Annotated in this window: 49 protein-coding genes and 1 pseudogene (2 of these 50 running past the window's edge); 22 read left to right on the forward strand and 28 right to left on the reverse strand. The window is 72.8% G+C overall.

Going from position 1 to position 57671, the window contains the following annotated elements; all coding sequences use genetic code 11:
• On the reverse strand, positions 1-1747 hold the 5' portion of the coding sequence (locus ABTY59_RS15355) for a histidine kinase (protein ID WP_352019416.1). The gene continues 347 nt to the left of window position 1, outside the view; the window shows 1747 of its 2094 coding nt (coding positions 1-1747); the start codon lies at positions 1745-1747; its stop codon lies beyond the left edge, outside the window.
• 159 nt (positions 1748-1906) lie between these two features.
• Positions 1907-2584 carry a response regulator gene (locus tag ABTY59_RS15360; protein WP_352019417.1) on the reverse strand — a complete coding sequence of 226 codons (678 nt, stop codon included), beginning with the start codon at positions 2582-2584 and terminating at the stop codon, positions 1907-1909.
• Between the two features lie 156 nt (positions 2585-2740).
• On the opposite strand from ABTY59_RS15360, the gene ABTY59_RS15365 reads away from it, so the two are divergent.
• Genes ABTY59_RS15365 through ABTY59_RS15395 form a run of 7 tightly spaced genes read left to right on the forward strand, consistent with a single transcriptional unit; the run spans position 2741 to position 9999 of the window.
• Positions 2741-3928, forward strand: coding sequence for a 3-dehydroquinate synthase family protein (locus ABTY59_RS15365; RefSeq protein ID WP_352019418.1), 1188 nt, complete (start codon positions 2741-2743; stop codon positions 3926-3928).
• 57 nt (positions 3929-3985) lie between these two features.
• A complete protein-coding gene (locus ABTY59_RS15370; RefSeq protein WP_352019419.1) occupies positions 3986-4729 on the forward strand; it encodes a 2OG-Fe dioxygenase family protein in 744 nt (247 codons plus the stop codon).
• Between the two features lie 13 nt (positions 4730-4742).
• A complete protein-coding gene (yedA, locus tag ABTY59_RS15375; protein ID WP_352019420.1) occupies positions 4743-5672 on the forward strand; it encodes a drug/metabolite exporter YedA in 930 nt (309 codons plus the stop codon).
• A complete protein-coding gene (locus tag ABTY59_RS15380) occupies positions 5644-6225 on the forward strand; it encodes a formyltransferase family protein (RefSeq protein ID WP_352019421.1) in 582 nt (193 codons plus the stop codon). Before yedA ends, ABTY59_RS15380 begins: the two co-directional genes overlap by 29 nt.
• Positions 6222-7424 (forward strand): argininosuccinate synthase, encoded by a 1203-nt coding sequence (locus ABTY59_RS15385; protein WP_352019422.1) that lies wholly within the window; start codon positions 6222-6224, stop codon positions 7422-7424. Before ABTY59_RS15380 ends, ABTY59_RS15385 begins: the two co-directional genes overlap by 4 nt.
• Positions 7421-8320 carry a dimethylargininase gene (gene ddaH, locus ABTY59_RS15390; protein WP_403534961.1) on the forward strand — a complete coding sequence of 300 codons (900 nt, stop codon included), beginning with the start codon at positions 7421-7423 and terminating at the stop codon, positions 8318-8320. The genes ABTY59_RS15385 and ddaH overlap by 4 nt, the downstream gene beginning before the upstream one ends.
• Before the next feature lie 32 nt (positions 8321-8352).
• Positions 8353-9999: a flavin monoamine oxidase family protein gene (locus ABTY59_RS15395; protein ID WP_352019424.1), complete on the forward strand. Its 1647-nt coding sequence runs from the start codon at positions 8353-8355 to the stop codon at positions 9997-9999.
• Positions 10000-10093: 94 nt separating this feature from the next.
• Here the strand turns inward: ABTY59_RS15395 and ABTY59_RS15400 are convergent, their stop codons facing one another.
• From ABTY59_RS15400 to ABTY59_RS15415, 4 genes are all read right to left on the reverse strand, one after another.
• A complete protein-coding gene (locus ABTY59_RS15400) occupies positions 10094-11497 on the reverse strand; it encodes a sulfatase family protein (RefSeq protein WP_352019425.1) in 1404 nt (467 codons plus the stop codon).
• A 126-nt stretch (positions 11498-11623) separates the two neighbouring features.
• Complete coding sequence (locus ABTY59_RS15405; protein WP_352019426.1) at positions 11624-11716, reverse strand: putative leader peptide; 93 nt, start codon at positions 11714-11716, stop codon at positions 11624-11626.
• 138 nt (positions 11717-11854) lie between these two features.
• Positions 11855-12475, reverse strand: coding sequence for a phosphoribosylanthranilate isomerase (locus ABTY59_RS15410; protein WP_352019427.1), 621 nt, complete (start codon positions 12473-12475; stop codon positions 11855-11857).
• A gap of 40 nt (positions 12476-12515) precedes the next feature.
• Complete coding sequence (locus tag ABTY59_RS15415) at positions 12516-13379, reverse strand: helix-turn-helix transcriptional regulator (protein ID WP_352019428.1); 864 nt, start codon at positions 13377-13379, stop codon at positions 12516-12518.
• 138 nt (positions 13380-13517) lie between these two features.
• Here ABTY59_RS15415 and ABTY59_RS15420 point away from each other — a divergent pair, with 138 nt between their 5' ends.
• A complete protein-coding gene (locus ABTY59_RS15420) occupies positions 13518-14297 on the forward strand; it encodes an NAD(P)H-dependent oxidoreductase (protein ID WP_352019429.1) in 780 nt (259 codons plus the stop codon).
• A 141-nt stretch (positions 14298-14438) separates the two neighbouring features.
• A complete protein-coding gene (locus ABTY59_RS15425) occupies positions 14439-14936 on the forward strand; it encodes a carboxymuconolactone decarboxylase family protein (protein ID WP_352019430.1) in 498 nt (165 codons plus the stop codon).
• A 21-nt stretch (positions 14937-14957) separates the two neighbouring features.
• On the opposite strand, the gene ABTY59_RS15430 is transcribed toward ABTY59_RS15425, so the two are convergent.
• Complete coding sequence (locus tag ABTY59_RS15430; RefSeq protein ID WP_352019431.1) at positions 14958-16775, reverse strand: glycoside hydrolase family 15 protein; 1818 nt, start codon at positions 16773-16775, stop codon at positions 14958-14960.
• A 177-nt stretch (positions 16776-16952) separates the two neighbouring features.
• On the opposite strand from ABTY59_RS15430, the gene ABTY59_RS15435 reads away from it, so the two are divergent.
• Positions 16953-17387, forward strand: a complete 435-nt coding sequence (locus ABTY59_RS15435) for a protein-tyrosine phosphatase family protein (protein WP_352019432.1) — start codon at positions 16953-16955, stop codon at positions 17385-17387.
• A gap of 60 nt (positions 17388-17447) precedes the next feature.
• On the opposite strand, the gene ABTY59_RS15440 is transcribed toward ABTY59_RS15435, so the two are convergent.
• From ABTY59_RS15440 to ABTY59_RS15460, 5 genes are all read right to left on the reverse strand, one after another.
• The gene (locus ABTY59_RS15440) at positions 17448-18473 is read right to left on the reverse strand and encodes a TolB-like translocation protein (protein WP_352019600.1); all 1026 of its coding nucleotides are present in this window, start codon (positions 18471-18473) and stop codon (positions 17448-17450) included.
• A 5-nt stretch (positions 18474-18478) separates the two neighbouring features.
• Complete coding sequence (locus ABTY59_RS15445; protein ID WP_352019433.1) at positions 18479-19795, reverse strand: MFS transporter; 1317 nt, start codon at positions 19793-19795, stop codon at positions 18479-18481.
• A gap of 1 nt (position 19796) precedes the next feature.
• Positions 19797-20678: an alkaline phosphatase family protein gene (locus ABTY59_RS15450; RefSeq protein WP_352019434.1), complete on the reverse strand. Its 882-nt coding sequence runs from the start codon at positions 20676-20678 to the stop codon at positions 19797-19799.
• Between the two features lie 283 nt (positions 20679-20961).
• Entirely contained in the window at positions 20962-22239 is a 1278-nt protein-coding gene (locus ABTY59_RS15455; RefSeq protein WP_352019435.1) for an extracellular solute-binding protein, read from the reverse strand.
• A gap of 222 nt (positions 22240-22461) precedes the next feature.
• A complete protein-coding gene (locus ABTY59_RS15460; protein WP_352019436.1) occupies positions 22462-23034 on the reverse strand; it encodes a dihydrofolate reductase family protein in 573 nt (190 codons plus the stop codon).
• A gap of 290 nt (positions 23035-23324) precedes the next feature.
• Between ABTY59_RS15460 and ABTY59_RS15465 the strand changes: the two genes are divergently transcribed.
• On the forward strand, positions 23325-25103 hold the full coding sequence (locus tag ABTY59_RS15465; protein ID WP_352019437.1) for a lysyl oxidase family protein: 1779 nt from the start codon (positions 23325-23327) through the stop codon (positions 25101-25103).
• Positions 25104-25253: 150 nt separating this feature from the next.
• Here ABTY59_RS15465 and ABTY59_RS15470 read toward each other — a convergent pair whose 3' ends face one another.
• The 3 genes from ABTY59_RS15470 to ABTY59_RS15480 form a co-directional block, all read right to left on the reverse strand.
• On the reverse strand, positions 25254-26936 hold the full coding sequence (locus tag ABTY59_RS15470) for an FG-GAP-like repeat-containing protein (RefSeq protein WP_352019438.1): 1683 nt from the start codon (positions 26934-26936) through the stop codon (positions 25254-25256).
• A gap of 109 nt (positions 26937-27045) precedes the next feature.
• Positions 27046-27504 (reverse strand): group II truncated hemoglobin, encoded by a 459-nt coding sequence (locus tag ABTY59_RS15475; RefSeq protein ID WP_352019439.1) that lies wholly within the window; start codon positions 27502-27504, stop codon positions 27046-27048.
• A gap of 133 nt (positions 27505-27637) precedes the next feature.
• On the reverse strand, positions 27638-28048 hold the full coding sequence (locus tag ABTY59_RS15480) for an NUDIX domain-containing protein (protein ID WP_352019440.1): 411 nt from the start codon (positions 28046-28048) through the stop codon (positions 27638-27640).
• A gap of 149 nt (positions 28049-28197) precedes the next feature.
• Here ABTY59_RS15480 and ABTY59_RS15485 point away from each other — a divergent pair, with 149 nt between their 5' ends.
• A complete protein-coding gene (locus ABTY59_RS15485; protein ID WP_352019441.1) occupies positions 28198-29142 on the forward strand; it encodes a MerR family transcriptional regulator in 945 nt (314 codons plus the stop codon).
• Positions 29143-29342: 200 nt separating this feature from the next.
• Positions 29343-29576, forward strand: a complete 234-nt coding sequence (locus tag ABTY59_RS15490) for a hypothetical protein (protein ID WP_352019442.1) — start codon at positions 29343-29345, stop codon at positions 29574-29576.
• Between the two features lie 97 nt (positions 29577-29673).
• Here the strand turns inward: ABTY59_RS15490 and ABTY59_RS15495 are convergent.
• Positions 29674-29898: pseudogene (locus ABTY59_RS15495) on the reverse strand (HAD domain-containing protein); the annotation flags it as partial.
• A 62-nt stretch (positions 29899-29960) separates the two neighbouring features.
• On the opposite strand from ABTY59_RS15495, the gene ABTY59_RS15500 reads away from it, so the two are divergent.
• On the forward strand, positions 29961-30488 hold the full coding sequence (locus tag ABTY59_RS15500) for a DinB family protein (RefSeq protein ID WP_352019443.1): 528 nt from the start codon (positions 29961-29963) through the stop codon (positions 30486-30488).
• A gap of 11 nt (positions 30489-30499) precedes the next feature.
• Here ABTY59_RS15500 and ABTY59_RS15505 read toward each other — a convergent pair whose 3' ends face one another.
• From ABTY59_RS15505 to ABTY59_RS15515, 3 genes are all read right to left on the reverse strand, one after another.
• Complete coding sequence (locus ABTY59_RS15505) at positions 30500-31156, reverse strand: maleylpyruvate isomerase N-terminal domain-containing protein (RefSeq protein WP_352019444.1); 657 nt, start codon at positions 31154-31156, stop codon at positions 30500-30502.
• An 84-nt stretch (positions 31157-31240) separates the two neighbouring features.
• On the reverse strand, positions 31241-31879 hold the full coding sequence (locus tag ABTY59_RS15510) for a TetR/AcrR family transcriptional regulator (RefSeq protein WP_352019445.1): 639 nt from the start codon (positions 31877-31879) through the stop codon (positions 31241-31243).
• Complete coding sequence (locus ABTY59_RS15515; protein WP_352019446.1) at positions 31876-33378, reverse strand: MFS transporter; 1503 nt, start codon at positions 33376-33378, stop codon at positions 31876-31878. Before ABTY59_RS15515 ends, ABTY59_RS15510 begins: the two co-directional genes overlap by 4 nt.
• A gap of 240 nt (positions 33379-33618) precedes the next feature.
• On the opposite strand from ABTY59_RS15515, the gene ABTY59_RS15520 reads away from it, so the two are divergent.
• The 4 genes from ABTY59_RS15520 to ABTY59_RS15535 all read left to right on the forward strand — a co-directional run bounded on the left by ABTY59_RS15520 (position 33619) and on the right by ABTY59_RS15535 (position 42390).
• Positions 33619-35769 carry an FUSC family protein gene (locus ABTY59_RS15520; RefSeq protein ID WP_352019447.1) on the forward strand — a complete coding sequence of 717 codons (2151 nt, stop codon included), beginning with the start codon at positions 33619-33621 and terminating at the stop codon, positions 35767-35769.
• 130 nt (positions 35770-35899) lie between these two features.
• Complete coding sequence (locus ABTY59_RS15525) at positions 35900-37156, forward strand: PA0049 family protein (RefSeq protein WP_502995370.1); 1257 nt, start codon at positions 35900-35902, stop codon at positions 37154-37156.
• Between the two features lie 190 nt (positions 37157-37346).
• On the forward strand, positions 37347-39257 hold the full coding sequence (locus ABTY59_RS15530) for a ricin-type beta-trefoil lectin domain protein (RefSeq protein WP_352019448.1): 1911 nt from the start codon (positions 37347-37349) through the stop codon (positions 39255-39257).
• A gap of 40 nt (positions 39258-39297) precedes the next feature.
• On the forward strand, positions 39298-42390 hold the full coding sequence (locus ABTY59_RS15535; RefSeq protein WP_352019449.1) for a glycoside hydrolase family 3 protein: 3093 nt from the start codon (positions 39298-39300) through the stop codon (positions 42388-42390).
• 72 nt (positions 42391-42462) lie between these two features.
• Here the strand turns inward: ABTY59_RS15535 and ABTY59_RS15540 are convergent, their stop codons facing one another.
• Positions 42463-44094: an amidase family protein gene (locus tag ABTY59_RS15540; RefSeq protein ID WP_352019450.1), complete on the reverse strand. Its 1632-nt coding sequence runs from the start codon at positions 44092-44094 to the stop codon at positions 42463-42465.
• Positions 44095-44226: 132 nt separating this feature from the next.
• Here ABTY59_RS15540 and ABTY59_RS15545 point away from each other — a divergent pair, with 132 nt between their 5' ends.
• The gene (locus ABTY59_RS15545) at positions 44227-44988 is read left to right on the forward strand and encodes a class I SAM-dependent methyltransferase (RefSeq protein ID WP_352019602.1); all 762 of its coding nucleotides are present in this window, start codon (positions 44227-44229) and stop codon (positions 44986-44988) included.
• Between the two features lie 52 nt (positions 44989-45040).
• Here ABTY59_RS15545 and ABTY59_RS15550 read toward each other — a convergent pair whose 3' ends face one another.
• The 7 genes from ABTY59_RS15550 to ABTY59_RS15580 form a co-directional block, all read right to left on the reverse strand.
• A complete protein-coding gene (locus ABTY59_RS15550) occupies positions 45041-45397 on the reverse strand; it encodes a DUF805 domain-containing protein (RefSeq protein WP_352019451.1) in 357 nt (118 codons plus the stop codon).
• A 190-nt stretch (positions 45398-45587) separates the two neighbouring features.
• Complete coding sequence (locus ABTY59_RS15555) at positions 45588-47048, reverse strand: catalase (RefSeq protein WP_352019452.1); 1461 nt, start codon at positions 47046-47048, stop codon at positions 45588-45590.
• A gap of 95 nt (positions 47049-47143) precedes the next feature.
• Complete coding sequence (locus ABTY59_RS15560; RefSeq protein ID WP_352019453.1) at positions 47144-48154, reverse strand: aldo/keto reductase; 1011 nt, start codon at positions 48152-48154, stop codon at positions 47144-47146.
• Between the two features lie 78 nt (positions 48155-48232).
• The gene (locus ABTY59_RS15565) at positions 48233-49069 is read right to left on the reverse strand and encodes an aldo/keto reductase (RefSeq protein WP_352019454.1); all 837 of its coding nucleotides are present in this window, start codon (positions 49067-49069) and stop codon (positions 48233-48235) included.
• A 56-nt stretch (positions 49070-49125) separates the two neighbouring features.
• Positions 49126-50328: an MFS transporter gene (locus tag ABTY59_RS15570; protein WP_352019455.1), complete on the reverse strand. Its 1203-nt coding sequence runs from the start codon at positions 50326-50328 to the stop codon at positions 49126-49128.
• 271 nt (positions 50329-50599) lie between these two features.
• Positions 50600-51472 (reverse strand): class I SAM-dependent methyltransferase, encoded by an 873-nt coding sequence (locus tag ABTY59_RS15575; protein WP_352019456.1) that lies wholly within the window; start codon positions 51470-51472, stop codon positions 50600-50602.
• Between the two features lie 177 nt (positions 51473-51649).
• Positions 51650-52753, reverse strand: coding sequence for a glycoside hydrolase family 113 protein (locus tag ABTY59_RS15580; RefSeq protein ID WP_352019457.1), 1104 nt, complete (start codon positions 52751-52753; stop codon positions 51650-51652).
• A gap of 250 nt (positions 52754-53003) precedes the next feature.
• Here ABTY59_RS15580 and ABTY59_RS15585 point away from each other — a divergent pair, with 250 nt between their 5' ends.
• From ABTY59_RS15585 to ABTY59_RS15595, 3 genes are all read left to right on the forward strand, one after another.
• Positions 53004-53486 carry a DedA family protein gene (locus tag ABTY59_RS15585; RefSeq protein WP_352019458.1) on the forward strand — a complete coding sequence of 161 codons (483 nt, stop codon included), beginning with the start codon at positions 53004-53006 and terminating at the stop codon, positions 53484-53486.
• A gap of 190 nt (positions 53487-53676) precedes the next feature.
• Positions 53677-54903, forward strand: a complete 1227-nt coding sequence (locus ABTY59_RS15590; RefSeq protein ID WP_352019459.1) for an FUSC family protein — start codon at positions 53677-53679, stop codon at positions 54901-54903.
• Between the two features lie 44 nt (positions 54904-54947).
• Entirely contained in the window at positions 54948-56435 is a 1488-nt protein-coding gene (locus ABTY59_RS15595) for an MFS transporter (protein ID WP_352019460.1), read from the forward strand.
• Here the strand turns inward: ABTY59_RS15595 and ABTY59_RS15600 are convergent.
• Positions 56421-57671, reverse strand: partial view of a methyltransferase gene (locus ABTY59_RS15600; protein ID WP_352019603.1) — the 3' portion only. The gene runs 531 nt beyond the window's last position; 1251 of the gene's 1782 nt are visible here — the last part of the coding sequence; its start codon lies off the right edge, out of view; it ends in the stop codon at positions 56421-56423. The two genes, ABTY59_RS15595 and ABTY59_RS15600, sit on opposite strands and share 15 nt — an antisense overlap.

Here is a 57671-nt window from a genome sequence, read left to right on the forward strand (position 1 = left end):
CGGGGCACAGCCCCACCGTGATCCGCACCGTGCGCCCGAGCTGCTCGGCGAGCCGCTCGAGCGCGCGCGGCAGATCCGCGGTGTCGAGGGCGGCCGGGGCCAGGCCGACGGTGATCCTGCGGAGTTCGTCGATGGCCCGGCCGATGCCCTCGGACACGGCGGTCAGCGACCGCAGCGCCTTGGGCTCGGCCGGTATGGCCGACCTGACCGCGTCGACCTGGAGCCGCAGCCCCGAGAGCGCGGGACCGAGACCGTCGTGGAGGTCGTGCCGGAGGCGCCGCCGCTCCTCCTCCCGGGCCAGCACGATCTGCTCGCGGCTCGTCTGCAGCTCCTCGTAGAGCCGCAGCGAGGCGACGGCCGGGGCGCTGTGGTCGGCGAGCAGGCGGACGGCCTCCCGGTCCTGGTGGTCGAGGGCGAGTTCGCCGTGGCGCGGTGGGACCAGGAGGTGGCCGATGACGTCCCCCTGGTAGACGAGCGGGAACTCCTCCTGCCCGCTGCCGGGGTCGCCCTTGCGGGCCAGTTCGCGCGGCCCGTGCCGGGTGCTGATGACCAGGAGGGCCCCGGGGAGCCGGAGCGTGTGGACCACGGTGTCGCACAGCAGCCGCGGCATGTCGCCGGGGTCGAGGGCGTGCCCGAGCCGGTCGGCGAGCTGGCGCACCGCCTGGTAGGGCTGGGCCCGCTCACCGTAGTAGTAGCGGTCCACCAGCCGGGCGGCCCAGCGGGAGGTGGGGCGCAGCAGGACGCCCACGAGCAGGGCGGCGGAGGCGATCAGCGCGGACTTCGGGGTGGTGGTGCCGGGCGCGAAGTACGAGAGGACGAAGCCGCCGCCCACGTACGCCATGAACAGCACGAACGTGAGGACGAAGCTGGTCAGGATCCGCCGTCCCGCCCGGTCGAGGGCCCAGGTCCGCTCCCGCGCGTGGAGGTAGCCGAGCGTCGCGGGCCAGGCCGCCGCCGCGACGTAGAACGCGATGACGGTGAACCCCTCGGGGGCGTCCGCGAACCGCTGCACGTACAGCACGGTGATCCACAGCCCGTACGGGATCACGAGCACCGCGTACGTCCGCTCCCGCTTCGGCGTGCGGGGCCAACGCACGGCCATGATCAGCACGGACAGCGCGACGAGGGCCGGCGGCACCCACAGGGTGGCGGTGTCCATCCACGGGGTGAGCAGGTCCTCCGCCCAGGTCCGGACGCCGCTGGTGAGCGAGGTGGGCCGTCCGTAGAACACGAAGCCGGGGTGGGCGAAGGCGTGGAACTGCTGGAGGGCGCTCCACACCGCCACCGCCGCCACGTAGGCGCGGCCCCAGCGGGCCGGCAGCTGCCCGCCGGGCAGCCACAGGGGGAGCGGGAAGATGACGACGCCGAGGAGGGTGTACGCGAAGAGGGCGAAGAGCAGCACGGCCGTGAAGGCCCCGGGGCCGACCCCGGCGACCACCGCCACCAGGGAGAGCGTCTGGGCCAGGGTCAGGGCGCAGCCGGCCGCGAGGAGCAGCCGTCCGAGGGCCTGGGCGGAGCGCCGGGCCGCGAACACCATGCCGGTGAGGGCGAGCCCCAGGCCCAGCAGGACGTGGTCGGCGGACAGGTGGAGCCGTACGTGCTGGAGCGCGGGATCGTGCAGTCCGGTGAGGGTGACGCCGGCCCAGACGACGCCGGCGAGCATGGTGAGGACGCACACCGCGTAGGCGGGCACCAGCTCCGGCCTCAGCCGGGGGGCGTCCCGGGCCTCTCCACGGCCTGCGCGCATATCGGCCTCCTCACCGGCTCGGCGATGTTTCCCAGGGTGGTGCGCCCGCGGTCCCGGGCGCATGAGCCAGGTGTCCCGACCTGCCCCCATCCGGGGTGCGGCGCGGGTCCCGGCCGTCCGTCACCTCGGGAGCGCACCGGCCTTCCTCCCGGGTCCGGCTCAGGCCCCGGACGGGTCCTCGCCCAGGCCGGCGTCGCGGGCGCGGGCCACGGCCTCGGCGCGCGAGGTCACCTGGAGCTTCTCGAAGACGTGCGTGATGTGGTTGCGCACGGTCTTCTCGGACAGGACGAGTTCACGGGCGATGCGCCGGTTGTCGTGGCCCCGGGCGATCAGTTCGAGCACCTCGACCTCGCGGGAGGTCAGCGTCGGGAACAGCTGCTCGGCGTCCCGCTGCCGGCTGCCCGAGAGCAGCGGGGAGAGCCGGGCCGCGATCTCGGAGCCGATGACCGCGCCACCGGCGGCGACCGTGCGCAGCGCGTGCAGGACCTCGTCCGAGCCCGCGCCCTTGACGACGTAGCCGCGCGCGCCCGCCTGGAGCGCGGCGAGCAGGCTCGCGTCGTCGTCGGACATCGTGAGGATGAGCACCGGCAGCCCGGCATGGGCCTCGGCGAGCCGCCGGGTGGCCTCGATGCCCGAGATGTCGGGAAGGGAGAGATCCATGACGACCACGTCCGGCTGGTGCCGGTCGACGAACTCCGGTACCTCTCCGCCGGTCGTGGCCTCGGCGACGACGACGGCGCCGCCGCTGCTCTCCAGCGCGGCTTTCAGCCCTTCTCGGAAGAGCGGATGGTCATCGACGATCAGGACGCGGGGCACGGGCCGGTCTTCTTCGCGCACAACCCGACACTATCAGTAACAATCCGTTACGGATGGTAGTGATCGTGTCCTCCGGACGGGCGGGGCGTGAACAGGGCGACCGGCTCATGCCCTTGGGAGCGGGGCCCCCGGATCGTGGCGAGGGAGATCCCCCCGACCTACGGAGCCCGATCCGTCATGTGCCCCACGACACCGGCCCCCACCCACGAGCCGGCCCTCGACCGCTCCCTCCAGGCCGGGCCCGTGCACGTGCCCGTCCGGGTGCGCCACGGGGCCGGCGCGACGACCGAACTGACCGCCGCCGTACGGCGGACCGGCGCCGACCGGACCGTCGTCCTCACCGAACCCACACTGCCCGCCGCCCACCTCGACCGCGTGCTGCCCCCGCTGGAGGCCGTCGGGCCCGTCGAGGTGCGCCCGCTGCCCTCCCCACCCCGGGACACGGCCAGGGGCCCCGTCGTCCCGGACGGCGCGGCGGTCGTGGCCCTCGGCGGCACCCGGGTCGTCAGGGCCGCCGACCGGCTCGCCCGCGCCGACGGCACACGGCCCCCGCTGCTGCGCCTCCCGACCACCCTGCGGGCCATGTCCGACGCGGCGCTCTCCGTCGCCGGCCTCGCCCGGCCGGGCAGCGGACCGCACCCCGCTCCCGTCCTGGTCCTGGAGCGGCTCGACTTCCTGGACACCCTCGACCCCGGCGCCCTCCGCGCCGGGGTCTGCGCCGTCGTCCGAGACGTCCTCGCGGCCGTCCCCGGCTCGTACGACCAGGTGGCCGGACGCCTCCGGAGCGACGGGCGCTACGCACCCGGGACCCTCGCCGGCTTCCTCTCCCTGTGCGTCGAGGTCCGCGCCGCTCTGCTGGCCTACGACCCGCTGGAGACCGGCCCCGCGACGGTCCTCCACTACGGCCGCGCACTCGCCCGCGCCCTGCGCGCGACCGCCCGGCCCGGAACGCTGCCCCACGGCGCCGACGTGCTCCTCGGACTGCTCGTCGCCGCGCGCGCCGCCCGCCTCTCCGGGCTCCTGGACGCCTCCGGCGAACAGGCCCACACCGAACTGGTGGAACGGGCCGGCGGACCCCGCTCCCTGCCCGAGGGAACCACCGCCGACGACGTGCTCGCCGCCCTCGTGCGCGGCTCCTCCGGGCACCGCCCGCCGCGCCAGCGCACCGCCGGGACCGGCCCCGTACGCCTGGTCCTCCTCGACGGCCTGGGCGCACCGCACCGGGAGCGGGGCCGCGTGCTCACCCCCGTGGCGGCCGACATCCTGCGCGCCGCCCTCCAGGCCTTCACACCGGGACAGGGACCGGGACCGGGACAGGACCGAGCCCTCATGACCTTGGGGCGCCAGGCCCCCGAGAGTCGATGACAGAACACGCCCCCCGGTCGGATCCGGGGAGCCGAACCCGAGGACTGGAGAACCGACATGCCCAGGATCACCTGGTCGAACCCGACCACCGGAGGGCTCCGCCACCGGGGCTACGCCCTCGTCCGCGGCGCCGACCTCGCCGTCGACCCCGCCGCCCGAGCAGCCCGGCCCACCCTCGCCGACGAATGGAACCGTCTCGAACCCGACCGCTACCTCAAGGACGGAGCCGCGTTCCGGGAGCGCCGCTACGCCCGCTTCCGGTACCTGCCGCGCACCCGGGCCGTCCAACTCCTCGCCCACCAGCCGTACTTCCAGTCGACCGACGCCAACCGCTACGCGGGCGGCATCCACCGCGAGGTCGCCCCGATCACCCGGGCCTCCCTCGGCAACCTGCTCCTGGGCGAGCTCATCCGCTTCGACTTCTCCCAGTTCCCCGTCGACGAGGAGGCGCTCGACCACCCCTGGGAGGTCGCCTGCCACCAGTTCCGCACCCGCGCCACCGCGCGGGAGGCCGGCGAACCCACTCCGGAGGGCGTCCACCGGGACGAGATCGACTTCGGCGCCATCCACCTGATGGACCGCGCCAACACGCGCGGCGGCGACTCCCGCGTCCACAGCGAATCCGGAGACGTGATCGCCGAGTTCCGGCTCGAAGACCCCCTCGACACGATGTTCTGGTCCGACCGCGACGTGCTGCACTCCGTCTCGCCCACCGCCCCGGTGGACCCCCGCAGGCCCGCCACCCGGGACATCCTCATCCTCGGCTTCACCTGCTCGCCCGGACTCCGCGCGAGCGACTGAAAGGGACGCGGCCGTGACAACGCACACCCGGGAGACCCGGTCCACCCCGTCCACCCTCACCCCGACGGTGATCCTCTGCCTCGTCGCCGTCTACATCGTCTGGGGATCCACCTACCTCGCCATCGACTACACCCTGGACACCATGCCGCCGCTGCTCATGACCGGCACCCGCTTCCTCGCGGGCGGCATCGTCCTCGCGGTGTTCCTGCTGGCCCGGGCCCACCGGCTGCCGACCCGCCGGCAGTGGCTCAACTGCGCCCTCGTCGGCGGACTCATGCAGGGCGGCTGCGTCGGCGGCATCGCCATCGCCGAGCGGACCCTCTCCAGCGGCCTCGCCTCGGTCGGCATCGCCACCGTCCCCGTCTGGACCGTCCTGATGGCCGGCGTCGCCACCCGCCGCTGGCCCAACCGCCTGGAGGTGTACGGCATCTCGCTCGGCCTCGCCGGGGTCGTGCTGCTCGCGCTCGACGGAGGGCTCGGCGGCGGCGCCAAGGGCTCGGTCGTCATCGTCGCCGCCGCGATCAGCTGGTCCCTCGGCTCCGTCCTCAGCCAGCACCTCGACCTGCCGCGCGGACCGATGGCCTACGCCGGGGAGATGCTCGCCGGCGGCACGCTGGTCACCCTCGCCGGCCTCCTCGCCGGGGAGCGCGTCGAGCACGTGCCGGACACCGCCGCCCTGTGGGCCTGGGCCTACCTCGTCGTCTTCGGATCGCTGCTCGCCTACAGCGCGTACATGTACCTGCTGACCGCGGTCCGTACCTCCCTCGCCACCAGCTACACCCTGGTCACCCCCGCCGTGGCCGTGCTGCTCGGTGCCTGGATCCTCTCCGAGCGCGTCACCGTCCTGACCGTGCTCGCCGTGGCGGCCGTCCTCCTCGCCGTCCGGTTCATCTTCCAAGGAAGGAAGCTCCACGATGCCCACGACACCGGCGAACGCGCGTGAGGTCCTCTTCATCGGGGACACCTCCCACTGGAGCCGGCTCGCCGCCTCCCATCTGCGCGACGTCTTCGGCCACGTCTCCCTGGTCCTGTGGGACCACGGCGACCCCCCGCCCCGCCTCCACGAGACCTGGCACGGCGACCACATCTTCTGCTTCAAGGCCGACCTCCTCCTGAAGCCCGAGACCCTCGCCAGGGCCGCCGTGAGCGCCCTCAACTTCCACCCGGCCACACCCCGCTTCCGCGGCGTCGGAGGCTACGACTTCGTCCTCCTCGAAGGCGGAACGGAGTTCGGCGCCACCAGCCACCACATCGTGCCGCGCGTCGACGCCGGACCGATCGTCAAGGTCCACCGCTTCCCCATCGCCCCCGGCGAGACCGCGGCCTCGCTCAGCGCCCGCACCGCCGCCCACTGCCTGGTCCTCTTCTACGAGGTGATCGGAATGATCGCGCAAGGACGCGAACTCCCCGTATCCGACGAACAGTGGGGGGAACGGCTCTACACCCGCGCCATGCTCCGAAAGCTCCACGCGACGACCCCGAGGAGGCCGTCATGAAGATCGTCCTCGCCTATTCGGGCGGACTCGACACCTCCCTGGCGCTCGCCTGGCTCCAGCGGACCTACGACGCCGAGGTCATCGCCTTCTGCGCCGACCTCGGACAGAGCGAGGACCTCGCGGAGGTCCGCTCCCGCGCCGAACACAACGGCGCCGCCAAGGTGTACGTCGAGGACCTGCGGCACGAGTTCCTCACCCGCTACGCCTTCCGCGCCCTGCGCGCCGACGCCGTCTACGAGGGCAAGTACTTCATGGCCGCCTCGCTCAGCCGGCCCCTCATCGCCGAGCGCCTGGTGGAGATCGCCCGCGCGGAGGGAGCCCAGGCCGTCGCCCACGGCGCCACCGGCAAGGGCAACGACCAGGTCCGCTTCTACGCCGGCATCACCGCCCTCGACCCGGCGACGCGCATCATCTCGCCCGTCCTGGAATGGGACCTGACCACACGCTCCGCCCAGATGGCGTTCGCCCGCGAACACGGTGTCCGGACCCCCGCGTTCAAGACCAGCCCGTACAGCCGCGACACCAACCTGTGGGGCAGCAGCGTCGAATGCGGCCCCCTCGACGACATCAGCCTCGCCCCGCCCGAGGAGGTCTACACGGCGACCGTGCCGCCCGAGTCCGCCCCCGACCGGCCCGAACTCGTCCGCGTCACCTTCGAGAAGGGCATCCCCACCCACCTCGACGGCGAGGCACTGGGCCCGGTCCAGCTCGTCGAGCAGCTCGCCGTCCGCGCCGGACGGCACGGCGTCGGCCGCATCGACATCATGGAGAACCGCCTGGTCGGCCTCAAGGTCCGGGGCGTCTACGAGAGCCCCGCCGCCACGGTCCTCTACGAGGCGCACCGGGAACTGGAGAACCTGGTCCTCGAACGCGACCTGTTCCAGCACAAGGCCGACCTCGGCCGCCGCTACGCCCAGCTCGTGTACGACGCCAAGTGGTTCACCGGGCTGCGCACCTCACTCGACGCGTTCTTCGAGCACGTCCAGGAGCACGTCTCCGGCACGGTGACGGTGAAGCTCCACAAGGGCTCGGCCACCACGGTCAGCCGCTCCTCCCCGCACTCGCTGTACCACCCGGACTACGCCTCCTACGAGGCCGACAACGGCTACGACCAGCGGGCGGGCGAAGGATTCTCCTACGTCTGGTCGATGCCCGCCCGCGTGGCGGGCCTGCGCCGAGGAGGCGCGTCATGGACATGAACCCCACCCCGCTGAAGGCCCCCCGAACGGAGCGCCGCGCCCTGGCCGAGCGCGTGCCGGCGAGCCGCCGGGCACCGAGGACCGCCACCGCACGCCGGTTCCTGATGTGCCGGCCCACGCACTTCGACGTCACCTACGCCATCAACCCGTGGATGAGGCCGGAGCAGGGCGCCGACCCCGAACGCGCCCTGCGGCAGTGGACCGCGCTGCGCGACCTTTACCGCCGGCTCGGCCACACCGTCCAGGAGATCGACCCCGACCCGCGGCTGCCCGACATGGTCTTCGCGGCGAACGGCGCCACCGTCATCGACGGCCGTGTGCTGGGCGCCCGCTTCCGCCATCCGGAGCGGGCCGCGGAAGGACCGGCGTACCTCTCCTGGTTCGCCGAGCGGGCAGCCGAACACGGATACGGGGCCGTCCGCGCCGCGCGGTTCGTCAACGAGGGCGAGGGCGACTACCTGCTCGCGGGCCGCACGATCCTGGCCGGAAGCGGCTTCCGTACGGAACCCCGGGCACACGAGGAGGCCGAGGAGTTCTTCGGTCTCCCGGTCGTCACCCTCACCCTGGTGGACCCCGCCTACTACCACCTGGACACCGCCCTGAGCGTGCTCTCCGACACCGAGGTCATGTACTACCCGCCGGCGTTCTCGGAGGGGAGCCGCGCGCTCCTGGAGACCCTGTACCCCGACGCGGTCCTCGCCGGGCCCGAGGACGCGGCGGCCTTCGGGCTCAACGCGCTCTCGGACGGCCGGCACGTGCTGCTGCCCTCGGGCGCGACCCGGCTCGCCGGGCGGCTCGCGGCACGCGGCTTCGAGCCGATCGGGGTCGACCTGTCCGAGCTCCTCAAGGCCGGCGGCAGCGTCAAGTGCTGCACCTTGGAGCTGCGACCGGGGTGAGCACCCCCGAACACCGAGAGAAGAGGAACGACATGCCCACCGACAGCGACCACGGGCCCCTCCCCGAGGAACCCACCGCACGCGCGCTCCACGCCGCCATGACCGGGGCCGCCGGCCCCGGGGCCACCGGCTGGATCGGCCCGCCCCGGCTCCCCGAGCCCCTGCGGCCGGGCGAGAAGGTGCTGATCCTCGGCGCCGGAGTCGCCGGCCTGACGGCGGCGTACGAACTGGGCAGGCTCGGCTACGCCTGCACCGTCCTGGAGGCCACCGGGCGGATCGGCGGCCGCAGCCGCACGGTGCGCCGCGGGGACGAGCTGTACGAACTGGACGACCGGACCGGAGCCCCCGTCCGCACCCACACCTGCGCGTTCGACGAGGGCCTCTACCTCAACATCGGCCCGGGCCGCATCCCGTACCACCACCGCCGGGTGCTCTCGTACTGCCGGGACTTCCGGGTCGCACTGGAGCCGTACGTCATGGAGACCACGGCGAACCTGGTCCGTCCGCCGCACCGCGCCGAGGCCCTCCCGAACCGCCGGGTCGCGCACGACATCCGCGGCCACCTCGCGGCGCGGCTCGTGGAGACGCTGACCACGGACGACGCCTTCACCCGCGAACTGCGCGACCTGCTGCGGATCTTCGGAGCGCTCGACGAGGACGGCAAGTACTCCGTGGCCCAGCGCTCCGGCTACCGGCACGACCCGACGACGGGCGAACCCTTCCCGGTCCCGGCATCCCCGCTGACCTTCGAGGAGCTTGTCGCGTCCGGGTTCTGGAAGACCCGCTTCCACCAGCCGCTGGACCACCCGTGGCAGGCGACCATGTTCCAGCCCGTCGGCGGCATGGACCGGATCGTGGAGGCCCTCGCCCGGCAGGCCCGCCTCGCGGGCGCGGAGATCGTGCTCGGCGCCGAGGTGACCGACATCGCCCTCACGGCGGGCACCGACCCGCCCCGCGCCCGGATCACCTACCGCAAGGACGGGCGCGACCTCCGGGCCGAGGCGCGCCACTGCGTGAGCAGCATCCCCGTCCCGGTGCTGCGGGGCGTCGGCCGCAGCGGATTCTCGCCGGGCTTCGAATCCGCCCTCCGGGTGGTCGAGTTCGAGAAGACCTGCAAGGCGGGCTGGCAGGCCGAGCGGCGCTTCTGGGAGGACGACGGCGCATGCGTCTACGGAGGCATCAGCTGGACCTCCCACCCCATCACGCAGATCTGGTACCCGTCCACGGGCTACTTCTCCGCCAAGGGCACCCTCACCGGCGCCTACAACTTCGGCGCGGACGCCGCCCGCTTCGGCGACCTGCCCGCCGGCGAACGGCTCGACCTGGCCCGAGCCGGGGCCGCCGAACTCCACCCCGAGTTCGCCGACGACAGCGTCGTCCCCCAGGACAAGGGCATCACCATCGCCTGGCACAAGGTCCCCCACCAGCTCGGCGGCTGGCCCGAATGGGACCCCGGCCGGGAGGAGCACCACACGGCCTACCGGCAGCTGCTCCAGCCCGAGGGCGGTGACGTCTTCCACGTCGCCGGCGACCAGATCTCCCCGCTGCCGGGCTGGCAGGAGGGGGCCATGATGTCGGCCCAGTACGTCACCCAGCAGATCCTGGGCGTCATGCCCCGCACGGTGGCGGAGGTGGTCACGGTCCCGGACTCCGTCGCCCTCACCCAGGGACTCGTCTGACCACCCACCGGGGGGACCCGTGCGCCACGGGTCCCCCCGGTGGGTGGGTTCCGGGGGCCCGGCGCACGGGTCCCCGGGTCCCGGCGTACAAGGCTCAGTACCGCAGCAGCCCCGCGTCGATCCGCTCCCAGGCGGAGCGCAGTTCGGCCAGTCGGGCCTGCTCGAACGGGGCCCGGTCCGCCTGCTCGCGGGTGTCCTCCGACAGATGGAAGAGCTGGTCCCGGCCGGACTTGCCCCGGTAGTACTTCCAGTCGCCGCGCCGCAGGGCCCGCTCGCCGCGCACCCGCCAGAACAGGTCCCGCTCGGGCACCTCGGCGCCGCGCAGCAGGTGTCCGGCGATGCTGGTGCCGTCGAGGGGGTACGCCGGGTGGGGGCGGGCCCCGGCGAGTTCCAGCAGGGTCGCCGTCCAGTCGGGCGAGAACACGGGCAGGTCGCTGACCTGGCCGCCGTCGATCCGGGCGGGCCAGCGCAGGATCGAGGGGACGCGGATGCCGCCCTCCTGGAGGGAGCCCTTGTTGCCGGCGAGCGGCCAGTTGTAGGAGAAGCGCTCGCCGCCGTTGTCGCTGGCGAAGAAGACGAGGGTGTCCTGCTCCTGGCCGGAGCGCTTCAGCGCCTTGAGGACCTGCCCGATCGAGCGGTCGAGGTCCTCCACCATCTCCCGGTACTTCTCCACGGAACCGCCGTCCTGGTGCCAGAGGGCGGAGCGGTCACCGGCCTTGATGCGGCGTACGATCTCGTCGCTCGCCTCCTTGTCTCCGTCGGCGATCCAGGGCCAGTGCGGAGTGGTGAAGTTCAGGTTGAGCAGCCACGGCCCGTCGTGGCCGCGGGCGACGTAGTCGCTCGCCCGCTCGGTGAGGATCCGGGTGTAGTAGCGCAGGTCCCTGTACGTGGCGTCGCCCTCGTAGAGGTCGTACTCGCCGCCGAGGCCCAGCTTGGAGTAGTACTCCAGGGCTCCGCCGAAGTTCCCGAAGAACTCGTCCCAGCCGGACCTGGTGGGGGAGTAGTCGGGGAGGTAGCCGCAGTGCCACTTGCCGATGAGCGCGGTCGCGTAGCCGGAGTCCCGCAGCAGCGAGGCCAGCGTGGGATGGGTGGGGTCGAGACCGACGGACGTGTCGGCGATCGGCTCGGCGAGGCCGCCCTTCGTGCGGCCCGGGTAGCGGCCGGTGTAGAGGCTGAAACGGGTGGGGGAGCAGGTCGCGGAGCCCGAGTAGGCGTCCGTGAAGCGGACGCCCTCGCGGGCGAGCCGGTCCAGGTGCGGCGTGCGGATGTGCGGGGCGCCGTACGAGGAGAGGTCGGCCCAGCCGAGGTCGTCGCCGAGGATGAAGAGGATGTTGGGCCGTCGGGAGTGACGGCGGGGGTGCGCGGCGCGGAACGGACGCTCCTGCGCGTCGGTCGCGGGGGCCGCCTGCGCGGCGGGCGCGGCGGCGCCGAGGGCGGCCGCGGCGGCGGCACCGGCGGCGACCCCGCCGAGGGTGCGGCGGGACAGGGGCGTGGACATACGGGACTCCAGAAAGGGACGTGCGGACGTTCGGGCATGCCTCCGGGGTCCTGCGGGCGGGGGACGGCGCCGCGGGCGGGGCGGGCGGAGGAGCGCGGAGGAGCGGCGGGTGAGCGGGACCGGCCGTCAGGCGCAGCGACAGACCGCGCCGGCGACGCGGACGAGGTCCACGTGGCGGCGCCGGACGAGGGTGACCGAGCGGTCACGCGGTGGCTGCATGAGGCAGGAGTCTCGCCGGGGCGCGAGGGCGCGTCAACGGCGTACCCCCTGGTCGACGCGCGTAGTTCGCATGATCGACATGCCGGGGCAACGAAGGGCCCGCCCCTGGAAGCGGCCCGGTTCCTCGGGCTCCTGAGGTCAGACCCCGCGGGGGACGGCCCGCTGGGCGGCGGCGACGAAGGTACGGATCAGATCGTGGTCCTTGACGCCAGGCGCGGACTCGACACCGCTGGAGACGTCGACGCCCCACGGGCGGGCCTTCTCGATCGCCTCGGCCACGTTGTGCGGGGCGAGCCCGCCGGCGAGCAGCCACGCGCCCTCGGGGCGGGCCGCCTCCAGCAGCGACAGGTCCCACGTCTCGCCGGAACCCGCGCGCGGCGAGTCGAGGAGGAGCACCTCCTCGCCGTAGGCCCCCACACGCGTGTCGGGCCGGTCGCTCAGGGACGTGGCCCGCCACAGCCGGGGGAAGACCCCGGCCGCCGCCGCGAAATCCGCCTCGCCGTACGCGGTGCCGTGCAGTTGCAGCGCGCCGAAGCCGAGCTCACCGGCGATGCGCGCGGCCTCGGCGGCGGGGGTGTCGTTGACCACGAGGACGGACAGGACGCCCGACGGAACGTGCGCGGCGAGCCGCACCGCCCGGTCCCGGTCGAGCCCGCGCACACTGGTGCCGCTGATCACCAGCCCGACCGCGTCCGCACCGGCGGCGACCGCCACATCGATGTCGGCTTCCGTCCCGAGCCCGCACACCTTGACGAACACGTGTCTCTCCTCTGCTGACCCCTGACGCGGCAGGCCGAGCCTACCGACCCCCGCGGTCGCCGACGGCACCCGCGTCGGCCCGCGGGGCGGTCACCGTGTGCTCCGCGCCCAGCGCCGCGAGCAGCCGCAGGCCGTCCTCCGCGGGACTGCCCGGCGGAGCGGACAGCACCAGCAGTTCCAGGCCCGGATCGTCGGGCAGCGCGAAGTTCTCCTGGTGCAGTTCGAGGAGCCCCACCAGCGGATGCCGGTACGCCCTGCGGCCATGGGTACGGGCGCGGACGTCCGCGCGCGCCCACAGCCGGCGGAAGCGGTCGCTGCCCATCGACAGCTCCCCGATGAGCGAGGCCAGACGGGGGTCGTCGGGATACTTCCCGGCCGCCAGGCGCAGATGCCCCACGCCGTCGCGGGTGCACGACTCCCAGTCCGCGTACAGCCCGCGCTCGGCCTCCTCCAGGAAGATGTGCCGCGCCGTGTTCAGACCCGGGATCGGCCGCCCGTACAGGAGCCGGGCGAGACGGTTGCCCGCCAGGACGTCCATGCGGTGACTCATGATCAGCGCGGGTGCGTCCGTGACCAGGTCGAGCATCCGCAGCAGCTCCGGGCGGAGCCGCCCGCCCGCCGCCTTCGCGGCACGCCGGCGCTGCCGGGCGAGCCGGTACAGGTGCCCGCGTTCCGTCTCGTCGAGGCCGAGGACGCGGGCCAGCGCGTCGAGGACCTGCTCCGAGGGCTGCGTCGCCCGGCCCTGCTCCAGCCGCACGTAGTAGTCGACGCTCACGCCGGACAGGTGCGCGACCTCCTCACGACGCAGCCCCGCGACCCGGCGCCGGCTGTCCGTCGGGATGCCGACCGCCACCGGGTCCACCCGGGCGCGCCGGGTCCGCAGAAAGCCCGCAAGATCGTCCATCCCCCCAGTATCGCCGCCACGGCGCCCGCGAAGGTGGCCCTGCGAATACCAGGAAGCCCGGACCGACGGAAACGGCGCCCCTGAACAACCGCCGCGACGGCGCGCAGGATCGGGGGCATCCGATCCGAAGGAGTCCCCGTGAAGACGCTCATCGTCCACGCCCACCCCGAGCCGAAGTCGCTCAACAGCGCGCTCAAGGACCTCGCCGTGTCCACCCTCGAAACCGCCGGACACGAGGTGCGGGTCAGCGATCTGTACGCGATGGGGTGGAAGGCGGTCGTGGACGCCGAGGACTACGGCCCCGCCGCCTCCAGCCCCCTGAAGGTCGCCCGCGACTCGGGCCGCGCCTTCGAGACCGGAACGCTCACCCCGGACGTCCTGGCCGAGCAGGAGAAGCTGCTGTGGGCCGACACGGTCGTCTTCCAGTTCCCGCTGTGGTGGTACTCGATGCCCGCGATCCTCAAGGGCTGGGTGGACCGCGTCTTCACGTACCGCTTCGCCTACGGGGTCGGCGAGCACAGCGACACCCGGTACGGGGAGCGCTTCGGCGAGGGCACCCTCGCGGGCAGGCGGGCCCTGCTGTCCGTCACGGCCGGCGGCCCGGAGTCCCACTACGCCGCCCGCGGGATCAACGGCCCCATCGACGACCTGTTGTTCCCGATCCACCACGGCATCCTCTACTACCCCGGCCTGGACGTCCTGCCGCCGTTCGTCCTGTACGGCACCGACCGCATGACGGACGACGACTACGCGAACGTCGCCCGGGCATGGGAACAGCGCCTGCTCACCCTGGAGTCGACCGAACCGATCGCCTTCCGCCGGCAGAACTTCGGCGACTACGAGATCCCCTCCCTGCACCTGAGGAAGGGCCTGGAACCGACGGGCCGCACGGGCTTCGGCCTGCACGTCCGCGACTGACCCCTCCCGCACGCGCCCGGCGGTCCGGCGGAAGTCGTCCCTCGTTCCCCGTCACATTCCCTCCGGCCGCTCCGTCAGTGCTGTGAAGACGCCGGCGAGCGAGCCGGCGGCACCCGCCGACGGAAGACGAAGGATCCCGCCATGACGAACGACACCGCCGTATCGATCTCCCGCATGCCGAACCCGGGCGCGTACGTCCCCGAGCTGGCCGACGTCAGCGCCGCGCTGTTCCGGGCCACCGGAAACCGGTCCGTGCCCCGGACGACGATCAGCCTGGTGCACCTGCGGGCGGGCCAGATCGTCCACAACACCTACCTGACCGTCCTGAACACCGGTTTCCTCCGCAAGGCGGGGGAGACCGAGGAGCGGATCACCGCGGTCTCCTCCTGGCAGGACGCCCCCTATTTCACCCCCGCCGAGCGCGCGGCCCTCGCGCTCGTCGAGGCGACCCTCCAGCCCGCACCGCACGGCCGTGAGCGCGTCACCGACGCGGTGTACGCGGAGGCGGCACGGCACTACGACGAGAAGGCGCTCGCCACCCTGACGATCGCGATCGGCCAGATCAACTTCTTCATCGCCCTGGCCGTGATCGGCAAGCCCCAGCCCGTCGAGTCCCTCGCCGACCAGCAGTGGGACTGACCGTCACCGGCCGGCCCCGCGTCAGGCGTCGAGCGCCGCGTCCAGGGCCATCGCAGCCGTGATGAGCGCCAGGTGGGTGAAGGCCTGCGGGAAGTTGCCCAGTTGCTCACCGGTCGGACCGATCTCCTCGCCGAAGAGACCGACGTGGTTGGCGTAGGTGAGCATCTTGTCGAAGGCGTACCTGGCCTGGTCGACACGGCCGGCCCGGGCCAGGGCGTCCACGTACAGGAAACTGCACAGCGAGAACGTGCCCTCGGACCCCCGCAGACCGTCGGGGGAGGCGGCCGGGTCGTAGCGGTAGACCAGGCTGTCGGAGACGAGTTCGCTGTCCATCGCGTCCAGGGTGGACAGCCAGCGCGGGTCGCGGGGCGCGATGAAACCGGAGATCGGCATCAGCAGCAGCGAGGCGTCCAGCACCTCACTGCCGTAGTGCTGCACGAAGGCCTGCCGCTCGGCCGACCAGCCGCGTTCCATCACCTGGTGCAGCACCGCGTCCCGGGCGGCGATCCAGCGCGGCAGGTCGGCGGGGCGGCTGAGTTCCGTCGCCATCCGTACGGCACGGTCGAACGCGACCCAGCACATGACCCGGCTGTACGTGAAGTCCTCGCGCCCGCCACGGGTCTCCCAGATGCCCTCGTCCGGGCGGTCCCAGTGGTCGCACAACCAGTCCACGGTGGTGGCGAAGCGCAGCCAGCCGTCATAGCCGGCGAGCCGCGCGAGGTCCCGGGCATGACCGAAGGCGAAGACGGCCTCCCCGTAGATGTCGAGCTGGAGCTGGTCGGCGGCGCCGTTGCCGGCACGGACCGGGGCCGAACCGCGCCAGCCCTCCAGATGGTCCAGCACCTCCTCGTGCAGGTGCGGGTCGCCGTCCACCCGGTACATGATCTGCAACGGCTCGCCGCTGACCGTGCCACCGGCCCCGAGCCGGGCGCCCAGCCAGCGCCGGAAGGCGTCCGCCTCCTCGATGAAGCCCAGGTCGACCATGGCGCGCACGGACAGCGAGGCGTCCCGGACCCACGTGTAGCGGTAGTCCCAGTTGCGCTCCCCGCCGACCTGCTCGGGCAGACCCATGCTCGCGGCGGCCACCGGCGCTCCGGACGGGGCGTACGTGAGCAGCTTCAGGGTGATCGCCGATCGGTTGACCTGCTGCTGCCAGCGGCCGTGGTAACGGCAGCGGCTGATCCACTCGTGCCAGAAGGAGCGGACGGAGTCGAAGGCGTGCCGCAGGCTCGCCTCGTCCTCCGGCGCGGACGGCTCGGCGTCCGGAGCGTCCACGGTGAACACGGCGGCGGCACGCTGACCGGCGCTCAGCTCCACCTCGGCGCGCACGTCGTCACCGTCACGGCGCAGCTCGACGGCACCCAGCACCTGGAGGCGCGCGGCGGCCGTGGTGCCGGTGAAGCGCGCGGTGCCGCCGTCGAGGACCAGTTCGTGCGCCTCCCTGCCGTAGTCGAACCGCGGCCGGCACTCCAGCGCGAAGCGGACCGTGCCCCGCACGACCCGCAACACCCGGACCAGGGAATGCCGGTCGGTGACCACGGCCGGGTCGTCGGCGAGCGGCATGAAGTCGGCCACCTCGCCGACCCCGTCGGGGGTGAGGAAGCGGGTCAGCAGCACCGCGCTGTCGGCCAGGTACAGCTGACGGACCGTCGTACCCGGCGTGTTCACGGTGACCGAGAAGTGACCGCCGCGCTCGCTGTCGAGCAGCCGGCCGAAGACGCTGGGCGAGTCGAAGCGCGGCGAACAGAACCAGTCCACGACACCCTCGGCGGAGACCAGCGCGCACGTCTGCAGGTCTCCGATGAGACCGTGGTCGGCGATCGGCGGGTATCGATGCATCGGCGGCGTCCTCGGGGGCTCGGTCGACGACGGAGGGTCCTCACCCGCGACCCTCCGGCGCCCGGGCCCCGCGAGCCACCGGGATTGCGCCGAACGGGGGACCCGGGCGCCCTCCCCGTCCCGCACCGGCACCGCTGGAAACCGGACATCACCCGGATGCGTCGGTACGGTGGCACGATGACCGACCCCTGGCCCATGAACACCCCCGGCGTGCTGCGCCTGCCCTCAGGACGGCTGCTGCGAGGTCGGGGGCTGCGGCGGCCCCTGCCCGAGGGGCCCGCGCCCACCTTCGCCGTCCATCTCCTCGGCCGCCGGCCGGACCCGACCCCCTGGCCGTCGGTGTGGCTCCGGTGGCCCGACTTCCGGCTGCCGGCCGACCGCGCCGAGGCCCGGGCGGTGTTCACCGAAGCCTGGGGGAGGGCGGCCGGCGAGCGGGTCGAGTTCGCCTGTGGCGGCGGACGGGGCCGTACCGGCACCGCGCTCGCCTGCCTCGCCGTGCTCGACGGCGTGCCGCCCGCCGAGGCCGTGGCCTACGTCCGTCACCACTACGACCGCCACGCCGTCGAGACCCCCTGGCAACGCCGCTACGTCCGCGCCTTCGCCCCCGCCTGAGCGACGCGCGCGTCCACGCACGCATGGCTCAGGCTGCGGCGCGGGTGAGGCGTCCGGTCGTCACTCCAGGAACGCCGGCGCCAGGGCCGCCGTCATCAGGCGCTTCGGCGCTCCCGAGCCGTCCGCCGCGACGCTGTAGAGGTCGGCGCCGTAGTCGCCCGGCAGGGAGTACGAGACCGTGTGGTCGTCGAGCCAGACGGCCTGGTCGTCCACGCTGCGGGGCTCGGCCAGCGCGGTCTCCCGCAGGGTGGCCAGGTCCAGGGCGTACTCGTGCCACGGCGCGTCGGCCGGCGCGCCCGCGACGCGCTTCTTGTAGACGATCCTGGTCTCGTCGGGCGACAGCGAGGGGCACTCGACGTTCCGGTGGACGGCGGTGACGGTGCGGGCCTCCAGGTCGCCGCGCACCAGATACGTCTGGCCGCCGGTCGCCATGGTCGCGTAGAAGTGCCGGTCGTCCCGCGAGAACGTGACCCCCCAGAAGTTGGTGTCGGCGGCCCGGTGCTCCTTGCCGTCCTTCAGCACCCGGAACTCCTCCAGGGACGGGGTGAGACGGCCCGACGCGGTGTCCAGGACGGCGGTACGGGTGGAGAAGTCCGCGCCGGCGTACGAGTCGCCACCGACGAACACCGTCCACGCCACCAGCCGGCCGGACGGCGACACCCGGGCGCGCGTCGGGATGCCGGGAAGCGGGTAGTGGGCCCGCTCCTTGAGCGTCGCGTCGAGCACGACCGCGCGGTACGCGTCGTCCACCGTGCCGCGCACGGCCTGCAGGCAGACGCCGGTGCCGCCGGCGGCGTGGAAGCGCAGGCACTTCACCCCGGAGGCGGTCCGCGGCCCGGCGGGCGACCCGGCCGACACGGTGGCCAGCTCGTCGCGGTGCGGTCCCCAGGCCATGTTGCGGAAGACGATCCGGCGGTCCGCGCCGGCCGCGAGCGAGACCTGCCCGGACCCGATCGCGGGGCCACCGGCCTGCGGGCGGTCCTTCTCGGCGGCCCGGTCGGCGGCGTGCAGCAGGGACGCGGCGGCCACGACGCCGAGCACGGCGAGCGCCGCGAGCAGGACCAGCAGTCTGCCGCGCGGGGTCAGCGGGGTCATACGGGTGTTCCCTCCGGAACGGTGGCGGAGGGCGGGGGCGTCGCCCCGCCCGGGGTCGGGTCGTCGTGGTGCGCGGGACGCAGGGCGAAGGCCACCGCCGTGCACAGCGCGAGCAGGGCCGTCGCCGCGCCGATCGCCCAGCGATCGCCCCACGTGGTCCAGGCCGCGCCGAAGGCGATCGAGCAGCCGAAGCGGGCGAGCGCCTGGCCCGTCTGGATCAACGCGAGCCCGGACGAGCGGAGTTCGGACGGGATGCGGCCGGCCGCCGCGGCCATCAGGACGCCGTCGGTCGCCGCGTAGAAGCCGCCGTGCAGCGCGAGGACCAGGAAGGGGAGCGCCGGACTCCGCCAGCCACTGAGCAGCGCCCCGTACACCACCAGCAGGGCGATGTGGCCGCCCAGGAACACCCGGCCGCGGCCGACCCGGTCGGCGAGCCGCCCGAGCGGTACGGCGAGCAGCAGGAAGGCGGCCGCGGTGCCGATCGGCAGCAGTGCGAACCAGTGGTCGGTGACTCCGAGGCGGCGCTGCAGCAGCAGGTAGACGAAGGCGTCGCTGACCGTGGCGAGCCCCAGCAGCAGGGCGCACAGGGCGAGTCGGCGCACGCCGGGGACCCGGAGGAGGCCGACCGCGGCCCTGAGCGAGGCGCGCGGCGCGCCCGCCGCGGGGGCCGCCGCCTGCCGGGGGCGTGAAGGGACGAAGAGCAGCAGGACGAGCACGCCGGCCGCGGCCACGCAGAAGCTGACCGTGAACACGGCGTCGTAGCCGTCCGCCGCCTGGCGGAGGATCAGAAAGGCGACCAGGGGGCCGATGAGGGCGCCCGCGGTGTCCATCGCGCGGTGCACGCCGAAGGCCCGGCCGCGTGACTCCTCGGGTGACGCCAGGGAGATCAGCGCGTCGCGCGGCGCGGTCCGCAGGCCCTTGCCCGTACGGTCCGCGGCCAGCACCGCGCCGATCAGCGGCAGCGAACCGGCCACCAGGAGCAGGGGCTTGCAGAGGGCGGAGAGCCCGTAGCCGAGGCCCGCCACCGTCTTGTGCCGCCCGCCCCGGTCGGCGAGGTGGCCGCCGACGAGCCGGACCAGCGCGCTGAAACCGTTGTAGACGCCGTCGAGGAGGCCGAAACCCAGCGGTGAGAGGCCGAGCCCGGCGACGAGGTACAGCGGCAGGACGGCCGTGACCATCTCGGAGGACACGTCCGTGACGAGGCTGACCGTGCCCAGCGCGAGCACGGTCGGGGCGACGGCGGCACGCCGCCCGGGACCGAGGTCCCGGGCGGCGGCCGTCGCGGGAGCGCTGCGACTGTCCGCTACGTACACGTCAGGGCGTCCAGATGCCGGTGATCGGGGCGGCGTTGGCGGCCTGGCCGGCGTGCGTGGTGCCGTGCATGTCCTCGATGGTGCGCAGCAGGTTGTAGTGGTTGTACGTGGTCGCGGACGTCGAGCCCGGGACCACCCGCTGGCCGTAGAGGACGGTCGCGATCTTGTTGCCGGCGAGCCGGTTGTCCTCGTCGAAGGTCACGACGAGCAGGCTGTTGTGGGTCTTGGCCCAGGTCGCGTACGCACCCAGGTTGTTCTTGAGCCAGGTGTCACCGGTGCCGACGGAGCAGTCGTGCATGTCGTTGCACAGGTTCGGGACCACGAAGGACACCTGCGGCAGCGTGGTGTAGTCGGTCGGGAACTGCGCGAAGGTGTACGCGGAGGAGGTGGGGACGTTCGAGAAGCCGAACCACGGGTTGTGCTTGCGCGCGTACTTGCCACTGCTGCACGTGGTCGAACCCTGGCTGGGCAGCGTCTCGTTGTAGCTCTTCCAGGTCTTGCCGGCCGCGATCAGCTCGGACGCCAGGTTCGGCGCCGAGGAGAAGCCGGGCGTGTAGCAGCTGTCGTCCGTGATGCCCTGGGTGGACCCCGAGAACATCGCGAAGTAGTTGGGCTGGCTGGGGTGGGTCTCGGCGTACGACTGCGTGAGGTTCGCGCCGCCGGCCTTCAGCGAGTTGATGTACGGGGCGCTGGAGCTGCCGATGACCTGGCTGTACGCGTGGTTCTCGAAGACGACGACGACCACGTGGTCGGGGGTGGGGACGGTCGCCGCGGCCTGGGCCTGTGACGTGCTGCCGACACCGGCCCACAGGCCGATGGACGCGGCCGCGAGGCCGAGGGTGGACAGAAGGGCGGTGCGGCGTTTTCTGGGCGCGCCGGACACGGCTACCTCCGGTTGGGGGTGAGGAGTACGGGAGTGCTGCAACCGGCAGGCTAGGAGTGAGCATGACAACTTTGAAGGCATTCCGCGTGAAGACCCGGGAAACGTCTCATGGCCCGTACACACGATCGGGCGCCCTGTTCGCGGGGCCGGTCCCCGGTCCCGGAACGCGGGCGGTGCGGTCGCCGCCCCGCGCACCTTGTGGGTGCTTCGCGAGCGACGACGGAGGCGTCCGGTCGACGCCGTGCCCGGTCTCCGCGGGTTCCGGAGCCCGTCGGCTCTGCCGCTAGTTCTGCTGCGACGCGTCCTTGGCCTGCTGGGCGATCTGCTCCAGCACGGCCTTGGGGTCGGCGGAGGGCGCGACGGCCTTGCCGATGCTGCGCTTGATGGTGTTGCTCACCTGGAGCCACGACGGCTCGTCGACCGGGTAGAGCTCGGCGACGCGCAGTGCCGTGAGGAACTGCTCGGCGCTCGGGTCCGTCGAGGCGTACTGGGAGGCCTCGGTGGCGGACACCGTCGACGGCAGCAGGTGGTAACGCCCCGCGAACTCGCTCAGGTTCTTGTCCTCGTAGACGAAGTTCAGGAACGAGCTGACCAGTTCGCGGTTGCCGTCGCGCTTGAACGCCATCATCCAGTCGGCCACGCCCGCCGCGGGCGGGGCCGACTGGGCGCCGAGCGTGTCCGACACCGGCATGCGCAGCGTCCCGACCTTCATGCCCTTCGCCTGCGCGTCGTGCAGGAGCGAGGGGTAGCCGTTGAGCATGCCGACGTCACCGCGGAGGAAGGCGGCGAAGGCGTCCTGCCGGTTCAGCTGGGCCGGCGGGATCGGGCCGGTCAGGCCCGGCACGACCAGGTTGTCCTTGATCCAGGTGAACGTCTCGGTGTTCTGCTCGGACGCGATGTTGTACCCGCCGCTCTCGTCGGTGTACCCGCCGCCGTTGCTCAGCTCCCAGATCAGCGCTTCGGCGTGCGCCTCCTCGGGCCCGAGCGGCAGGGCGTACGGGTAGAGCACGCCCTCCTTCTTCAGCGCCCTGGCAGCCGTCCTCAGGTCCGACCAGGTCTTCGGCGGCTTCGCCCCGGCCTCGTCGAAGAGTTCCTTGTTGTAGAAGAGCAGTCGGCTGCTGGCCACGAAGGGCAGGCCGTACAGATTGCCGTCGACCGAGCCCGCCGCCGCGAGCGGTCGCAGGAAGTTCGCCTCCGCCCTGACGGACATGACCTCACTCGCGGAGTAGAGGCGCCCCTGCGCGGCGAAGTCGGAGTACGCGCCCATGAGGGCCACGTCGGGGGCGTCGTCCGCCTCGACCATGCGCGTGACCTCGCGGTCGATGTCGGCCCACGGGTAGAGCGTCACCTCGATCTTCCTGCCGGGGTGCGCGGCGCTGAAGGCGGCGGTGAGCTTGTCCCAGTACGCCTTGGAGCTGCTGGCCGGGTCGGAGCCGTACTCGGGGGCCACGAGGCGCAGTGTCGTCGACTCGCCCTCGGAGGAGCCGCAGGCGGTGACGAGAGAGCCCAGCAGTCCGAATGCGGCCACGGAGACGGTCGCGCCGAAGAGTCTTGGTCGCATGGGTATTTCCTCTTGCTTTTTTGGACAGTGCGTCCGAAATCATCTCCTGGTCCGGCGCGTATTGCGCCCCCTGGCGAACGGTTGTGGGCTTAGCTCCAAGGGGGAGGATTTCGCATGGTGTCTTCCCCTATACCGGCACGCTTCTCATCGCGCGTAGAACTCTCCACCGCGTCCAAGGCGATGCCGTTGCGGCGCATTGACGACGGTCGGAGGTGTCGGGGTTCATTCCGGTCGGCGCACCACGCGGTGCCGGAGGTAGACGAACCGCGAGGAGAAGGTGCGGGTCTCGACGAGTTCGAGATCCACCCTCCGCTCGTCCCGGGGGAAGAAGGGGATGCCACCGCCGACGAGCACCGGATAGACCACGGCCCTGTACTCGTCGATCAGGTCCGACGCGGCCGCCTCCGCGGCGAGCGTCGCGCCGCCGATGGCGATCTCGCCGTCGCCCGGTTCGGCCCGCAGGCGCTCGATCTCGGCCGACACGCCGCCCGGGAGCAGACGGGCGTTGCCCCGCACCTCCGACAGCGTGGTGGAGAACACCACCTTGGGCAGCGGGTTCCAGAGGGAGACCCACTCGCGCGTCGGGGCGTCCAGCGAGGGATCGTCGTCGACGGTCTCCCAGTACAGCATCGTCTCGTACAGCCGGCGCCCGAGGAGATGGACGTCGACGCCGCGGATCTCGTCGATCCAGAAGCGGAAGACCTCGTCGTCGGGGGCCGACCAGTCGAAGCCGCCGTCGGGTCCGACGATATAGCCGTCGAGAGAAACGTTCATCGAATAGGTCACGCTGCGCATCAGTGGTCCTCCTCGGGAGCGGAGCGGAATTCGACAGTACGACCGCCAGGGCCCCGCGCGTCCGCATTCCGGCCCCGCGTCCGCCGAACGGCGCGTCCACCTTTCGCCACACAGGCGACATCCGGCCAACATCATGACGATTTCCGTCCTCCGGACAACCAGGTGCCGAGTCCCGTCCTCTCACCCCACGGGCGCATCGCCCGCCCCGTTCCGCGCGCCCCGGACGGCGGTTCCGTCCCGCCGGCCCGCGGCCCGTTTTCTTCTCACAGCATCCGGAGGACGAGGGAACGATGACCACTACGCGCACCACCCGCCTACGGCGTCCGCTGCTCGCGGGGACCACGGCCGTCGCCGCGATGGCCGTGACCGTCGGCTTCATGGCCGCCTCGCCGGAGCAGGCGAAGGCCGCGACCGGGCCGAAGCTCAGCCTCATCGCGGCGACCGGCTCGGTCACGCTCACCTCCTGGAAGGAGGACCCGGGCGTCTTCCTCGACCTCGGCACCTACCTGACCGCGGAGGGTACGCCCCTGGAGCTGAAGGTGACCCGGAAGTCCTACAAGGACCCGGTCACCCTCACGCAGACCGTGTACGAGGGCGGCAAGGCCAAGGCGAAGACGCTGCCGGCGGGCACCGTCAAGGACTTCTCCGGACTGCCCGGCTTCGCCGAGATCACCGTCACCGACGCGACGGGCAAGGTGGTGGTGAACCGGACGGAGGCGTTCTGCCCGAACAACGCCAGCGGACGGGTCCGGCCCGACGCGCCCGCCACCTCGAAATATCCGGAGAGCTGCCCCACCAACCCCTTCACCCTCGGCTCGGTGTGGGGCGTCGAGAAGGGGTGGGCCTCGAACACCTACGCCGGGTCCTACACGCAGCCGGTGAAGCTCGCGGCGGGCACGTACACGGCCAAGATCAGGATCGCCAAGAAGTACCGCGACCTCTTCGGGATCGCCGACAGGCCCGCGACCGTCAAGGTCACCGTCCAGGAACGCAGCTGGGAGGACGGCGCCGGCGCCCCCGCCCGCTCGGCCGCCGGTGAGCACGCCGGTCACGGAGCCGCCGGTGAGCACGCCGGTCACGGAACCGCGCACCAGCAGGCCCCGACGGCGCACGCCGGGCACGGCCCCGGCCACGCGCCCACCATCGCCCAGGCCGGCGCCCCGGAGACCAGCGGCGCGGGTCCCTCGTACAACGTCGGCCACGGCCCGCTGAAGGCCGCACCTCCGGCGCTGCCCTGGGCGGTGAAGCGGCAGCAGGCCGCACGCGCCGACGCGCCGGCCGCCCGTGACACGGGCGGCCGGACGGACGGCTCGCGCCAGGCGCCCGCCCTCGCGCCGCAGGCCAAGCGGCCCACCGGGACCCCCACCGTCCCGAACGTCCCGAAGCCCGACCTGCGATCGCTGCCGGCCTACGGCATCACCATCAGCGACGGCGAGCGGGACATCCCCGGCAAGGACTACCTGGCGTTCAGCGCCAACGTGTGGAACGCGGGCCCGGCCCAGCTCGTGGTGGACGGCTTCCGCTCGCCCGGCAAGGCCAAGATGGACGCGTACCAGTACTTCTACGACGCCCGCGGCAAGCAGGTCGGCTACACCCCGACCGGCACCATGGAGTGGGACCCGCGCCCCGGCCACGTGCACTGGCACTTCACCGACTTCGCCAGCTACCGGCTGCTCAAGGCCGACAAGAAGGAAGCGGTGCGCAGCGGCAAGGAGGCGTTCTGCCTGGCCAACACCGACGCCGTCGACTACACGGTGAAGAACGCCAACTGGCACCCGTACAACACCGACCTCGCCACCGCCTGCGGCCAGGAGAACTCCATCTCCGTCCGCGAGGTCCTGGACGTCGGCTCCGGCGACACCTACACCCAGGACCTGCCGGGGCAGTCCTTCGACATCACCGATGTGCCCAACGGCACCTACTACATCCAGGTGCTGGCCAACCCGGCCAAGCGTCTGAAGGAGACCAACCTCGACAACAACAGCGCCCTGCGCAAGATCGTCCTCGGCGGCACGCCGGGCCACCGGACCGTCAAGGTCCCCGCGCACGACCTCGTGAACGCGAACTGACCGCACGGCTCCCACGACAGGCGACCGAGCCGGGCCCCGCCCGACTCGGTCGCCCGGTCACTCGAAACGCCGGGTACTCGGTGACCCGGGCGCCGAAACCCGGATGAGCCCGGGCCCGTCCTCTGACGGACTCGCGGCCCGGCCTCAGGGTCAGCCGAGGGACGAGAAGTAGCCCCAGCCGCCGGTGCCGACGGTCACGGAGTTCCCCTCCGTGTCCGCGAACGGCGTTCCTCCCGGGTGGAACACGAGGTCGGCGGCCGGCGTGGTGTACCAGAGGTCGGCGAGACCGTCGCCGTTGCCGTCGCCCACGGAGACGCCCAGCACGCGGGAGCCCGTCGGCAGGCTGCCGAGGTCCGCGGGGGTGCCGAGGCCCTTCGTGACGTCGTCGTAGGCGTACTGCCTGATGCCCCCGGCGGCGTCACGGGCCCAGATCTCCGTCTTCGCGTCCCCGGTGACGTTCCCCGGCACGAGGACCTCCAGGTCCTTCCACTCGGGGAGGCCGATCCGGGCGGCGGCGTGCGGCAGCCAGCCCCCGTCCGCCGCCACACGGCCGCGGTGCAGCCACAGCCCCGTGCTGCTCCGGGCCACGAGGTCGGGGGCGCCGTCTCCGTCGACGTCACCGGCGGCGACCGGAGTGATGTGGCCCCAGCCGGTCTCGGACACCCTCATCACGACACCGTCCTCAAGGTCGCCGTTGCCCTTGTTGCGGTGGAACACCAGCTCCTCACCCTTGCGGGCCACGACGTCCTCGTCGCCGTCGCCGTCCCAGTCCCCTCGGTGGCTGACGATCGCGCCGTTCCACTCGGGCCCGCTGCCGATCACGCGGGACGAGCCGAACCTGCCCCTGCCCGCTCCCGGATACAGCCGCAGGGTGTCGTCCTTGCGCACGGCGAGCATGTCGGGGCAGAGGTCGCCGGTGAGGTCGCCCGGCACGTGCACCGCCGTCCGCTCCAGCGGCTGGGCCTCGGCCCACAGCAGCTTGTGGTCCTCGACCGGCGTCAGATCGATGTCGGCCGTCTTCGCCCGGAACCCGGTGAAGTCCCGGCTGCCGAAGAACGCGTGATCGTACTTCAGCCGGTAACCGACGGGGGCGGCGTCGGCCCAGGCGGTCGGGCTGTTCCTGGCCGCGTCGGCCTCGGTGAACGGCCCGGTCGCGCACAGTCCGATCCGTACGGGCCCCAGCGCGGAGTGCGTCGGCACGGCGTTGAAGTCACCGGTGACCAGCGCGGGCGCGCCCGCCGCCCAGCGCTCCATGTGGTCGAGCATCACCGGGGTCCCGTTGCCGGGGAGGGCGGTGGCCAGATGCGTTCCGCACGCGAGCGTGGTGCGGCCGCCGAGCGGACCCTTCGCGCAGACCACCCAGCGCTGGAGCCGTACGTCGGTCTCGCCCGGGTTCACCAGGGCCTGGTACGTGCTGAAGTCCGCCGCCGCCCCCTTCACGAACAGCGCCTGGCCGAAGCTCGACGACGTGCCGCCCCACCGCGCGCATCTGGCGGGCACCTGCTGGCCCTCCCGCACCGAGGTGTAGCCGACCAGCAGCTTCTTCAGCGCCTCGTACTGACCCGTGCACAGCTCCTGCAGGGCGATGACGTCGGCGGGCCCGACGGCGTTCATCCGCTCCAGGAACTGCGCCGCCCACTCGTCGGCCGTGGCCACGGTGTTCTGGCAGGTGGACGCACCACAGGCGTTGTACGAGACGGTACGCACCGGCTGCGGGCCGGCTTCGGACGCGGCCACGGGCTGCTGCGAGCCCCCGACCAGGGAGCCGGCCAGAACGGCCAGTCCGAGGATCCACCGGCCTATGGCCGTGCGGAAGCGTGCTCTGTGACTCAAGGGATGCCCCACTTCACGATCGGAGATCATCAAACCGAGGCATCCTAGGGCCGAACCGAACCGCGGAGCGATCTCGTCGGGGCTCACCCCTGCCGGTGCCGGTACGGGTTCAGGCGAGACCGTCCCAGCCCCAGCGCGGCGTGGGCCCGGGGTCGCCGAGGTCCGTCCCCGGTGCCGAGGCCGAGACGTCCTCGGCGATCCGGGTGCCCCAGTCGAAGTACTCGACCACCCGGCGGCGCAGCAGCTCGTCGTCCGGCAGCTCCTTCTCCACCGCCGCCGTCATCAGCTCCATCCAGCGCAGCCGCTGCTCCTCCGTGATGCCGAGCCCGAGATGGGCCCGGAGGAGGGCTTGGTGTCCGCCGTGCTCCGCTGTGAACGCGGCCGGTCCCGAGAACACCTCGGCCAGCCACACGGCCACGTGCTCCACATGGGTGGCGGTGAAGTCCGCGAAGACGGGCGCGAGCAGGGGATCGGCCAGGACGGCCTCGTAGAACGTCTCGGAGAGCCGCCGCAGCGCGTCGGCGCCTCCCACGGCCTCGTACAGGGTGTTCGTGTGCTCGCCGCTCATGGAGGGCCTCCGCGATCCGGGATGGGTGCCCCAGCCTTCCCCCAACGGGACGCGAATCCAAGGATGTTCGCTCTGGGCGGTGCGCCGGACCGGTGACCGGCCGACGGAAGTGGCGATGCTCCGGCGGCAGCGCTCAGGACAGGCCGTCCCTCATGCGCAGGGCGTCGGCGGCGGCCGGTGACAACAAGGTGGCGTCCCGCAGGTCGGCGAGGGGAATCCACGCGGCCCCGTCGGTGGAGCCGTCCGTCTCCGTGACCGCCGGCGAGCCGTCCCGGAGGGCGACGGAGTAGAACAGCGCGGTGAGGCTCCAGTCGACGCCGTTCCGTCGTGCCGCGTAGGTGCGCGCGTCGAGCAGCCGGGCCTGAGCGAGCTCGCGCCCGGTCTCCTCCAGGAGCTCACGGGCGAGGGCCTCCACGGGCTGCTCGCCCGGGTCGATCCCCCCACCCGGAAGGTGCCAGAGTCCCGGAGCGAAGACGGGCGAGGCGTCCGACAGCCGTACCGACAGCAGCCGGTCACCCTCCACCACGATGGCGTACACCGACACACGCGTCCGCACCTGACCACCCACGCTGCCCCCTTCCCCGAACTCCTCGACCACCGGGCCGGGCAACCCGGTCCGGCGATGATATGCGGGCGCTGACCGGTGGAGGCGAGGCTTGACTCTCCGGTAAGGGGAGACGTGAGGGTGGGGGCATGAACGGCGAGACGCTCTACTCGATCGGTGATCTGGCGCGGCGGACGGGTCTGACGGTGAAGACCATCCGCTTCTACGCGGACACGGGGATCGTGCCGGCGACCGACCGCACCCCCGCCGGATACCGACGGTACGGTGCCGAGGCCCTCGCGCGCCTCGCGCTGGTGCGCACCCTGCGCGGGTTGGGCATCGACCTGGCCACGATCCGCACGGTCGTGGACCGGGAGGTCTCGCTGACGGACGTCGCGGCGACGCACGCCGAGGCACTGGACGTGCAGATCCGCGTCCTGCGGCAGCGCCGCGCAGTGCTGGCGGCGGTGGTCCGGCGCGGCTCGACTCCCGAGGAGATGGACCTCATGCACACACTGGCACGTCTGTCGGAAGCCGAAAGGACACGCCTGATCGACGACTTCCTCGACGCCGTGTTCGACGGCCTGCGGGAGCACCCCGTAGTCGCGGGGGTCACCCGCTCGCTGACACCCGAACTGCCCGACGACCCCGAGCCCGAGCAGATCGAGGCGTGGGTGGAGCTGGCCGATCTGACCCAGGACCGGGACTTCCGCGCCACCTTGCACGGCATGGCCGAGGACCTGGTGGCCGGCAGGGCCCCTGACGACGCGACGGGCCCGCCCCGGAGCCTCGTCGAAGCCGTCCGGGCCAGGGTCACACCGGCGCTCGGGGCCGGTGTCGCGCCCGACGCGGCCGAAGCGGACCCGATCGTCGCCTCGCTGGTGGACCACTGCGCCAGGATCCTGGGCCACTCCGCCGCACACGGCACCTCTGACCTCCACCGCTGCCTCGCCGACCGGCTGGCGCGGCTGAACGATCCGCGCCGCGACCGGTACCTGTCCCTGCTGGCCGTCGTCAACGGCTGGCCCGCCCCCAGCAGCCTGGCACCCGAACTCGCCTGGTCCGTCGAGGCACTCCGCACCCGGATGCCGTGAGCGCCTTCCGCAGGCCCTTCTTTTCCTGACGAAGAGAATTCCCAAGGGGCGCCTGAAAAGCATCGTTTCTGCTCTCACGCGGCATCAAAAACCCCTGTCCGGCATTGGAGTGAGATGTCGTGTCTCGTGGCCCTTGTGCGGTGTTTGACCGCGCGACAGGCAATTTCTGCCGCGTCATTCGGACACCTTGAGGAGTGGTTATGCGTTCTCTGGCCGCGTCTGTTCTGGCCGTGGGCATTCTGCTGGGCGGCGCCGGTGCCGCGCTCGCGCACGACGGCGTCGGAATCGGGAGCTTCGACGAGGGCGGCGCAGGCTTCAGCTCGCACTGCTCGGTGAGCGGCGTTCCGGCCGTGTACGGCACGATCTTCACCGCCTCGTGTTCGGAGAAGGGCTGGGAAGAGGGCGCGGAGGGCGCCTTCCTCGGCGCCCACTGATCTGCGGCACAGACCCCGCGTGTCCCGTGCCCGCGCACGGGACACGCGCCCGGCCCGCCCTCGACCCCGAGGGCGGGCCGGCTTGCTGCGCGCCGGACTACTGCCGCCGCAACCACGTGCCGAGAGCCTCGAAATCGTCGTCGTTCAGGCCACGTCGGGCCTGGACGCGGTGGAGCAGCGCGGGCCCCGGATGACGAGCGGCGACCCAGGTCCTGTCCACGTCCGTGAGCTCGTCGTCGACCCACACGAAGGGCCTCCCGGCCGCCCATGCGACGAGGGGGCGCGTCTTCCAGTGCAGTCCGTCGCGCTCGTCCCGCGCGTCGGCAGCGGACGGCTTCCGGAGCCCGCTTGAAGGCTTCCGTAGGGTCCGGCAGGTTGAGGGGTATGACATGGACCGCGCCGAGCGTCGAGCGCACGCAGCAGTTGCGTGATCTGGGAGCCGTGACCGAGCGTCGGATGCTGGAGGGGTGGCTGGGCCGGCATCGGGAGACGCTGCTCGCCAAGTGTGCCGGGCTGGCGCCGGCCGCGCTGGCCAGGGCGACGGTGGAGCCCTCGGGGCTCAGCCTGCTCGGCCTGGTGCGGCACATGGCCGAGGTCGAACGGTGGTGGTTCCGGCGGTGTGTCGCGGGTGAGGCGGTCGCAGAGGTCTTCACCGGCCCGGGTGAGGGTGACGAGGGGATGGCCGGGGTCGACGAGGCCCACGCGGAGCGGGACTTCGCACGGTTCCGTACCGAGGTCGAGGCCTGTGACGCGGCGGCGCACGGGCGGGACCTCGACGAGACCTTCCTTTCCCCCCGCGGCGTTCCGCTCAGCCTGCGCTGGGTCTACGTGCTGATGATCCAGGAGTACGCCCGCCACAACGGTCACGCCGACTTCCTGCGGGAGCGGACCGATGGCGTGACCGGGGACTGAGCCGGCCCCGCTCAGGCGAGTACGAGCGGAAACCTCACGCCCGTTCCGGCCAGCGCCGCCCGTTCCGCCGGGGTCGGCACGCGGCGGCCGGTTCCCACCAGGAGCGCGTCCGTGTCGGACAGCTCGGCCGGGAACGGCACGCCGGCGATCCGTTCCAGGAGTCCACGCGCCGCCGCCAGGCCCTCCGCGGGCGGTCGTGGCGCCCCCGGCACCCGTGCCACGAGGTCCAGATGGTGCAGGGTCCATTCCAGGACGTACGCGGAGAGGTAGTCGCCGACCGTCAGCACCTCGCCGCGCGTTCCGACGGCGCGGCCGGTGTCGGCGAGCGCGGCGGCGCGGCCGGCGGCGGAGCCGACGTCGTCGAGGTGGAACTTCAACAGTCCCGGGTCCCCGTACGCGGCGGCGAGCCGTACGGTCAGCGCGTCGAGCGGGTCGTCACCCGTCGGCGGCGCGTCGGCCACCTCCCAGTAGGTCGCCGCGTCGCGCGTCGGCGGCGTGTCGGCCGGTGTCGCGAGGGTGATCAGGACGTCCTGGGCGTCGATGACGAGATGGCACGCCAGGTCGCGTACGAGCCAGCCGGCGCAGCCCGAGGGCCGGGCGAAGTCCTCGTCGGCGAGACCGGCGACGGCCTCGCGCAGGGCGGTCCACGAGCGGGAGAAGTCGTCCACGCCCGCAAGCTACCAACGGCGGGCCACCGAGACGAACGTTCCGGCCGGCCGATCGGGGCTCCGGCACGCCGGCCGTGCCGCCGTTCAGCTCCCGTCGACGAGGTGCTGGATGCCGGGGCCGTAGAGGTCCGCGAGCCGTTCGGGCGTGGCGTGGGCCGTGGCACCGTCCGGGCGGTGGAGGCTCAGGGTGGCGCCCAGGCCCAGGAGCTGGCCGGCGACGAGTTCGGCGCGGAGCCGCGCGTCGGCCCCCGTGAGAAGGCCGGTGAGGTGGTCGGTGACCTGCTCGCGGAAGCGTGCGCGCAGCAGCGTGCGCTCGTCCTCGATGCCGAGCGAGAACACCACGCGCAGCAGCGGATCGCCCCGGAGCCGGTCCCGGAGGTCGACCATGGTCAGGACGAGGTGCCGGCCGAGCCCGGGGAGCGGAGCGCCGAACAGCTCGTCCGCGGCCGGGCGGAAGTCGACGACGGTGTTGAAGAGGGCTTCCTTGGTGCCGAAGCGTTTGACGATCAAGGACGGGCTCACCCCGGCCGCCGCGGCGATGCCGCGCATCGTGACCTCGGCGTACGGCTTGAGCGTGAACGCCCGCCGTGCGGCGCGGATGATCGCTTCGCGGCCGGTCTCCGGGCCGTCCTCCCCGCCTCCCGAAGGGGACCCGGTTCCCGGAAGCGGACCTGCTCCCAGGGGGGAGTCCGAGGCGGCGGTCGGTTCGTCGGCGGTGCTCATGCGGTCCCTCGGGCGGCGCTGGTGGGCGGTGACACCGTGACCGTACCGCCCGGCTGCTCACCGCCACGCGGAGCGCCCCCGCCCGGCCGGTCGGGCGGCAGGAGCAGGGTGGCGACGAGGGCGGCGAGCGCCGCCCCGGCGGCGATCAGGAAGATCAGCAGGTAGGCGTGGAGCGTCGGCGCGGTGCGACCGTCCGCCACGAACGTCACACGCGCGAGGACGGCCGTGACCACGGCGCTGCACCCGGCCTGGCCGACGGAGCGCATCAGGGTGTTGAGCCCGTTGGCCGACGCGGTCTCGCTCACCGGGACGGCCCGGATGACGAGTACGGGCAGCGCGGAGTACGCGATGGCGGTGCCGCAGGCGACCACGGTGGCGCCGGCGACGATGAGCCACAGGCTGTGGCTGGTGAAGAAGCGGACCACGTAGCCCGCGGTCATGACGACCGCCGCGAGGGCGAGCGCGGTGCGGGGCCCGTAGGTGGCGGAGATCCGCGCCGAGACGGGGGACAGGGCCACCATCGCGAGGCCGCCGGGCAGCAGGGCGAGTCCGCTGACGACGATGGACGCGCCGAGACCGTAACCGGTGCTCGTGGGCTCCTGGACGAGCTGGGCGGTGACCAGCGAGTTGGCGTAGAAGGAGAAGCCGATGAGCAGGGCCGCGACGTTGGTGAGCAGGACGGCGGGCCGGGCGGACACCCTCAGGTCCATGATCGGGGACGGGGTGCGCAGCTCGTACCGGCCCCAGAGCAGTCCCACGGCCACCGAGGCGCCGAGCAGGCCGAGCGTCAGCGGTGAGGTCCAGCCCCACCCGGAGCCCTGGGTGATCGCAAGCAGCAGACCGACCAGCACGGCGGCGAGGCCCAGCGTCCCCGGCACGTCGAAGCGCCCCCGGGAGCGGACGCCGGACTCCGGCACGATCGACAGCACGAGCAGGAGGTCGAGCAGGCCGAGCGCGGCCGACGCCCAGAACATGGTGTGCCAGTCGAAGTTCTCCGTCACGACGGCGGCCAGGGGCAGTCCGATCGCCGCGCCGATGCCGAGGGTGGAGCTCATCAGCGCGATCGACGGCACCACGCGCTCGGCGGGGAGTTCGTCGCGGATGATGCTGATGCCGAGCGGGATCACCGCGAGAGCCGTGCCCTGGAGGGCCCGGCCCGTGATCAGTACGCCGATGTCGGAGCTGACCGCGCAGAGCACGGAGCCCAGGGTGAGGACCGCGAGCGACGCCAGGAGGACCCGCCGCTTGCCGTACAGGTCGCCGACCCGTCCGAGCACCGGGGTGAAGACCGCGCCGGTGAGGAGGGTGACGGTCACGAGCCACCCCGCGGCGCCCGCGCTCGCCCCGGTCAGCTCGGGTATGTGCGGCAGGAGCGGTACGACGAGGGTCTGCATGACGGCGACGACCATGCCGCAGAAGGCGAGGACCGGGACGACGAGCCGGGAGCGGACGTGTCCGGACGGCGACGCGGACGAGGAGGGCGGTACGGCGGAGGTCATCGTGCTCCAGAGGCGGTGCGAGAACCGGGAGTGCGAGGGGTGCACACGTGTTCACCCCTACGGTAAACAAGCGTGCACCCCCTGCCAAGGCCGGGGTCCCGGCGTCGGCACCGCACGGCCTCCACCTCGGCCACCTCGCCTCACCGAGCCGCCCCGTCATAGGTCCGCAGACCGGAACGTGCCCGTCCGTCCTCCCCGGCCCGTCGTGCCGGGTGCTCCGGCGCGGGTGATGCTGGGGGCATGGGTGGCGCGTTCCCGAGACGGCCGTCGCCCGCCTACCGGGCGGCGGCGCGCGGCGCCCTGCGCACCACGACCACCGCCGCGGCCGGGTTCTACGTGCTCCTCTACGGTTTCGACTCGGCGGTCGGCGCGACCTACGCGCTGTTCGGCGCGATCGCCATGGCCGGTCTGTCACGGCTCCCCGGCTCCGGACGCCAGCGGGCCACGCTGCTGCTGGGCGTGCTGCCGGTGTGCTGGGTGCTGATCACGCTCGGTACGTACCTGTCCGTGCGGACGTGGAGCGCCGTGCTCGGGATGCTCGTCGTCGGCTTCGCGCTGGCCTTCATGGCCGTCGGAGGCCCACGCTTCGCGGGCGCGGCCACGGGCCTGCAGCTGATGTACATCCTGCCGTCGTTCCCGCCCTACGACCCCGGTTCGCTGGGCGAACGCCTCGTGGGCGCGACCTTCGGCCTCGTCCTGCTGATCATCGCGGAAGTGACCCTGCTGCCCGAGCCGGGGGCGCTGCCCTACCGCGAGACGGCGGCCAGGGCCGCCGACGGAGCGGCGCGCTGTGCGGACCGGCTGGGCTCCGCGCCGTACACGCTGCCGGAGGACATGCTGCGGACCGCCCGGACCCTGAGCACGGGGCTGCGTTCGTCCCGGGTTCCGGAGGCGGAACGCCCGGCCGGAGCGAGCGTGAGGCAGCGGGCGCTGGCCCACACGGGCCTGGCGACGCGCACCCTGCTCGGCAGGCTGACGGCGCTGCCCCCGCCACCCCCGCCGCCGGCTGCCGTGGCCCCGGACCCCTTGCGGGCGGTCGCCGATACGGCGCGGGAGGCCGCGGCCCGGCTACGGGGTGAGGACCCGGACGGCCGGGCCCACGCCCGGCTCCGGGACATCCGGCACGCCCTGACGGCGGCCGCGGGCGACACCCCCGCCGCGCTGCGCCGCAACGCGGCGCTCCTGGAGGTGACGGACGCGGCCCTCGCGATGTCCACGGCGGCGGACATCGCCGTACGGGGCCGCGGGGCCGACGCACCGGCACCGGGCCGGTTCTGGTACGCGCGGAAACGGGCGCCGCAACTGTGGTGGCGACGTCTGTCGGGCCACGCCGGCGGCCGGTCCGTGTTCTTCCAGAACGCGGTACGGATCAGTCTGGCCCTGGCGGCGGCCCGGCTGATCGCGGGCATCGACACGCTCCCGCACGGCTTCTGGGTGCTGCTGGCCACCCTGACCCTGACGCGCACGACGGTACGGGAGACCAGGGCGACGGAACGGAAGGCGCTGACCGGCACGCTCGTCGGCGCGCTGGTCGCCGCGGCGTCGCTGGCGCTGGTCGGTACCGACATCGAGGTGTACGCGGTGGCCCTGCCGCCGCTGATGCTCGTCACCTTCACGCTCGGGCCGGTGAAGGGCGTCGGATGGGCGCAGGCGCTGTTCACCATGGTGGTCGCCCTGGTCTTCGCGCAGCTGGCGCCGGTCACCTGGCAGCTCGCCGAGTTCCGGCTGCTCGACGTGCTGACCGGCAGCGCGATCGGTGCGGTGTTCGGACTGCTGGCCTGGCCGAGGGGCGCCCAGGACGAGTTGCGGCGGTCGGTCGCCGTGCTGCTGCGGATCGCCGCGGAGATCGTGGTGGCCACGACGGCGCAGATGGTGGCGGGCGGGCGGCGCGTGCCGGTGGCCACCGCGCCCGGGCACCGGTCGCTGCAGCACGCCCTGGTCATGGCGGAGTCGGCGTACGCCCAGTACCAGAGCGAACCCAAGGGGCCCGTGCCGTCGCCGGGCGGGCAGGACTGGCAGGCCGCGCTGATCGCCGGACACCACACGCTGTGGGGCGCCGACCGCCTCCTGGTGCCGCCGGAGCCGACGGTGGCGCCGCCGCTCGGGACGCCCGCCGCGGAGTCCGTGATCCGCGCGGGCGACCGGGTCGCGGCGGGCATGCTGCTGACGTCCGCCCGGATGGACCCCACGGGGGACACGGCCGAATCGCCGACAGGGCTCCAGGGGCCGGTGGTTCCCGCCGCCGTCGCCGAGGACCCGCCCGACGCACCGCGCGCCTACTACGCGACGGTGTCCTGGCTGGCCTCGCTGACGAGGGACCTGGTGCGGCTCACGGGCGACGCCGACGCGAAGGCCGCCCCGGACACCGGCGGCTCCCGGCCAAGCCCGTAGGGAACGCCCGACAAGGCCGGTGCGGCGCCGTAGCCTGAGCTCCTTTGCGAAGCTCCGTCTCCCACGGATGACGGATGACCGATCACCGATCACCGATGACGGAACAGCCTGTTCGTACGAAAGGACTCCGGTGACCTCGATACGCAGCGCGCTCGCCCTCCCCCTCGCCGCCGCCTTCCTGACCCTCGCACCCCCGCCCGCCCCCGCGGCCGGTACGGCCCCGGCGTCCGTGGAGGAGGCCCGGCTCGACCGGGCCGCGCCTCAGGAGATCCTGAGGCGCGGCGGACTGGCCTCCCTGGCGCCGGAGTTCGGCGACGCCCTCGCGGACGCCCGCTCGTTCGCCACGGCCGAGCGGACGGTCGTCCGCTACGGGTCGGGCCTCTGGCGGCGAGCGGTGGACCGGGCCCAGGGCAGGGGAGCGGCGGGAGGGGACCTCTCTCGGGACGACGACCGGCCGCTGTACTGGGCGCGACTCGCGCTCACCCGGGAACTGCGCTCCTGGCGCCCGGGATTCACGGTCTCGGAGGAAGGGCGCACGCGGCTGCTGGACGACCTGGAGCGCTCCTCGCGGGGCCAGGACTCGATCCGCTACCCGGCCGGCAAGGGGGTGAAGCGGATCCTGCTGACCGGCTTCGACCCCTTCACGCTCGACCGGGACACCCGCATCAGCAACCCCTCGGGGGCCTCGGCGCTCGCGCTGGACGGCACCTGGCTGCGTACCGCCGACGGCTCCCTCGCGCGGATCGAGACGGCCGTGTTCCCCGTCCGCTGGCAGGACTTCGCCGACGGTACGGTCGAGCGCACCCTGCGTCCGCACCTGCCGCGGGTGGACCTGTTCACCACCGTGAGCCAGGGCCGGCCGGGCCGGTTCGACATCGAGCGGACCAACGGCGCGTGGCGCGGCGGCTTCCCCGACAACGAGAACCTGTCCCGTACGGAGGCCGTGCCCGTCGCCGATCCGGCGACACGGCCCCAGTGGACGTCGACGACCCTTCCGTACGAGGCGATCACCGCGGCGTCGACGGGCCGCTTCCCGGTCTACGACAACACCTCGGTGACCGAGGTGCCGCTCGGGTCCGACGTCCCCGTGGTCCGCCCCGACGGCCCGACGCCCGGCTCCGCGGCCCGGGCGGGCGGCGGCGGGAACTACCTCTCCAACGAGATCGCCTACCGGGCCACCCTGCTGCGCGACCGCCTCGGCCTGACCCGGCTGCCCGGGGGCCATGTGCACACGCCGGTCCTGGAATTCGGCCCCGGCAACACCGATCCGGCGACGGGAACGGTCAGCGACCCCGACTTCGTACGGAACCGGCTCGCCATCATCGCCCAAGTCCGAGCGATCGTCTCCGTGGCCGCCTCCGCCGCCGACCACGGCGGCCGCCGCTGAGACGGGAGGAACCTGGAACGTGCAGCGCCCATACGGGAGTTGAATGCGCGAGGGGTTGACGGGGGACTGGAGTCTCCATAACTTCACACCTTGATAAAAGCCTTGCCGTCTTGCGGTGCCCGCACCGGTCCGCTGTCGGACCGTCCGTCGGCGTGCCGTGAGCGTCCCCCACCGAAAGGCATGTCAGGTGATGAGCAGTTCCTGGTCGTACCGGCGGCGGCGCGGGTCGTCGCGTCCCCGTCGGCTCGCCGCCCTCGTGTCCGGTGTCCTGCTCGCGAGCGGACTGGTCGTGACCGGGCCCGGTGTCGCGCAGGCCGCCGGTGAGCGGGTCGACGTCTGGCTGACGACGACCTCCGACGCCGGCGGCCGTACCGTGACGCGCGGGCTCGCCCCGCAGGCGCCGGTCGCCTTCGGCCCCGCCGGCGGCAGCGCGGGTCACACCGTCGCCGTGGACGAATCCGTCACCTACCAGCAGTTCGAGGGCGGTGGGGCCTCCCTCACCGACACCACCGCCCACCTCCTGCGCGGCGGCGCGGTCAGCGCCGCCACCCGCGACGAGGTCATGCGCAAGCTGTTCTCGCCGTCCGAGGGGATCGGCCTCTCCTTCGTCCGCAACCCGATCGGCGCCTCCGACCTCTCCCGTCCCGGCAACGTCTCCCTCGACGACACCTGCTGCGACCTCACCGACTTCGGCTCCAACGGCTACGACACGAACGTGCGGCTGCTGACGGTCCAGGCCAAGCAGCTCAACCCGGCCCTGCGCGTGAAGGGCGTGCCGTGGAGCGCCCCGGGATGGATGAAGGACAACGGCCGGATGGACCAGATGGGCTGGCTGAAGTGGGAGTACTACCCGCTTTACGCCCAGTACCTCGTCAAGTACGTCCAGAGCTACCAGGCGGCCGGCGTCAAGGTCGACTACCTCTCCGTCCAGAACGAGCCGAACTGCTGCCAGGCCGGCAACCCCACCGCCATGAACTACCCGGGCATGAGCTGGAACCCCTCCGGCCTGGTCGAGTTCACCAAGAACCACGTCTACCCGGCCTTCCGGGCCGCCGGCATCACCACCAAGGTCCTCGTGCACGACTGGAACTACGGCGACTACGCGAACTTCGGCGCGGCCGTCCTCGCCGACAGCGGCGTACGGAACGACCCCCTCTTCGGCGGCATCGCCTGGCACGGCTACGCCGGAGACCCCGCCGTCGGCAGCCAGGTCCACGACCAGTACCCGTCCGTACGGCAGTTCAGCACCGAGCACTCCGGCGGCACCTGGATCACGAACCAGCACAACGAGGACCTGAAGGACATCGTCTCCTACGCCCGGAACTGGAGCAGCAGCCTGGTGAAGTGGAGCCTGGCGCTCAACCAGGACATGGGCCCGCACAACGGAGGCTGCGGCACCTGCACCGGTCTGATCACCGTCCAGGAGGGCGGCGCCCGCGCCGGACAGGTCGACTACACCGTCGAGTACTACACGACCGGCCACCTCACGAAGTTCGTCCGGCCCGGCGCGTACCGGATCGCCTCCACCGACGACCCCACCCTCCCGAACGTGGCCTGGCGCAACCCCGACGGCTCGAAGGCACTCATCGCCCACAACGGCGGCACCTCCGCGCAGTCCCTCCGCGTCGACTGGGGCGGCCAGTCCTTCACGTACAGCCTGCCCGCCCGGACCACCGCCACCTTCACCTGGTCCGGTACCAGCACCGGAGCGCCGGCCGGACCGCTCACCGGACTGGCCGGGAAGTGCCTCGACGTGGCCGGAGGCGCCACCGCCGACGGCACGCCCGTCCAGCTCTACACCTGCAACGGAACCGCCGCCCAGCGCTGGACGCTCGCCGCCGACGGCACCGTCCGGGCCCTCGGCAAGTGCCTCGACGTCACCGGGGCCGGCACCGCCGACGGCACCAAGGTGCAGCTCTACGCCTGCAACGGGACCGGCGCACAACGCTGGTCGTACGACCCCACGACGCACGACGTCGTGAACACCGCCGCCGGCAAGTGCCTCGACGTGACGGGCAACTCCTCGGCCGACGGCACCCGCACCCAGATCTGGACCTGCACGGGCGCCGCCAACCAGAAGTGGACCCACCAGCCCTCCTGACCGGACCCAGCGCCCCGCACCGCCCTCCCGAGGAGCCCGCATGCCGCACCCGCGCCACCGAAGAAGGGCGAGCGCCGCAGCGCTCGCCGCCACCGCCGTCCTCGCCGGACTGCTTGCCGCGGCCGCGCCCAGCGCCGCCGCACCCGACGCCGACCCGGACCCGGCACCCCAGGCCGTCGACCGCTTCGAAGGCGAGGTCCCCTTCGCGGGGCCGCCCGCCGAAGGCCTCTTCACCTGGGGCAGCGACACGGACGACCACCCCGCGCTCACGCTCGCCGAACGCCCCGACGCCCCCGCGGGCACCCGGGTCCTCGAAGGCCGCTACGACATCAGCGGCTGGGGCGGATTCACCCACGACTTCGCCTTCGACAGGCCGGCCCAGAACTGGACCGCGCACCAGGGCATCCGCTTCTGGTGGTACGGCCAGAACACCGCACCCCTGCCACCCGGCTCCGGAAAGCGGATCAACTTCGAGATCAAGGACGGCGGGGCGAACGGCGAGGCGTCCGAACTGTGGACGACCTCCTTCACCGACGACTGGGAGGGCTGGCACCTCGTCGAGATCCCCTTCTCCGACTTCCACTACCGCGCCGACTACCAGCCGGTCGGCGGCATCGACCAGGTCCTCGGCCTCGACCGCATGTGGGGGTACGCGCTCACGCTGCCGACCGGAGCGCCCGGCCGCTTCGCCCTCGACCAGGTCGAGCTGTACGGGAAGGCCGACCCGGCCCTGAACACCCGCGTCGTCACCGGCGCCGTCGTCCACCCGGTCGACGAGGGCGGCACCGCACGCATCGACGTCTCCGTGGCCACCACCGGCTCCACGCCGACCGACGCGCCCGTCACCGTCACGTACAGGACCGACGACAGCGGTCCCGCCCAGCCCGGACAGGACTACCGGCCGGTGTCCGGGAGCATCGTCTTCCCGGCCGGGACGGCCTCCGGCACCACCCGCACCCTCACGGTCACGACGCTGCGCGACCGCGTCGGCGAAGAGGCGGAGACGATCCCCGTCACCCTGTCGGTCGACGGCGCGAAGGCACCCGCGGAGACGCCGGTCGTCGCCGTGAACGCCCATGGACTCCCGTACCTCGACAGCCGTCTGCCCGTGAAACGGCGCGTCGCGGACCTGCTCTCCCGGATGACGCTCGGCGAGAAGGCCGGCCAGATGACCCAGGCCGAACGCAACGCGCTCCGCTCGCCCGGCGACATCGCCGGCTACGCACTGGGCTCCCTGCTGTCCGGCGGCGGCTCGGTCCCCACCCCGAACACGGCGGAGGCGTGGGCCCGGATGGTCGATGCCTACCAGCTGCGCACCCGGGCCACCCGGCTGCAGATCCCGCTGCTGTACGGCGTGGACGCGGTGCACGGGCACAACAACGTGGCCGGTTCCACGATCATGCCCCACAACATCGGCATCGGCGCCTCACGGAACCCGGCGCTCGCCGCGCGGACCGGCGCCGTCACCGCGAAGGAGGTGCGGGCCACGGGCGTTCCCTGGGACTTCGCCCCCTGCCTGTGCGTGACCCGCGACGAGCGCTGGGGGCGTTCCTACGAGTCCTTCGGCGAGGACCCGGCGCTCGTGACCGCGATGGAGACCGTGATCGAGGGGATGCAGGGCGCGCGGGACGGCCGGGACCTCGACCGCGACGACAAGGTGCTGACGACAGCCAAGCACTTCGTGGGCGACGGCGGGACGGCCTTCGGCTCGTCGACGACCGGTTCGTACACGATCGACCAGGGCGTCACCCGCGTCACCCGCGAGGAGCTGGAGGCGGTCCACCTGGCACCCTTCGCCGAGGCGGTGAAGCGCGGAGTGGGCACGGTCATGCCCTCGTACTCCTCCCTCGACATCCTCGGCGACGACCAGGGTCCCGTGAAGATGCACGCCAACGCCGAGATGATCAACGGCGTGCTCAAGGACCGCATGGGCTTCGAAGGCTTCGTCATCAGCGACTGGCAGGCCATCGACCAGATCCCCGGCGACTACGCCGGCGACGTGCGGACCTCGGTCAACGCCGGACTGGACATGATCATGGTGCCGACGAACTACCAGGAGTTCACCCGGACCCTCGTCGCCGAGACGCAGGCCGGGCGCATCCCCACCGCGCGCGTCGACGACGCCGTCGCCCGCATCCTCACCCAGAAGTTCCGCCTGGGCCTCTTCGAGAAGCCGTACGCGGACACCACCCACCTCGCGTCCGTCGGCTCGGCCGAGCACCGCGCGGTGGCGCGGGACGCCGCGGCCGCCTCGCAGGTGCTGCTGAAGAACGACGGCGGTGTCCTCCCCCTGAAGCCGACCCAGAACGTGTACGTCGCCGGCTCCAACGCCGACGACCTCGGCAACCAGGCCGGCGGCTGGACCATCACCTGGCAGGGCTCCTCGGGACGGACCACGACCGGCACCACCGTCCTGGAAGCCATGCGGAAGTCGGCGGCCCCCGGCACGACGCTCACCTACTCCAAGGACGCGACCGCGCCCACCACGGGACACGACGTCGGCGTCGTGGTGGTCGGCGAGACGCCGTACGCCGAGGGCGTCGGCGACGTCGGCAACGGCCACGACCTGGAACTGAGCGCGGCCGACAAGGCGGCCGTCGACCGCGTGTGCGCCGCCATGCCGTGCGCGGTCCTGATCGTCTCCGGCCGTCCCCAGCTGATCGGCGACCGGCTGCCCGCGATCGACGCCCTGGTGGCGTCGTGGCTGCCCGGCACCGAAGGAGACGGCGTCGCGGACGTCCTGTACGGGCGCAAGCCCTTCACCGGACAGCTGCCCGTCAGCTGGCCGCGCGCGGCCAGCGCCCTGCCGCTGAACGTGGGCGACACGCGCTACGACCCGCAGTTCCCCTACGGCTGGGGCCTCACGACGCTCGGCGCCACCCCGCGCGGAGGGGAACTGACGCTGCGGGCCGTCGGGATCGCGGCCCGAGCCCTCCAGACGGCCGGCCTCGGGGATTCCGCCGCCGCCCGGCAACTCGTCGCCAGGGCCCGGCTGATCGCCCAGGACCGGATCGGACAGAACGTCACCGAGGCGACGGCCAAGCCGTTCGCCGAGGCGGACCACCTGCTCCTCACCGGTGACCCGACGGCCGCCGTGACCCGACTGACGGAGGCGTTCCGCGCCGCCGGCTGACCGTCGGGCCCCCGTGCGGGCCGTGCGCGACGTACCGGAGGCGGGCGGGGCCCGCCTCCGGTACGGGCACGACTACCTCCGGTCGGAGAGAGGAGACGGCGCCGACGGCAGGTACCGGGGTGCCCGCCAGGCCCCGAGGCGCTGCTCGACCGCCGCTCCCAGCGACAGCAGAGCGGTGTCCTGCCGGTCGCCGGCCATCAGGAGCAGACCGACCGGCAGCTCGCCGACGAACCCGGCCGGCACGGACAACGAGGGGTACCCGGCGACCGCCGCCGGGGTGGACGACGGGATCACGTCGTTGTCGCCCCGCGCGCAGTCGGTGGTCCAGGCGGGCGGGTTCGCCGGAGAGGCGATGGCGTCCAGGTCGTGGGCGGCCATGGTCTCGTCGATGGACCGCCGTGACAGGTCCTTCAGCTCGGCGCGCATGGCCCGGTAGCGCGGGTCGGTGGTCGACGGTGCGGCGAGGGCCTGCTCGAACAGCTCCTGACCGGCGAAGCAGGTCCGCTCGGCCGGGTGCGCGCGGTTGAACGCGATCAGCGCGGCGAGGTCACGGGGCCCCTCGCGCGAGGCGAGGTACGCGTCGATGTCCCGGTGGAACTCGCTGAGCAGCGCCGGGAACTCGAGCTCCGCGAGCCGGTCCTGGTACGGCGGTGACACCTCGACGACCTGGGCGCCGGCAGCACGCAGCCGCGCCGCGGTCCGGGTCATCAGCGCGTCCACGTCGGGACCGAGCGAGGGGAGCCGCCACAGCCCGATGCGCTTGCCGCGCAGGCCCGCGCCGCCCGGCGCCGCCTCGCCGGTCCACGCACCGCCCCGCGACGCCTCGCCGGTCCACGCGGCCGCCTCGTCACCGCTGAGCACCGCGAAGGTGAGCGCGGTGTCGACGACGTGACGTGCCAGGGGGCCCGCCGTGTCCTGCTCGGCGGAGATCGGGACGACGCCCGACCCGCTCACCAGACCGAGACTGGGCTTGTGCCCCACGACCCCGTTCATCCCGGCCGGACAGACGATGGAGCCGTCCGTCTCGGTGCCGATCGCCACCTGAGCCAGCGAGGCGGCGACGGCCGCGGCCGAACCGGACGACGATCCGCACGGATTGCGGTCCAGGACGTAGGGGTTGTGCGTCTGTCCGCCCACCGCCGACCAGCCGGACGTCGGCTTCGCCGCGCGGAAATTGGCCCATTCGGACATGTTGGCCTTGCCGAGGATCACGGCCCCCGCCGCGCGCAGCCTTCCGACCAGTTCCGCGTCCGTGTCCGGCGGGCTGCCGGCCAGCGCCAGGGACCCGGCCGTCGTCGGCATGTCCCGGGTGTTCACGTTGTCCTTCAGGAGGACGGGGATGCCGTCCAGCGGCCCGCGCTCCTTCCCCAGACGATGCCGGGTGTCGCTGGCGGCCGCCTGTCCGAGCGCGGCCGGGCTGACGCGCAGCACCGCGTTGATCTTCGGGTCGAGGGCCTCGATCCGCCGGAGGTACGCGCGGGTCAGCTGCGTCGAGGTCAGGGACCCGCGCTTCATGCGCACCTGTAACTCGGGGATCGTGACCGTGTCGAGGTCGACGCCGCGCGGGAGCCCGGTCACGGCGGGGGAGGCCGGGGCACCCGCGTGCGGCGCCGCGGCCGGCGCGGACCGCCCGGGTGCGCCCGCCGTCAGGAGGGGTGCCAGGGCCAGGGCCGCGGCCAGCAACGTCACGCTTCTCTTCATCATGGGGACAGCCCACTCCAGGAGGCCGGGGCGCGCAAGAGCGTCGCGGCGGCGCGCCACGGCACGGGCCCCCGCGCTCGGCGCTACCGTCATGACGTGACAGGGAGCAACGCCGACCGCCGGTGGTCCGAGTCCATGCCGGCGGCGTACGAGCGGTACCTCGTGCCGGTGGTCTTCCGGCCCTTCGCCGAGGACCTGGCCACCCGGGCGGCGGCACTCCACCCGGGGCGCGTCCTCGAACTGGCCGCGGGGACCGGGGTACTGACGTCCGCCCTGCTCACGGCGGCGTCCGCCGCCGAGGTGACGGCCACGGACCTGAACGGGTCCATGGTCGCCCTCGGGGTGACCCGGGCCCCGGACGCGGTGTGGCAGCAGGCCGACGCACAGCGCCTGCCGTTCCCGGACGGAGGATACGACCTGGTGGTCTGCCAGTTCGGCGTGATGTTCTTCCCCGACCGCGTCGAGGCCTTCACCGAGGTGCGCCGGGTGCTGGCCCCGGGTGGCCGGTTCCTCTTCAACACGTGGGGACCGCTCCGTACGCACCCTTTCCAGGCCGCGCTCCAGGCCGGGCTGGAGCGGGCCCTTCCGGACGACCCGCCCCGGTTCTTCCCGACCGTTCCCCACGGGTACGCCGATCCCGCGGCCGTCGCCGCCGACCTGGCGGCCGCCGGCCTGACCGTCGAGGACGAGCGGGAGCTGACCCTGCGGGGCCGGGCCGCGTCGATCGCCGAACTCGCCACCGGGTACCTCGCCGGCACCCCCGTACGCGCCGCCGTCGAGCGACACGGCGACGAACAGGCGGTCCGGGCCGTCGTCGTCGAGGAGATGACGGCCCGCCTGGGCCCGGGCCCGGTGAGCGCCCCGATGACGGCGTACGTCTTCCGCGCCGTGGCGTGAGCGGGGGCAGCGGCCGGCGTGCGGCTTGCCGCGCGGGCCCGGGCGTGGAACGTCAGTAGGCCGGGGCCGCCTTCGGGTTCGGGCCGTAGGCGTTCTGCTGTCGCTCGCCCTCGGTGGCGAGGAAGACGACCAGGATGACGGCGCCGACCAGGGGGATCAGGCCGAGGAGGATCATCCAGCCGGAGCGGCCGGTGTCGTGCAGGCGGCGGACGGTCACGCCCAGGTGCGGCAGCAGCACGGCCAGGAAGTAGATCGGGTAGAGCAGCGGGAACGTGCCGATCGCGAGGTCGACCGACGCGACGATGATCACCGCGATGATGTTGACCAGTAAGAACATCCAGTGTTCCTTGCGGCGCGCACGCCCGCTGAACGCCACGTACTTCTTGAGCACTTCGAGGTACCAGTTCACTTGCTTCCCCCAACGACGGAGCGGTGTGAGCGGGATCGTGTCCCTGTCAGGGCAAGCTTTACGCAAGATCGATCGGATTGCTTTCGCTTCGCGGAATCCTGGCGTGAACGTCCTCGGCACGTGCGGTCCCGGGGGCCGGGGAGCGGACTCTCCAGGCCCCCGGGACGGGGTCGGACGACGAGCCGGGGGGCTACGCCTCCCGCTGGGCGCGGACACCCTCCGCGATGCGCTTGCCGAGGGCCGCGTCGATCTTCGTCCAGTACGTGAAGGCGCGTTCCAGGACCGGCTCGGTCACGCCGTCGAGGAGGTGGCCGACCACGTTGTCCACGAGCCGGTCGCGGGCCGCGTCGTCCAGCACCTCGCGCACGAGGGTGCCGGGCTGCCCCCAGTCGTCGTCCTCCGGATGCGAGACGTAGGCGGCTCGTGTGATCTCCCCGTCCGCCGACCAGCCGGGCGGGGTGCCGTAACGCTCCGTGTCGGCCGCCGGTCCGCCCTTGGAGTTCGGCGCGTATACCGGATCGGAGGTCTTCCGGTACGCCATCGCTCCGTCCTTCGAGTACGTGTGGACGTCGACGACGGGAGCGTTCACCGGAAGCTGCTGGTAGTTGGTGCCGATTCGGGCCCGATGGGCGTCCGCGTACGAGAAGAGCCGGGCCAGCAGCATCCGGTCGGGGCTGGGCCCGATGCCGGGGACGAAGTTGTTCGGCTGGAAGGCCGCCTGCTCGATCTCGGCGTGGTTGTCGGTCGGGTTGCGGTCCAGCGTCATCCGGCCGACGGGAATGAGCGGGTAGTCCCCGTGCGGCCAGACCTTCGTCAGGTCGAACGGGTTGAACCGGTAGCCGGCGGCGTCCTCGTACGGCATGACCTGGACGTGCAGCGTCCACGACGGGAAGTCGCCGTCGCGGATGTGCTCGAACAGGTCCCGCATGTGGAAGTCCGAGTCGGCCCCCGCCATCCGGTCCGCCTCGTCCTGCGTGAAGAACTCGATGCCCTGGTCGGTCTTGAAGTGGTACTTCACCCAGAAACGCTCACCCGACGCGTTGATCCACATGTACGTGTGCGAGGTGTAGCCGTTCATGTGCCGCCAGGTCCGCGGCACGCCCCGGTCGCCCATCAGCCAGGTGACCTGGTGCGCGGACTCCGGGGACAGCGTCCAGAAGTCCCACTGCATGTCGTGGTCGCGCAGATTGCTGTCCGCCCGGCGCTTCTGGGACCGGATGAAGTGCTGGAACTTCATCGGGTCCTTCACGAAGAAGACCGGCGTGTTGTTGCCGACCATGTCGTAGTTGCCCTCGGACGTGTAGAACTTCACCGCGAAGCCGCGCGGGTCCCGCCAGGTGTCCGGGCTGCCGCGCTCACCGGCCACGGTGGAGAACCGCGCGACCAGCTCCGTGCGGGTTCCCGGCTGGAACAGGGCGGCCTTGGTGTAGCGGCTCACGTCGTGCGTGACCTCGAAACGGCCGAAGGCACCGCTGCCCTTGGCGTGCGGCTGGCGCTCCGGGATCCGCTCCCGGTTGAACTGCGCCATATGTTCGATCAGGTAGGCGTCCTGGAGGAGGATCGGCCCGCCGGGGCCCACGGTGAGCGAGTGCTCGTCGCTCTCCACCGGGGCTCCGGAGTCGGTCGTCGTCGCAGGTCGGCTCTCGGTCATCGCTCTGCCCTTTCGTCGTCGCGCATGCCCACCCTCTGACGCCTCGCCGAAAGCCGCTACCTGAAACACCCCGCCGCGTCACCGCCCGGGTCCGCTCAGGCGTCGTGGGGGAGCGGCGCGGACGGGCTGACCAGGCCCGCGGCGCGGAGGTCGGTCCAGAAGGCGGCGGGCACGGTCTCGTCGAGGGCCGCGACGTCCTCGGCGATGCGGCTCGGGCGGGTGGCTCCGGGGATGACGGCGGCCGCGGCGGGGTGGGCGAGGGAGAACTGCAGAGCGGCGGCCTTGATGCCGACCCCGTGGCGCTCGGTGAGGGCCTTCAGCTTCTCGACGCGCTCGACGATCTCCGCAGGGGCCTGCTGGTACTCGAAGTGGGTGCCGCCGGCGAGGATGCCGGAGCTGTACGGTCCCCCGACGACCATGTCGACGCCCTGCTCCTGGGCCATGGGGAGCAGGCGCTCCAGGGCGTGCCGGTGGTCGAGCAGCGTGTAGCGGCCTGCGAGCAGGAAGCCGTCGGGGCGCGGCTCGTCGAGCGCGAGGGTCAGCTCGATCGGTTCGGTCCTGTTGACGCCGAGGCCCCAGGCCTTGATGACGCCCTCGTCGCGCAGCCGGGACAGGACGCGGAACGCGCCGGTGCGGGCTTCCTCGTACTTCCGCAGCCAGAGGTCGCCGTGGAAGTCCTGGGCGATGTCGTGGACCCAGACGATGTCCAGACGGTCGGTGCCGAGGCGCTTGAGGCTGTCTTCGACGGAGCGTTCGGTGGCTTCGGCCGTCCACTCGTGCACCATCCTGTTCGGATTGCCGTGCTCGAACAGGCCGCCCTTCTCGCCGAGGTCGCGCGCGGCGGTCTCGTGCTCGTCGAGGACGACCCGGCCGACCTTGGTGGACAGGACGTAGGAGTCGCGGGGCTTGCCGGCGAGGACCCGGCCGAGTCGCTCCTCGGCGAGGCCCGCGCCGTAGAAGGGGGCGGTGTCGTAGAGGCGGATGCCCTGGTCCCAGGCCGCCTCGACGGTGGCGAGGGCCTGGTCCTCGGGGATGGCGCGGAACATGTTGCCGAGCGGGGCCGTGCCGAAGCCGAGCCGGCCGGGGAGGATTGCGGTGAGCGACATGGTGGTTGCCTTCTCGGTTCTCAGGGGGGGAGCCGGGGCGGGCGCGACGGGCCCGCCCCGGTCCCGGCGGGGTGGGGTTCAGTTCAGGTGGTCGGGGTGCGGGCCCGTGCGCAGGTCGCGGTCGAGGCCGGCGATCGCCGCCATCTCCTCGTCCGTGAGGACGAAGTCGAACACGTCGATGTTGGCGCGGATCCGGGCCGGGGTGACCGACTTGGGGATGACCACGTTGCCGAGCTGCAGGTGCCAGCGGATGACGACCTGTGCCGGCGACTTGCCGTGCGCGGCGGCGATCGCGACGATCGCCGGATCGTCGAGGACAGCGCCCTGCGCGAGCGGGCTCCACGCCTCGGTCGCGATCCCGTGCTCGTCGTGGAAGGCGCGCAGCTCGGCCTGTTGGAGGGCGGGGTGCAGCTCGATCTGGTTCACGGCCGGAGTCAGCGTGGCGCCGTCCATCAGCCGGCGCAGGTGCTCGGGCTGGAAGTTGGAGACGCCCGCGGCGCGGATCCGGCCCTCCTCGGCCAGTCGCTCCAGGGCGCGCCAGGAGTCGCGGTACAGGTCGCGTGCCGGGGTCGGCCAGTGGATCAGGTACAGGTCGACGTAGTCCAGGCCGAGCTTGGCCAGGCTGCTGTCGAAGGCCCGGAGGGTGGCGTCGTAACCCTGGTCGGCGTTCCACAGCTTGGTGGTGACGAACAGGTCCTCGCGGGCGAGACCGGACGAGCCGAGGGCGCGCCCGACCCCGGCCTCGTTGCCGTAGACGGCGGCGGTGTCGATGCTGCGGTAGCCGGCATCGAGGGCCGCCGTGACGGCGGCCGTGGTCGCGTCGTCGGCGACCTGGAAGACCCCGAAGCCGAGCTGGGGGATCTCGACGCCGTTGTTCAGCGTGACGGTGGGGACGGAGGGGGTGGACGCTGCCATGGTGTGCGGTGCTCCTTGAGGGGGTGAGCGCGGTGCGCTCGATGGTGCGGGTGGTGTCAGTGGTGTACGGGGACGCGGTCGCCGGCGAGCTGGGCGGCGGCGACCGTGGGGGCGGGGGTACGGCGCTCCAGCGCGGCGGACCAGAAGGCGAGGAGGAGTGCGGCGGCGGCGAGGGCGGCGCCGACCCAGTTGGGGGAGGTGTAGCCGAAGCCGGCGGCGATGACCATGCCGCCGAGCCAGGCGGCGAGGGCGTTGCCGAGGTTGAAGGCGCCGATGTTGACGGCGGAGGCGAGGGTCGGGGCGCCGTGGGCCTGGTCGAGGACGCGCTTCTGCAGCGGCGGGACGGTCGCGAAGCCGAGCGCTCCGACGAGCAGGACGGTGATCGCGGCCAGGACCTTGTGGTGCGCGGTGAGCGTGAACAGGGCGAGGACGAGCGCGAGGCCGCCGAGGGTGGTGTACAGCAAGGGCATCAGGGCGCGGTCGGCGAAGCGTCCGCCGAGCAGGTTGCCGAGGAACATTCCGACGCCGAACAGCACGAGCAGCCAGGTCACGGCACCGTCCGAATAGCCGCCGACCTCGGTCATCATCGGGGCGATGTAGGTGATCGCGGCGAACACGCCGCCGAAGCCGAGCACGGTCATCGCCATCGCGAGCAGGACCTGTGGGTTGCGGAAGGCCGTCAGCTCGCCGCGCAGCCGGGCTCCCTCGGGGCGGGGCATGGCCGGGACGAGCCGGGCGATGCCGAACAGCCCGATCACCCCGAGGGCGGCGACGATCGCGAAGGTGGTGCGCCAGCCGACGGCCTGCCCGATGAAGGTGCCCAGCGGCACGCCGACGATGTTGGCGACGGTCAGTCCGGTGAACATGGTGGCGATGGCGCCGGCCTTCTTGTCCGGGGCGACGAGCCCGGCGGCGACGACGGAGCCGATCCCGAAGAACGAGCCGTGGGCGAGCGAGGCGATGACCCGGCCCGCGAGCATCATCCCGAAGGTCGGGGCCAGGGCGGAGACCAGGTTGCCGATCACGAACAGACCCATCAGCGCCATGAGCATCCGCTTGCGGCTGACCCGGTTGCCCAGGACGGTCAGGAGCGGCGCGCCGACGACGACGCCGAGGGCGTAGCCGGTGACCAGGAGGCCCGCGGTGGGGATGGAGACGCCGTAGTCGCCGGCGATCTCGGGCAGCAGTCCCATGATCACGAATTCGGTGGTGCCGATCCCGAAGGCCCCGACTGCCAGGGCGAGGAGTGCGAGCGGCATGGCTCAACCCTTCCAGATTGCTTGAGTGGGCTCTTTGCGTGCTTCCACAATAGTTGCATGCGCGCGATAAGTGCAAACGCGGGCATGGTGTGTGGGCGTGGAGACCGCAGAGGCGTTCTGCTTGCGGACGCAACGAAGAACCCCCGTCCGAGCGTGAAGCTCGGACGGGGGCCGGGTGCCGTGCGGGGTGCCGTGGGGGGGCCTGTGGGGCTCCGTGCGCTGTGCCGGTACGGAGGCGGGCGACCAGGCGCGTGCAGGGCCGTCGCCACCGTCAACGTGCGCCGGGCTCCGCGGTCCCCGGTTGCCGGCCCCAGACGGTGAGCATCCCGGCCGACAGCGCGGCACACGCGTCCGAGTCCAGATAGCGCACCGCCGCGTCGATCCCGGCACCGTCGATCAGCCCCGTGGCCACCATCGACGCACGGCTCCGCTCCCACGTGTCGGCCCAGAAGCGGCTGATCGGGCTGCCGCGCAGCAACGGCGGCACGTACATCTCCGCGCCCACCTCCCGCAGGCCGGCCGTGCGCAGCAGCTGTGGATACGAGGGCACCCAGGAGACGTCCGTGCCGATGGACCCGCGCAGACCCCGCCACATCGCGCGCATCGCCGCGGCGTACGGCGTGTCCGCCGCCGCCCCGCCGTCCCGGGCCGGGGCCGCCGCCCCCGTACGGTCGCTGGTGAGGTCGACCGCGTCGCTGAGGACCAGGACCCCGCCCGGTGCGACCAGCCCGGCCAGGACCGACACCATCCGCTCGTGCTCCGGCAGGTGCATCAGCACGAACCGCGCGTGGACCAGATCGAACCTGCCCGGCGCGAAGCCCGGGGCGGTGATGTCGGCCTGGAGCACATCGAGCCCGGGTACGGGCCGTTCGGCGAGGAAGCGCACGTCTCGGTCGACGGCCAGGACGCCCGCCACCTCCGCCTCGGACAGAAGCCGCCGCGACACCGTCCCCGTGCCGGCACCGATGTCCAGACAGCGCCACCCCGGCCCGGCGCCGAGGGCGCGCAGCCGGGTCAGCGTGAGGTCGTCGTACGCGAGCGCACCGAGGTCGATCCGCTCGGCCTCGCCGGGCTGCTCGGGCCGGAAGGCGTCCCGGCCGTAGCGGCCCCCGTCCGCCGCGTCGTTCCCGCCCCGGGCACTCACGGGGACATCCGGGGCGACGCGTGGGAGGGGGAGACGGACGACATCCACGACGTCATGGCCGGACCTTTCCTGGAGGCGCTCGGGGCGCGGCGGCACGCGGGGGGCCGCCGGTCCCCTCCATGCTCGGTGCCGTGCGCGCGGGGCGCGCCGTGCCTGGTCCGTACGGGTCAGGCGCGCCTACCGGAACCGGCCCGCCACCGTGTGGAAGGACAGCTTGGGCTCCCACCGGCCGGTCTCCGCGTAACCGCGCCGGGTCCCCGAGGGGAAGGTCTTGACGAGGGCGAAGCTGGCGATGTCCAGGTCGTCGCGTCGCCGCGGGGAGTACGGCGAATCCGGGGCGATGAAGTTGTAGACGAAAGCGCCGTCCACGCCCTCGGCCGCGTAGAGGTCGAGGAGCGCCCCGATCTCGTCGGCCTGTTCCCGCTCGTCGCGGACGTAGCCGTCCCTGACCCGCGGAGGCACCCGCTCCCAGTCGACGGCGTTGAAGCCCGCCCCGCCGTGATCCGCGGCCCCGGTGAAGGTGCAGCAGCCGAACTCGGTGATGACGACGGGCTTGCCGTGCCGCTTCAGGGCGCGGAGCCTCCGGGCGTAGGTGGCCTTGTTGTCCGCGTCGCGGTAGAGGTTGGCCCCCACGACGTCGAAGCCGCGCCAGTCGACCGACTCCCACTCGCCCGAGCTGTACGTGACGAGCCCGCCGAACCGCGGCCGCACGGCCGTCAGCGCCCTGCCGAGGAAGGCGTTGAGCCGCTCCTGGTAGCCGGCCGACTCCGGGCGCCCCAGTGCCTGACCGCGCTCGTTGTAGTCCTTGCCCGGCACCAGGCCGGACATGAAGATGGTCAGCTCGGTGCCGACCGAGAGGCCCACTCCGGGGTGCCGCGAGCGGAGGCGCTCGGCGGCGCGCGCCACCGCACCGAGGAACGCGAGCGTCTGCTCCGCGTCCTGGTCGAACCGGCGCGGCTCGAACCAGACGAAGAGGCCGTGGGCCGCCGCGATGGCCGCGGCCTCCGTCAGACGGTCGAGGTCGTGGCCGAGCAGCAGGACGGCGTTGCCGTGCAGCCGCTGCCGGATGGCGGCGATCTCCCGGCGCACGTACGCGGTCCGCCAGACCTCGCGGTCCGTGTCGAAGTTGACGCCCCGGTAGGTGAACGCTCCGGAGGGCCGCGTGGAGGCCGCCACGGCGGTGGACCTGGTCGGGGTGTGCGCGGTGCCCGCGACGCAGGCGGTGGACAGGGCCGCGGCTCCCGCGAGCAGGGTCCGGCGGGCGATCGGTGTGGAGGTCATGTCGCCACTCTCTTCGGCCCGTTGGGCGGGCGCGTCGGCCGAAGGGCTCGATCCCCCCGACCGAAGTCGCTGCCGGGTGAGACTTTCGGCGCGACGGGTCGGCAGCCTCCGGGAACACCGGCGGAGCGGTACGGCGGAAGCGTCGCTGTCCGCCGTCTGGCGATTAGGTTAGGCTGGCCTTGCCCCGCGGGTGGGAGCCCGGAGGACGGAACAGGCAGAGGCAGGGTACGGGTGGCCAGGATGAGGCGTCGTGGATGAGATCGCGCTGACGGCCGGCGCCCTGTACGTCATCGTCCTGCTCCGCGCCGGCGGGACCTTCGCCGTCGGATGGCTTGCCGGCGCCGGGGCCCGGCGCAGCAGGTTCGCCGGCCGGATCTCCTCGGCGAGGTTCCAGCGCGCCGAGCGGGCGATCCAGCGGTGGGGCGCTCCCGTGGTGGCCGTCTCCTTCCTGACCGTCGGATTCCAGACCGCCGCCAACTTCCTCGCGGGCAGCATGCGCATGCCGCTGCCGCGCTACCTCCCCGCACTGTTCGTGGGCGGAGCGGCCTGGGCGCTGGTCTACGCGACCGCGGGGCTCGGCGTCCTCGAAGTCCTCGGAAGGCTCTTCGCCGAGCGGACGGCCTTCGGCGTGGCCGCCGTGGCCGCCCTCCTCCTCGCGGTGTGCGGGGTCGTGCTGTACCGCAGGCGAAGGGCGTCTCCCCCCTCGGGCGACACCGTGGCCGAGGAGGCCTGAGGGGGAAATCGCCCGTCCCGGCGCGCGGCGGCACGCGGGGGAGGCGACCGGGGCCCGAAGTCGCGCAGGCCCCCCGAAGCGGGGGTGATCCCTCGTCCGCCTGGGCGCACCGGCGCATGAGCCCGGACCCGTTCGGGCAGTCGGTCGTCCAGACTGCCCCGTGCGGGGCGGCGACGGGACGAGGTGGCACGTGGCGCGCGGCGCGGGACGGCACGACCGGGACGACGGGCTGCTCACACGCCTCCGCCGCGACCCCTTCGCCGTCCAGACCGTACGGTCCACCGCGGCGGCCACCCTCAGCTACGTCGTCGCCCTCCGGCTCAGCAGCGAACCGGTACCCCTCACCGCGCCACTCACCGCCCTCCTCGTCGTCCAGGTCACGCTCTACTCCACCCTCACCACCAGCCTCCGCCGGGTGAACGCGGTCGTCGTCGGCGTCCTCATCGCCATCGCGTTCAGCGTCGTCGTCGGTCTCTCCTGGTGGAGCCTCGCGCTCGTCATCCTCGCCTCACTGCTCGTCGGCCGTCTCGTCCGGGTCGAGGAGTTCATCCCCGAGGTCGCCATCAGCGCCATGCTCGTCCTCGGCGTCACCCAGGTCTCCGACACCGCCTGGGACCGCGTCCTGGAGACCCTCATCGGCGCCGTCGTGGGCCTGCTGTTCAACCTGTTCCTCGCACCGCCCGTCTGGGTCGACACCGCCGGCCACTCCATCGAGGACCTCGCCCGGCGCATGCGGCTGCTGCTCCTGGACGTGGCGGACGAGTTCACCGGCGCGCCCCCCGTGGAGCAGGCGGCCGCCCGCCTCCACGAGGCCCGCCGCCTCGACAACGACGTCGCCGACGTCGACGGGGCCCTGCGGACCGCCGAGGACAGCCTGCGGTTCAACCCCCGCGTCAAGGAGGGGCTCCTGCACCGGGTGGTGCTGCGCACCGGCCTCGACACCCTGGAGATCTGCGCCGTCGTCCTGCGGGTCCTCGCCCGCACCCTCACCGACCTGGCGAAACACCGCGACGGCAACCAGCTGCTGCCGGAGCGGGCCGCCCTCGCCATCCGGGAGACCGCCCAGTACACCGCCGACGCGATCGTCAGCTTCGCCGTCCTCGTCACCGCGCTGGGCAGCGAGGGCGCCGAGGCCGCGGAGAGCCGCCTGGCCGGCGAACTCCGGGCGGCCAGGGCCTGCCGGGACGCGGCCGCCGACCGGCTCCTCGCCCTCGCGCTCTCCGACCCGGGCCGCTGGCAGCTGTACGGGGCGCTGCTCGCCGAGGTCGACCGGATCCTCGACGAACTCGACCCCGAGCACCGGGGCCGCCGGCTGATGGAGGAGCTGGACCGGCAGGTCCGCGAGAGCCGTGACCGCCGGCGCCGCATCGCCCTCCGTGACCGGCGGAGTCCGCGCACCCGCCGGGCCGACGGATGACCGCTCGCGAGGGGGGTACCCGCAGCTTCGGAGAGAGGAGAACCATGCGCGCGACGTCTGCTTCCACGGAGTCCGGGACGGGCACGGTCACCACCGCCGTTCCGGCCCGGCTCGACCGGCTCCCCTGGTCCCGCTGGCACTGGATGATCGTCATCGGTCTCGGCACCGTATGGATCCTCGACGGGCTCGAAGTCACGATCGTCGGCAACATCGCCGGCCGGCTGGCCGAGGAGGGCAGCGGCCTCGACATCTCCGCGGCCCAGGTGACGGGTGTGGCCGCCGCGCTCTACGTGGCGGGCGCCTGCTCGGGCGCGCTGTTCTTCGGGTGGCTGACCGACCGCCACGGCCGCAAGAAGCTCTTCATGATCACCCTGGCCGTCTATCTGGGCGCCACGGCGATGACGGCCCTCTCCTTCGAGTCGTGGTGGTTCTTCCTCTTCCGCTTCCTCACCGGCTTCGGCATCGGCGGCGAGTACGCGGCCATCAACTCCGCGATCGACGAGCTGATCCCGTCCCTCTACCGGGGACGGGTCGACCTGATCATCAACGGCAGCTACTGGCTGGGCGCCATCGGCGGCGCCCTGCTGTCGATCGTCATGCTGGACACCGACATCTTCCCGAAGGACGTCGGGTGGCGGCTCAGCTTCGCCCTCGGAGTCGTACTCGGTCTGGTCATCCTGCTCGTGCGCCGGCACGTCCCGGAGAGTCCACGCTGGCAGTTCATCCACGGCCGCGGCGAGGAGGCGGAGGAACTGGTCGGCTCGGTGGAGCGCGAGATCGAGGCGGAGAAGGGCGCCGAGCTGCCGCCCCCGGCCGGCCGGATCACCATCCACCAGCGCACGAGCATCGGCTTCGGGACGATCGCGAAGACCGTCTTCCGCCGCTACCCGCGCCGCGCCGTCCTCGGCCTGGCCCTCTTCATCGGGCAGGCCTTCCTCTACAACGCCGTCACCTTCGGCTTCGGCACCATCCTCATCACCTTCTTCGACGTGCCCACCGGGAGCACCGGCTACTACTTCGCGGTGATCGCGGCGGGCAACTTCCTGGGGCCGCTCCTGCTCGGCCGGCTCTTCGACACCGTCGGCCGCCGCATCATGATCGCGGGCACGTATCTGCTGTCGGGTCTGCTGCTCTTCGGGACCGCCTGGCTCTTCGACCGTGGCTCGCTGACCGCGACCACGCTCACGGCCTGCTGGTGCGTGGTCCTGTTCTTCGCCTCGGCGGGCGCCTCCAGTGCCTATCTGACCGTCTCCGAGATCTTCCCGATGGAGACCCGTGCCATGGCCATCGCCTTCTTCTACGCGCTGGGAACGGCGGCCGGTGGCATCAGCGGCCCGCTGGTGTTCGCCGAACTGACCGAGTCGGGCGTGGTCGGGGACACGGTGCTCGCCTTCCAGATCGGCGCCGCGCTGATGTGCGCGGCGGGGATCGTGGCCGCCTTCCTGGCCGTGAAGGCGGAGCGCCGCTCCCTGGAGGACATCGCCGAGCCGCTCTCGGCCGTCCGGGACGGCGAGGAGTCAGCCGGAGTCTGACCCGCCGGCCGCGGGCCCCCTTCCGTGCGGGAGGCCGTGGGCGTCCGCGGCACCCGGCCGAGCGGCCCTGCGGGCGTGCAGGACGTGGGCCTCAAGAGGCAGGGGAGTACGGTCCAGGAGCTCGAGACCGGCGTCGGCGAGCAGACGGGCGTAGTGCTCGGCGCTGCGCTCACGGCCTCCGACGTTGCACATCATGTGGAGGTCCCAGGCCGTGGCCAGCGACGGAGAGCCGTCGGTGGGGAGGAGCCGTTCGACGATCAGCAGGTCGGCCCGGGCGCCCATCGCGCGGGCGCAGTGGCGCAGGATCTCCCGGCACCGGTCGTCGTCCCAGTCGTGCAGGATGCGGGACAGGACGTAGACGTCCCCGCCGTGCGGCAGATCGGCGAAGGTGCCGCTGCGGTAGTCGCAGCGGGCGCCGCAGCCCAGGGAGCCGAGCGATCGGCGGGCGGCCTCGATGACGTGGGGCCGTTCGAGGAGCGTGCCGCGCAGGGACGGATGCGCGGTGAGGATGCGCCCGAGGAGTTCCCCGTTGCCGCCGGCCACGTCGACGACGGTCCGCGGGGTGGGGGCCTGGGCGGCCGCGGTGATCACCGGGTGGTCGGGGAGCGGGCCGAACATGCGGGAACTCGCCGCCATGGAGCGGTCGAAGAGATCGGCCAGCTCGGGGTCGCGGGCGAAGTGGTCGAAGTGGTTCTCGCCGAAGAGGTGGTCGAAGGCGGGCCGGCCTGTCCGTACGGAGTGGTCGAGCGCGGCGAAGGACCCGTAGAAGGGGCCCGCGTACATCAGGGCCAGCGGGCGCATCGTGTCCGGGGCGTCCGCGCGGAGCAGCCGGCCCAGGTCGGTGAGGCGGAACGCGCCGTGTCCGTCGGCGGCTTCGGTGTGCTCCGCGTGCTCGGCCTCGGACACGACACCGAGCATCGCGAGGTAGCGGAGCAGGGTGGCGAGGCTCCGGGGGTCGGTGGCGGTCCGCCGGGCGAGTTCCCGGGTGCGGGAGGGGGCGGTGACGTCCATGGCCTCGGGCAGGCGGAGGCGGGCGAACGCGGCGAGGGCCTGGGTGGTCCACGCTCCGGTGAGCAGATGGAGGAGCGTTTCGGCGGGCCGGTCGGCGCCGGGGCGTCCACCCGTGTGGGCGGCGAGGGCCTCGCGGTGGTCGCCGGGTGCGTAGAGCTCGATCCGGCGGTATCCGCACCTCGTGTCAGGGGTGGCGAAGTAGAGGACGGTTCCGTTCTCGTGCGG

It is taken from the genome of Streptomyces sp. NPDC096079, assembly GCF_040303145.1.
GTDB lineage: Bacteria > Actinomycetota > Actinomycetes > Streptomycetales > Streptomycetaceae > Streptomyces.

What these genes read in the sequence shown, in the direction of transcription:
- ABTY59_RS15545 (WP_352019602.1), top strand. Translation starts at nt 44,227, where the DNA reads ATGCCGGCGGCGTACGAGCGGTACCTCGTGCCGGTGGTCTTCCGGCCC.
- ABTY59_RS15595 (WP_352019460.1), top strand. Translation starts at nt 54,948, where the DNA reads ATGCGCGCGACGTCTGCTTCCACGGAGTCCGGGACGGGCACGGTCACC.
- ABTY59_RS15465 (WP_352019437.1), top strand. Translation starts at nt 23,325, where the DNA reads ATGACCACTACGCGCACCACCCGCCTACGGCGTCCGCTGCTCGCGGGG.
- ABTY59_RS15460 (WP_352019436.1), bottom strand. Translation starts at nt 23,034, where the DNA reads ATGCGCAGCGTGACCTATTCGATGAACGTTTCTCTCGACGGCTATATC.
- ABTY59_RS15475 (WP_352019439.1), bottom strand. Translation starts at nt 27,504, where the DNA reads ATGAGCGGCGAGCACACGAACACCCTGTACGAGGCCGTGGGAGGCGCC.
- ABTY59_RS15535 (WP_352019449.1), top strand. Translation starts at nt 39,298, where the DNA reads ATGCCGCACCCGCGCCACCGAAGAAGGGCGAGCGCCGCAGCGCTCGCC.
- ABTY59_RS15415 (WP_352019428.1), bottom strand. Translation starts at nt 13,379, where the DNA reads ATGGACGATCTTGCGGGCTTTCTGCGGACCCGGCGCGCCCGGGTGGAC.
- ABTY59_RS15500 (WP_352019443.1), top strand. Translation starts at nt 29,961, where the DNA reads ATGACATGGACCGCGCCGAGCGTCGAGCGCACGCAGCAGTTGCGTGAT.
- ABTY59_RS15555 (WP_352019452.1), bottom strand. Translation starts at nt 47,048, where the DNA reads ATGACCGAGAGCCGACCTGCGACGACGACCGACTCCGGAGCCCCGGTG.
- ABTY59_RS15565 (WP_352019454.1), bottom strand. Translation starts at nt 49,069, where the DNA reads ATGGCAGCGTCCACCCCCTCCGTCCCCACCGTCACGCTGAACAACGGC.
- ABTY59_RS15580 (WP_352019457.1), bottom strand. Translation starts at nt 52,753, where the DNA reads ATGACCTCCACACCGATCGCCCGCCGGACCCTGCTCGCGGGAGCCGCG.
- ABTY59_RS15485 (WP_352019441.1), top strand. Translation starts at nt 28,198, where the DNA reads ATGAACGGCGAGACGCTCTACTCGATCGGTGATCTGGCGCGGCGGACG.
- ABTY59_RS15570 (WP_352019455.1), bottom strand. Translation starts at nt 50,328, where the DNA reads ATGCCGCTCGCACTCCTCGCCCTGGCAGTCGGGGCCTTCGGGATCGGC.
- ABTY59_RS15490 (WP_352019442.1), top strand. Translation starts at nt 29,343, where the DNA reads ATGCGTTCTCTGGCCGCGTCTGTTCTGGCCGTGGGCATTCTGCTGGGC.
- ABTY59_RS15365 (WP_352019418.1), top strand. Translation starts at nt 2,741, where the DNA reads ATGTGCCCCACGACACCGGCCCCCACCCACGAGCCGGCCCTCGACCGC.
- ABTY59_RS15385 (WP_352019422.1), top strand. Translation starts at nt 6,222, where the DNA reads ATGAAGATCGTCCTCGCCTATTCGGGCGGACTCGACACCTCCCTGGCG.
- ABTY59_RS15400 (WP_352019425.1), bottom strand. Translation starts at nt 11,497, where the DNA reads ATGTCCACGCCCCTGTCCCGCCGCACCCTCGGCGGGGTCGCCGCCGGT.
- ABTY59_RS15425 (WP_352019430.1), top strand. Translation starts at nt 14,439, where the DNA reads ATGACGAACGACACCGCCGTATCGATCTCCCGCATGCCGAACCCGGGC.
- ABTY59_RS15405 (WP_352019426.1), bottom strand. Translation starts at nt 11,716, where the DNA reads ATGCAGCCACCGCGTGACCGCTCGGTCACCCTCGTCCGGCGCCGCCAC.
- ABTY59_RS15430 (WP_352019431.1), bottom strand. Translation starts at nt 16,775, where the DNA reads ATGCATCGATACCCGCCGATCGCCGACCACGGTCTCATCGGAGACCTG.
- ABTY59_RS15435 (WP_352019432.1), top strand. Translation starts at nt 16,953, where the DNA reads ATGACCGACCCCTGGCCCATGAACACCCCCGGCGTGCTGCGCCTGCCC.
- ABTY59_RS15395 (WP_352019424.1), top strand. Translation starts at nt 8,353, where the DNA reads ATGCCCACCGACAGCGACCACGGGCCCCTCCCCGAGGAACCCACCGCA.
- ABTY59_RS15560 (WP_352019453.1), bottom strand. Translation starts at nt 48,154, where the DNA reads ATGTCGCTCACCGCAATCCTCCCCGGCCGGCTCGGCTTCGGCACGGCC.
- ABTY59_RS15455 (WP_352019435.1), bottom strand. Translation starts at nt 22,239, where the DNA reads ATGCGACCAAGACTCTTCGGCGCGACCGTCTCCGTGGCCGCATTCGGA.
- ABTY59_RS15540 (WP_352019450.1), bottom strand. Translation starts at nt 44,094, where the DNA reads ATGATGAAGAGAAGCGTGACGTTGCTGGCCGCGGCCCTGGCCCTGGCA.
- ddaH (WP_403534961.1), top strand. Translation starts at nt 7,421, where the DNA reads ATGAACCCCACCCCGCTGAAGGCCCCCCGAACGGAGCGCCGCGCCCTG.
- ABTY59_RS15520 (WP_352019447.1), top strand. Translation starts at nt 33,619, where the DNA reads ATGGGTGGCGCGTTCCCGAGACGGCCGTCGCCCGCCTACCGGGCGGCG.
- ABTY59_RS15380 (WP_352019421.1), top strand. Translation starts at nt 5,644, where the DNA reads ATGCCCACGACACCGGCGAACGCGCGTGAGGTCCTCTTCATCGGGGAC.
- ABTY59_RS15370 (WP_352019419.1), top strand. Translation starts at nt 3,986, where the DNA reads ATGCCCAGGATCACCTGGTCGAACCCGACCACCGGAGGGCTCCGCCAC.
- ABTY59_RS15530 (WP_352019448.1), top strand. Translation starts at nt 37,347, where the DNA reads ATGAGCAGTTCCTGGTCGTACCGGCGGCGGCGCGGGTCGTCGCGTCCC.
- ABTY59_RS15515 (WP_352019446.1), bottom strand. Translation starts at nt 33,378, where the DNA reads ATGACCTCCGCCGTACCGCCCTCCTCGTCCGCGTCGCCGTCCGGACAC.
- ABTY59_RS15510 (WP_352019445.1), bottom strand. Translation starts at nt 31,879, where the DNA reads ATGAGCACCGCCGACGAACCGACCGCCGCCTCGGACTCCCCCCTGGGA.